The following is a 57,024-nucleotide window of genomic DNA, read 5'->3' as shown; positions in this document are numbered from 1 at the left end:
CGTTTGTCGATCGTGCGCATGAAAGTCTCAAAATAGGAAGTAGCGCTGCGCCATCGGCAAAACGGTTGCCGGCTCGCAGGTGAGCAACTGGCCGTCGGCTACCACCTGGTACGTTTCCGGATCGACGGTGATCGACGGCCTGTACGCATTGTGAATCATGTCGGCCTTCGAGATGTTCCGGCAGTTCTTCACCGCGACCACTTGCTTACGCAAACCATACCGTTCGCCGACACCGTCATCCATCGCCATCTGCGAAACAAACGTCAGGGAAGTCTTGCCCAGCGCACCGCCGCGCGTCGCAAACATCTCGCGATAATGCACCGGTTGCGGCGTCGGAATCGATGCGTTCGGGTCGCCCATCTGCGCCACCGCGATCATGCCGCCTTTCAGGATCATTGCAGGCTTCACGCCAAAGAACGCCGGTTCCCAGAACACGAGATCGGCCCACTTGCCCGGCTCGATGGACCCCACTTCATGCGCGATGCCATGCGTAATGGCCGGGTTGATCGTGTACTTGGCGATGTAGCGTTTCGCGCGGAAGTTGTCGTTACGCGATGAGTCTTCCGGCAGCGCGCCGCGTTGCGTTTTCATCTTGTGCGCGGTTTGCCAGGTGCGCATGACGACCTCGCCGACGCGGCCCATCGCCTGCGAATCCGAGGACAGCATGGACAACGCGCCGAGGTCATGAAGAATGTCTTCGGCCGCAATCGTCTCGCGACGAATCCGCGATTCAGCGAACGCGATATCTTCCGCAATCGATGGATCGAGATGATGGCAGACCATCAGCATGTCGAGGTGTTCGTCGAGCGTGTTGATGGTGTACGGACGCGTCGGATTCGTCGATGAAGGCAGCACGTTCGACTCGCCGCAGACCTTGATGATGTCCGGCGCATGGCCGCCGCCCGCGCCTTCGGTGTGGTAGGTGTGGATCGTGCGGCCTTTGAACGCGGCCACCGTCGTTTCGACAAAACCCGCTTCGTTGAGCGTGTCCGTGTGGATGGCGACTTGGGTGTCGGTATCGTCGGCAACGGACAGGCAGTTATCGATAGCCGCCGGCGTCGTGCCCCAGTCTTCATGGAGCTTGAGCCCGATCGCACCGGCCTTGATCTGCTCGATCGCCGGCGCCGGCAAACTCACATTGCCCTTGCCGAGAAAGCCAAGGTTCACCGGCCAGCCATCGGCGGCTTGCAGCATGCGCTCGAGATGCCACGGTCCCGGCGTGCAGGTCGTGGCGTTCGTGCCGGTCGCGGGACCGGTGCCGCCGCCGAGCATCGTCGTGATGCCGGAGGCGAGCGCCTCATCAATTTGCTGCGGGCTGATGAAGTGAATATGCGAGTCGATACCGCCCGCCGTCACGATCATGCCTTCACCGGCAATCACTTCAGTCGCTGCGCCGATGGCAATCGTCACGCCCGGCTGAATATCCGGATTGCCCGCCTTGCCGATAGCAAACACCCGCCCGTTCTTGATGCCGATATCCGCCTTCACGATGCCCCAGTGATCGAGGATCAGCGCGTTCGTCACGACTGTATCCACCACGTCGGCGTGCACGCGCTGCGACTGGCCCATGCCGTCGCGAATCACCTTGCCGCCGCCGAATTTCACTTCTTCGCCGTAGGTCGTGAAGTCGCGTTCGACTTCGATCAGCAGGTCGGTATCGGCGAGACGCACGCGGTCGCCGGTGGTCGGGCCGAACATCTCCGCGTAGGCGCGGCGTCCGATGCGTAGCGTCATTTCGATGTTCCTGAAGAGAAGTTCAAAGCGGGCCCATCACGAGGCCATTGAAGCCGTACACCGTGCGGTCACCTGCGAGCGCAACGAGTTCGACTGTGCGTTCCTGACCGGGCTCGAAGCGCACGGCCGTACCCGACGCAATGTTCAGCCGAAAGCCTCTTGCCTTGTCGCGTTCGAAGGTAAGCGCCGTGTTGACTTCGTAGAAATGAAAATGCGAGCCGACCTGCACAGGCCGGTCGCCTGTATTCGATACCGTCACGGACACCGTCTCGCGGCCCGCGTTGAGTTCGTGCTCACCATCGTCGATGAGATATTCGCCGGGAATCATGCGCGGCTCCTTTTAGCGTGCTGCATGTTCAGGGAATCGGATGATGGACGGTCACGAGCTTGGTGCCGTCGGGGAAGGTGGCTTCTATCTGGATGTCAGGGATCATTTCCGGCACGCCGTCCATCACGTCGTCGCGCGTGAGGAGCGTGGTGCCGTAGTGCATCACGTCGGCAACGGTGCGGCCGTCGCGCGCCGCTTCCATCAGCGCCGCCGAGATGAACGCGATGGCTTCCGGATAATTCAGCTTCAGCCCGCGAGCGCGACGCCGTTCGGCGAGCAGCGCGGCGGTGAAGATCAGCAGCTTGTCTTTTTCGCGGTGGGTGAGCTTCATGGGTTCGGGGCGTGTGAGCGTGTCTTAGGTAAGCGTCAACTTAGGTAGGCGTCAATTTTGAAAGAATCCTGGCATTGCAACCCTGCGATTTCATTGGATGAACTTCTGCAACTCGACGGTCGTCGGCCGCTCGAAAATCTCTTCCGGCGTGCCGCTTTCCCACACGCGTCCCTGATGCATGAACACGACCTTGTTCGACACACGCCGCGCGAAGCGCATCTCGTGCGTGACCATGATGAGCGTCATGCCATCGGCGGCGAGGCTTTCCACTACGGCCAGCACTTCACCGACGAGCTCAGGATCGAGCGCGGAGGTGATTTCGTCGCAAAGCAGGACCGTGGGCTTCATTGCAAGCGCACGCGCGATGGCTACGCGCTGTTGCTGTCCGCCCGAGAGTTGCTCGGGATAGGCGTTGAATTTATCGGCGAGGCCGACGCGTTCCAGCACTTGTTCGGCCGTGGCGCGCGCCTTCGCCTTGTGGACTTTCTTGACCACCGTCTGCGCGAGCATGACGTTCTGTCCCGCGGTGAGATGCGGAAACAGGTTGTACTGCTGGAACACCATGCCAACTTTCAGGCGCAACGCGCGCAGATCGGCATGACGCGCATCCATGTGTTCGCCATCGATTTCAATGGACCCTTCATCGATACTTTCCAGTCCGTTCAACGTCCGCAGCAAGGTACTTTTACCCGAGCCGCTGCGTCCGATGATTGCCACTACCTGTCCCGATTCCACCGAAAAATCGATGCCCTTCAGGACCTGGTTCGCGCCGAACTGCTTCTTGAGGTTTTGCGTTTCAACGAGCGGCATTCCATTTCCTTTCGAGCGTGCGCGCGTAGCGGGTAAGCGGATAACAAATCACGAAGTAGATCACGGCGACCAAGCCATAGACCACGAACGGCCTGAAGGTCGCGTTCGAAATCATCGTGCCGGCTTTAGTAAGTTCGGTGAAGCCGATGATCGAGACCAGCGCCGTGTCCTTCACGGCTTGCACACCGAAACCGACCGTCGGCCCGATGGCGATGCGGGTGGCTTGCGGAAGAATCACGTGGCGCAATTGTTCGAAGTAATTCATCGCGAGACTCGACGATGCTTCCCATTGCCCCTTGGGAATCGCTTCCACGCAGCCGCGCCAGATTTCGGCGAGATACGCGCTGGTGAACAGCGTGAGGCCGACGGTTGCTGCTATCCATGGCTGGACTTCCACGCCAAGCAGCGGCAAACCGAAGAATACGAGGAACAGTTGCATCAAAAGCGGCGTGCCCTGGAAGATCTCGATGTAGAGCTTCACGAGCGTTCGCAGCACCCGCGAACTCGACACGCGCATGACAAGCAGCACGAAGCCCACGATCCCGCCCGCCACGAACGAAACGATCGACAGCACGATCGTCCAGCGCGCCGCAAGCAGCAGGTTGGTGAGGATCTGCTCGAAGGTGAATTCGATCATCGGGCACCTCGCAGATTGCGTGCGAACAGGCGTTTGCCCACTTCGTTGAGCAGGAAGCGCAGGACGATCGCCATCACGAGATACGCCGCGGTGATCAGGAAATACGTTTCGAACGCACGGAAGTTACGCGATTGAATGTAGCTTGCGGCGTAGGTCAGGTCGGCGACGGATATCTGCGATACCACCGCCGAGCCGAGCATCGTGATCACGATCTGGCTGGCGAGAGCAGGAAATACTTTTGCGATGGCTTGCGGCAAGACCACGTGCCGGAACGTCTCGCCACGTGTCATGGCAAGCGACGCCGCCGCTTCAAGATGTCCCTTCGGCACCGCCGCGATACCCGAGCGGATGATCTCCACCGAATACGCGCCGAGATTGAGCGTCATCGCGAGCACGGCGGCGACGTATTCATCGATACGAATACCGAGCGCCGGCAGCCCGAAGAACACGAAGAACAGTTGCACGATGAACGGCGTATTGCGGATCGCTTCCACATAGCCGCCGACGAACGAACGCACCGCCGCAAACTTGCTGCCTTTGCCCGCCGCGCCGAGGATGCCGACCGCGAGGCCGAGCACGGTTGAGACGGCGGTCAGCCCGAGCGTGATCGCCGCGCCGCTCGCGAACATGCCGGCGTACTGCCCGAGATCGCCGAACTGGAGTTGATAAGCCATTAAAGCGGCGCCTTGTTATTTAAGCTTGACGGTGTTGATTCACGAGTCGATTTGTCGATTTACAAACCAGCCGGCAGCGGCGCCTTGAACCATTTTTCCGACATGGCTTCGAGCGAGCCGTCCTTCTTTGCCTGAGCGATGGTGGCATCGACTTTGGCCAGCAAGCGCGGTTCGTTCTTGTTCATGCCGACGAAACACGGCGAGTTCTTGATCACGAATTTCGGCTCAGGACGGCGCGGCGGATTCTTCGCGAGGATCGCTGCTGCGACGATATTGCCGGCCGCGATCAGTTGCACCTGACCGGAGAGAAACGCCTGGATGGTCGCGTTGTTGTCTTCGAAACGCTTGATGGTCGCGTCCGGCGCCATTTGCGTGAGCGCGATTTCTTCGAGTGCGCCGCGCGTCGCGCCGACCGTCTTGCCGGCGAGATCGGCGGGACCGGCGACCTTGACATCGGCGGGACCGAACACACCCTGGAAGTACGGCGCGTAGGGCGCTGAAAAGTCCATGACCTTCTCGCGATCCGGCGTCTTGCCCAGCGATGAAATCACCAGATCCACTTTGTTCGTCGTCAGATACGGCACGCGATTCGCGCTGTTCACCGGCACGAGTTCGAGCTTTACGCCCAGCGACTTGGCGAGCAGCGCGGCCATGTCGATGTCATAACCCTGCGGCTTCATATCGCCGCCGACCGCGCCGAACGGCGGGTAATCCTCGGGCACGGCGACTTTCAAAACGCCGGCTTTGGTGACGTTATCGAGCGCGTCGGCGTGGGCGGTGAGCGGAGTTAAAGCGAGAGCCGGAATGGCGAGGAGGGCGGCAACGAGGGTACGAACAGCAGTGCGGCGAAGCGTGTTGGTCATTTGATTCTCTTTCCTTAAGTCGCGATGTGGCGCGGTGCGTGTCATGGTTGACGCACTCGTCGGAAAGGTGATTAAGCGAGAGTCGTGCCATTGCCTCTGTGCCTTGCTGGGCGGGCTCAAACGAGAGGCATGCAGCAGCTATGCACAAATAATGGGCTTAATTGTGCGCTTTTGTGGTGCGATTTTTAAGAGGAATTACCCGCTTAGGTGGTCCAAAGCCTCAGCGGTCGGGCATCGACGCCATGAATCAACGGGCGCAGCGTGGTCCAGCATTCGATCATCGCGCGTTGGAGTGGCTCCATCGAATGGCTTGCGGCGCGCACGATCAACACGCCCGGTGCGACGCATGAGGCGGCGGCGCGCAGCGTGGAATCGAAGGGGAGGCGGGTTGTCAGAGACTCCGCCAATGCGTCGTCGCAGGCCGCACCGATTGCCCACAACGTGCCGTAGGCCGTGAACCCGCCAAGACCTTGCGGCGCCACGCGCAATGGGTCGTCGGCGCTCAGCCGCGTACGTTCGAACCAGCGCAAACGACCCTTGCTGTCCGTGATCCGTGCCGTGGAAACCAGCCGTCCGTCCGACCATCGTTCGCCCGCTGCCTGACGGCCCAACTGCATCGCGTCCCAGCCGATAGCCGTCGCCGTTTCATCCATCGTCAGCGTGAAATCCAGCGCCACGTTCGACGATTCGAACACAATGTTGTTCTGCGGCAGCCAGTCGAGTTTTGCATGTGCGCCGACGCGGATATCGATGCGTTGCGTCGCGAGCTTGCCGTTCGCCTTGTACCACTTGGTTGCGCCGGGCGTCGTGATGACCGCATGCGTTTCGGGAGCCAGATCGATATCGATTGCAAGCCGATCACCGCCCGCCACACCGCCCGGCGGATGCACGATCACCGCGTGGCAGATGCTTTCGCCTTCGGGGTACAAAGGCCGTTGCATGCGCAAGGGTCCAACGTGCTTGCGATGCGTGAGCGCCGTGCGCCCCGGAAGCTGATGTGTGAAGCCGAGTTCGAGCTTGCCGTGCCACTCGCTGGAGTCCGAGTCGGTTAATGGCAAGAGTGTGGCTATAGGTTCGTGATGCATGAGGTGTTAACGATCGGAACGAGCCGCCATGGTACGGCGAGCATCAGACGGCGATCAACTCCCGCACGCCCTGCGCTTCCATATCCGCGCCCGCACCACCCGCCACGATTTCACCGCGGCTCATGACCCAATACCGGTCTGCCAACTCGCGTGCGAAGTCGTAATACTGTTCGACGAGCAAGACCGTCATGCCCATTTCATCGACGAGTTGGCGCAGCGTCCGCCCGATATCCTGGATGATGGACGGCTGAATGCCCTCGGTGGGTTCATCGAGAATGAGCAGTTGCGGTTCGCTCATCAACGCCCGGCCGATCGCAAGCTGCTGTTGCTGACCGCCCGACAGATCGCCGCCGCGCCGGCCTTTCATCTCCTTGAGCACGGGAAAAAGTTCGTAGATCCGGTCCGGTACTTTCGATGGCGCTTTACGGCTCGCTGCGCCCACCAGCAAGTTTTCTTCGACGGTGAGGCGGCCGAAGATATCGCGGCCTTGCGGTACATAAGCAAGACCGCTCGATACGCGTTTGTAGGTTGGCATCGATGAAATCTTCGCGCCGCGCCATGAGATCGTGCCGCTTTTAGTGGGCACGACGCCCATTAAACAGCGCAGCAGCGTAGTCTTGCCGACGCCGTTACGGCCGAGCAGGACCGTCAGCTTTCCATCGGGCACGGTCATTTTGACATCGCGCAGGATGTGGCTGCCGCCGTAGAACTGGTTAAGCGAATCGACTTCGAGCATTTCTGGAATTCCTTTATCGGCCAAGGTACGACTCGATCACCTTCTCGTTGCGCTTCACTTCGTCGAGCGTGCCGTGCGCGAGCACGCTGCCTTCGGCCATTACCGTTACGCGTCCGGTGTCGCCCGAAAGCGCCGCGACGAATTCCATGTCGTGTTCGACGACCATCATCGAACACGTGCCGCGCAGCTTGTTCAGCAACTCCGCCAACTGCATGGTTTCGTGGTCCGTCATGCCAGCGGCGGGTTCATCGAGTAAAAGGAGCGCCGGCTGCTGCATCAGCAACATGCCGATCTCCAGCCGCTGCTTCTGACCGTGCGACAACTCGCCGGCGAAACGCGTGGCATCGGCTTCGAGATGGATCAGCTCGAGCGTCTCTTCGATGCGCGCCTGCGCCTCGCGATCCAGCTTCGATCTGAGCGAGGCGAGCCAGCCCTTGTTCGTTTTCATCGCGAGTTCGAGGTTTTCCCACACCGGATGATTCTCGAACACGGTCGGCTTCTGGAACTTGCGCCCAATGCCCGTGCGCGCGATTACCGGCTCCGACATACGTGTGAGATCAAAGGTCTGGCCGAGAAAAACCTTGCCCGAATCCGGACGCGTCTTGCCGGTGATGACGTCCATCATCGTGGTCTTGCCCGCGCCGTTCGGACCGATCACGCAGCGCAGTTCGCCGACATCGATAGACAGCGTCAGCTTGTTCAGCGCGCGGAAACCATCGAAGCTCACGGTCACGTCTTCGAGATACAGGATCGTGCCGTGGGAGACATCGATAGCGCCGGGGTCCAGCACGTGGCCGAGGCCCGTGATGCCGTTTTGATTGCGCTCGTTGAGTTCCGGCAGCGGCGGCAGGTCTACGATCAATGCGTTGTATGCGTTAGCTAATGGGATCGATAAAGTGGTCAATGTGAATGTCCTCCCGCTTTCTTCTTGCGCAGCGCGATATCGATGAGACCCATGATTCCGCTCGGCAGCAACAAGGGCACGAGCGTGAAGATCAGGCCCAGAAAGAACAGCCAGTATTCAGGGAAGTTCGCCGTGAAGAAGCTCTTCGCGCCGTTCACCGCGAACGCGCCGATAATCGGCCCGATAAGCGTCCCTCGACCACCGACGGCGACCCAGATCGCCATTTCGATCGAGTTGCCCGGCGACATTTCATTCGGGTTGATGATGCCGACCTGCGGCACGTATAACGCGCCGGCGATGCCGCACAACACGGCAGAAACAGTCCAGATGAACAGCTTGTATGAGAGAGGGCTATAGCCCAGGAACATCAGCCGCGCTTCACCGTCTCGCACACCGGTCACGACTCGCCCGAGCTTCGACGTGACAATCGCCCGTGCCGCGATAAACGCAAGGATCAGCACGCCGAGGGTCATGAGGAACAACACGGTGCGCGTACTCGCCGACGTGATCGGGAAGCCCGCGATGCGCTTGAAGTCTGTAAAGCCGTTGTTCCCGCCGAAGCCCGTTTCGTTGCGATAGAACAGCAGCATCGCGGCGAAGGTCATGGCTTGCGTGATGATCGACAGATACACGCCTTTCACACGCGAGCGGAAGGTGAAGAAGCCGAAGACCCAGGCCAGAATTCCCGGCACCAGGATCACCAGCAGCAGCGCGTACCAGAGATGTTCAGTGCCTTGCCAATACCACGGCAGCTTGTGCCAGTCGAGGAAGACCATGAAGTCGGGGAGGTCGCTTTGATAGTTGCCTTCACGACCGATGGAGCGCATCAGGTACATGCCCATCGCATATCCGCCGAGGGCAAAAAACAGCGCGTGGCCGAGACTCAAAATACCGCAATAGCCCCAGACGAGATCGAGCGCCAACGCGCCGATGGCATAGCACATCAGCTTGCCGACGAGCGTCATCGAATAGGCGGAGAGGTGGAACGTGCTCGACTCCGGCAGCACGAGCGCGGCGATCGGCACACAGATGCCCATCGCGATGATGAACGCGATCAGCGCAATCCAGCCGCTGCGGGGAAGCAGCGCCGCGCGCGGCGGCAGGCCCAACGCAAAACCTTCGCGCTTGGCTTGCTCGTCGGGCTGTGGCGAGACGTCGAGATTCGCGGAGACGTTGGGTGTATTCATCTCAAACCTCCGCGCTGCGGCCCTTCAGGGCGAACATGCCCTGAGGACGTTTCTGGATGAACAACACGATCAGCACGAGCACTGCGATCTTCGCGAGCACCGCGCCCCAGAAGGGCTCGATCGTCTTGCTCACCAACCCCAATCCGAAGCCGCCGATAACCGTCCCCGCCAGTTGCCCGACGCCGCCGAGCACGACCGTCATGAATGAATCGATGATGTAGCTCTGCCCCAGATCCGGCCCGATATTGCCGATCTGCGACAGCGCGCAGCCGCCGAGTCCGGCGATACCCGCGCCGAACGCAAACGCATACGAATCCACACGTGCGGTCTTCACACCGACGCACGCCGCCATGCGGCGGTTCTGGGTCACGGCGCGCACGAACAGGCCGAGGCGTGTCTTGGTCAACACGACCCACGCAAGCAACACGACGACCAGCGAGAAGCCAAGAATGGTCAGCCGGTTGTACGGCAGGATCAGGTTTTGCATGACGGACACGCCGCCGCTCATCCACGATGGATTCGTCACCTGCACGTTCTGCGCGCCGAAGATGGTTCGCGTCGCTTGAATCAGGATCAGGCTGATGCCGAATGTGGTCAGCAACGTTTCAAGCGGGCGGCCGTAGAGATGTTTCAACACCAGCCGTTCCAGCACGATGCCCACCACAGCCGCCGCCGCGAACGACACCGGCACGGCGAACAGCGGATACCAGTTGAACGCGCCGGGCGCGTAGTGCTGGACGAGGTTCTGCACTACATACGTGGCGTACGCGCCGATCATCAGGAATTCGCCATGCGCCATGTTGATCACGCCGATCAAACCGTACGTGATCGCAAGACCGAGCGCCGCGAGCAACAGCACGCTGCCAAGCGACAAGCCCGCGAAGATCGTGCCGACGATTTGCCCGCGTCGCTGAATGGAATCCAGCTCTTCAATACCTGCTTGTGCTGCCGCACGAACACGCGCATCGGGTTCGGCGAAGGTGCCGTCGGCGTTTTTCACGACGATCGGCCGCAAGAGTTCGTTCATATCCAGGTCGTGACGCGCGGCGACCAGTTGCACGGCTTCAAGGCGCTTGTTGGCATCGGTATCGTGCAGGGCGGTTGTCGCCCAGAGCGTATCGAGGCGCTTCTTGAGCGTCGGGTCGGTCTCCTTCGCGCGGGCTTTATCGACCAGAGGTTTGATCGACGGGTCGGCGTTCTTCAGCAATTCATCGATGGCCGCGCGGCGCTTTTCAATATCCGGCGACGCCAGTTGCAACCCCGACACCGCGCCCGATACCTTCGAGCGCAGCAGATTGTTTAATGTGACCGGCTGCGCATCGGGCGCCTCCACGGTCTTGTTGGTCAGCGGGTCCTTGTTGCCATCGTCGGTCTGGATCAGGACCTTGCCGGCATCGGTCGCGACGAGCGAACCGTCGGCGAGCGCGTTCAGCACGGCGATCGAGGGCGCATCGGCGTTGGCGATCAGCTTGTCGATGGCAGCGGATTTGGTGTCGAAGTCGTCGGCGGCGAGGGGGGCGAGATCGTCGGCCGAAAGGGCGGCGAGCGCGGCGAGCGGCATGCAGGCAATCAGGATTGCGCAGAGGCCACGGCGAGCGAAGCGAAGAATCGAATCAGTCATGAATGGCCTGTCAGGTAGAGCGGAGTACGGCGCGGCGCGGTGTGTTGCATGTTGCGTGCCGCCCGGACTCGTACGGACCGCCGCTCTTGTTTTTGTGCTTCGAGCGCGGCGGTCCGATGTTTCAACGTTCGTACTTGTTGAGGCTTAATACCGAGACTTAAGCAACGCGACGGCGGCGCAGGAAATCCGGAATCGAACTGACCACGTCCGGCTTGCCCTCGTTTCCCGGAATGTACGGGCTCCACGGTTGCGCGCGGATGGCGGTCTTGGTGCGCCACACGACGTTGAACTGGCCGTCCGCACGCACTTCACCGATCATCACCGGCTTGTGCAGATGGTGATTGCCGTCCATCTCAAGCGTGAAGCCCGAGGGTGCCGCGAACTTCTGGCCGATCATTGCCACGCGCACTTTATCGACATCGATGCTTTTCGCTTTTTCAGCCGCCTGCTTCCACATATGGATGCCGACGAAAGTCGCTTCCATCGGATCGTTCGTCACGCGCTTGTCGCCGCCGGGCAGGTTGTTCTTCTTCACCCAGTCGGCGAACATCGCCTTGAACTTCGTGTTCTCCGGGTTCTTGAGCGACTCGAAGTAGTTCCACGCGGCCAGATTGCCGACCAGCGGCTTTGTATCGATACCGCGCAGTTCCTCTTCGCCCACCGAGAACGCGACGACCGGCACATCGGTGGCCTTCAGGCCTTGATTGCCGAGTTCTTTATAGAACGGCACGTTCGAGTCGCCGTTCACCGTCGAGATCACGCAGGTCTTGCCGCCTTGCGAGAACGTCTTGATGTTCGCCACGATCGTCTGATAGTCCGCGTGGCCGAACGGCGTGTAGACCTCTTGAATGTCGTCGTCCTTCACGCCCTTGGAATGCAGGAACGACCGCAGAATCTTGTTCGTCGTGCGCGGATAAACGTAGTCCGTGCCGAGCAGGAAGTAGCGCTTCGCGCCGCCGCCTTCCTTGCTCATCAGGTATTCGGTGGCCGGAATGGCTTGCTGGTTCGGCGCTGCGCCCGTGTAGAACACGTTCTTCGACATCTCCTCGCCTTCGTACTGCACCGGGTAGAAGAGCAGGCCGTTGAGTTCCTCGAACACCGGCAGCACCGATTTACGCGAAACCGAGGTCCAGCAGCCGAACGTCACCGCCACTTTGTCTTGCGAGATCAGTTGACGGGCTTTTTCGGCGAACAGCGGCCAGTTCGATGCGGGGTCGACGACCACCGGTTCGAGCTTGCGGCCGAGCACACCGCCGCTCGCATTGATCTGGGCGATGGTCATCAGCGCAGTGTCTTTCAGCGATGTTTCCGAAATCGCCATCGTGCCGGAGAGCGAATGGAGAATGCCGACCTTGATCGGCCCGGTATCGGCGGCTTGTGCCTTCGATAGGGGCAATTGGCCCGCAATCGCGAGCGCGCCCGACATGGAGCCGAACTTCAGGAGACTGCGTCGTTTCATTGTGTTTCCCCTTGCCGATTGTTTGTTTTAAAGCGGTGTCTGGTGGATTTTTATCGAGCTGACGGAGAGGTCAGCCAGAAACACACTGCAAGGGGTATGCCAATGAGTTGATTGTGCTGACGGTTAGCGGGTTTGACGCAGGGAAAAGGCGACAGGCGGAATGTAGGGGCTAGCGGCGATGCACTTACTTGGTGCGAAGACGCGTGGAGCGCCTTTTGGCGGTGCGTCAGGCGTGGGGGTGGAGCGTGGGTAGTGGTTGCGACCGTACTGTGTGTCGCTTCTAGCGAATTTCGCCGTTAAATCCGGATTAACGGTATCTGCGCGAGTGCCTTGATTCGTTAATGCGTTTACTTGGAGATTTAAAGCCCGGCATAAACGCTGTCGACCAGATAACAGCCAGGCGTTGAGTAATTAGTAATTAATTGTTCGGTGGCGTGGGGCGCACCGAACGTGAGTGCGTTCGGTGTTCAACCATCTGCAAGCGTGCTTAGCTATTGACCATCCGCTTCGGCACGCTCAACGCCAGCAACCCGCCCAGCACCATGAACGCGGCGAGCATATACATGCCGCTCGCATTCGATGCCGTCACTTGCTTGAGCCATCCGACCAGATACGGACTCAAAAACCCCGCCAGATTTCCCAGCGAGTTGATCATCGCGATCCCAGCAGCGGCGCCTGTTCCGGCGAGAAACGCCGTCGGCAAACTCCAGAATAGCGGTAGCGTCGTGAGGATGCCCATCGTCGCCAAGGTGAGCCCGAGCATCGCCAAAGGCGTATTCGTCGACCACACCACCGACAACACGAGCCCCAACGCTCCCACCGCCGCCGGCACAGCGATATGCCACCGCCGTTCGCCTCTTTTATCGGCACTGCGCGCAACCAGCAACATGCCAATCACCGCTGCTCCAAACGGAATCGCGGACAGCAAACCGATGTTCAGCGCGTCCGTTACCCCTGTCGCCTTGATGATCGTCGGCAGCCAGAAGCTCACACCATAAAGTCCCATCACGAAGGAGAAATACGTCAGGCTCATCAACCAGACCCGGCCGTTCTTCAGTACCTGAAGCACCGGCATATCCACCTTTTCGACATTGTCCTTCGCGATATTGCGCTCCAGCAGCTCCCGCTCTTCGGCCGTGAGCCACTTCGCTTTCGCAATGCGATCGTCCATCACCAGGAACACGACAATCCCTACGACTATCGATGGAATGCCCTCAAGCAAGAACAGCCATTGCCACGAGTGCCAGCCGTTCACGCCATCGAAGTTCTTCATGATCCAGCCCGATACCGGTCCGCCGATCAACCCAGACAAAGCAATCGCGGTCATGAACAACGTCGTCATGCGGCCGCGCCGTTCCGCCGGAAACCAATACGTGAGATACAAAATGATGCCGGGGAAAAATCCCGCTTCCGCCACCCCGAGCATGAAGCGCATCACATAGAACATCGTCGGCGTGGTGATGAACATCGTGAGCGCCGAGATGATGCCCCACGTGATCATGATCCGCGCGATCCACACGCGCGCGCCCACCTTATGCAAGATGACGTTGCTGGGAATCTCGAAGATGAAATAGCCGAAGAAAAAAATACCCGCGCCGAAGCCGTAGACCGCATCACTCAAGCCCAGATCGGCCGACATCTGCAGCTTCGCGAAGCCCACGTTCACGCGATCCAGATACGCCACCACATAGCAGATCAGAAGCAACGGCGAGAGCCGCCATGCGACCTTCTTATACGTCGCCGTTTCGAACTCCGAGGGCGGTGCGCCCGCGCCCGGTCGATGCAGTTCACCCGTAGTACTGGCCATTGTTGTCTCCTGAATTTTTTTAATCGATGGAAAAACGTGCTGTCGATTTTAGTCGCTGACCATGAGGCTCAAGCGTCTGTTTCCCATGGGGAAAACACCGATGATTGGCATCCCGTGGCAAGCATCGGATGCTTTCCCACACCCTTGAAAACGCGAGCTTCCAAGGGCCGGTCAGCGCGATACGAAAGCCATCAAACGCAGCGTCCGCCATCCACTTCCAACGCTACGCCTGTGATGAACTCGGCTTCATCGGAGGCGAGATAGAGCGCTGCGTTCGCGATGTCCTGCGGCGTCGAAAGCCGTCCAAGCGGAATGGTCGCCAGGAATTTCTGCCGGTTCGCGGGCGTGTCTTCCATGCCCATGAACTCGGACAGCAAACCCGTTTCACCCATCACCGGATTGATGCAATTGACGCGAATCCGGTCCGGCCCAAGCTCGACGGCCAGCGCCTTGCTCGCGATAATCACCGCCGCCTTGCTGCCGTTGTACCAGATCAAACCAGGCCGCGGCCGCACCCCTGCCGTCGATGCAATATTGATGAATGAACCCCCGCCGACCTTGCGAAAGTAGGGGACGAATTGCGACACGCTGAAATAGAGGCTCTTCACATTGACCGCATAAACGCGATCGAATTCCGCTTCGCTAACTTCCATCACCGGCTTGTTCCGATGCGTCGTGCCCGCGTTATTCACCACGACCTGCACACTGCCGAAGTCTTCGATGGTGGCATCGAAAAGCGTTTGCCAGTCGGCTTGCTTCGTCACATCGCCGGGTACCGCGATCGCCTTGCCGCCGTTCACGGCAATCTCGCTTGCCACGCGCTCGGCCGCCGCGCCATTGAGATCGTTCACCACGACGTTCGCGCCTTCGCGCGCAAATGTCTTCGCGATTCCTTCGCCGAATCCCGATCCGCCGCCGGTCACAATCGCGGTCTTGCCTTGCAGTCTCATGTCGTCTCCCTGTTTAGCCATGCTTGATGGCGATGGTCTTGAGCACCGTGAACCCGTACAGCGCTTCGAAGCCTTTTTCGCGGCCGTGGCCCGAGTGTTTGACGCCGCCGAACGGCAGTTCGACGCCGCCGCCCGCGCCATAGTTGTTGATGAACACCTGACCCGAGCGCACCTTGCGGGCAACGCGCATCATGCGGCTGCCGTCGCGTGTCCAGATGCCGGCGACAAGACCAAAGTCCGTACCGTTGGCGAGCTTGAGCGCTTCGGCTTCGTCATCGAAGGGCATGGCGGCAAGGACCGGACCGAACACCTCTTCTTGCGCCAGACGGTGTGACGGTGGCACATCGCGCAAGAGCGTCGGCGCCTGATAGAAGCCCGCTTCCGGCGCTTCCGCAACGACTTCGCCGTGTGCCGCCATCGCGATGCCGTCGTGTTGGGCATCGGAGAGAAAATCCCATACGCGTTGCTGCTGCTTCGCGCTGATGAGCGGGCCGCAGTCCAGATCGAGCTTGCTCGGGCCGACCTTCAACGCGCTGAACGCCTGCGATAACCGCTCGAGCAAGGGCTCATAAGCCGGTCGCTCGATCAGCACGCGGCTGCCCGCCGAGCACGTTTGCCCGGCGTTCTGCACGATCGCCGAGACGAGCACGGGCAGGGCGGCATCGAAGTCGGCATCGGCGAAAACGATCTGCGGCGATTTGCCGCCGAGCTCCAGCGTGACGGGGACGTGGTTATCGGCGGCCATCTTGACCACCGCTGAACCCGTTGCCGGCGATCCGGTGAACGAGATGTGATCGATGCCCGGATGCCGCGCGAGCGCAGCGCCTGCTTCGTAGCCATAGCCTGTGACGATATTGAGCGCACCTTCGGGTAAGCCCGCTTCGGCGGCGAGTTCGGCAACGCGCAATATCGATAAACACGCGTCCTCCGCCGGCTTGACCACGCACGCGTTGCCGGCCGCGAGCGCCGCGCCGACGCTGCGGCCGAAGATTTGCAGCGGGTAGTTCCACGGCACGATATGCCCGGTCACGCCGTGCGGTTCGCGGATGGTCAGCACGGTGTAGCCGGTTTGATAAGGCAGCGTCTCGCCGTGGAGTTTGTCGGCCGCGCCCGCGTAGAACTCGAAATAGCGGGCAATGCCGGCTGCATCGGTGTGGGCTTGCTTGAGGGGTTTGCCGGTATCGCGTGCTTCGAGGTGCGCTAGCTCGTCCTGATGGGCAGCGATGATCATCGATAACCTGAACAGCACGCGTCCGCGGTCCGCCGCGCTTGCGTGGCCCCACGGGCCCTCGTACGCGTGCCGCGCTGCCTGGACGGCGCGATCGATATCGGCTGCGTTGCCACGTGCGAGTTGCGCGAACACCTGGCCGTCGGAGGGATCAAGAACGGGAATTGTCTCGTGGCTTGCTGCGGCCACCCATTGGTTGCCGATGAAATGCTTTGCCTCTTCCATGCCTGACTCCTGTCTGCGTGGCTGTTTTTGGGGTGCCGCACACCGGTGAAATCTAACCAGCGGTGCTCCGTCTGCTTCCTCAGGCGCGACGCTTCGAGCTTATTTTGCGCTGTTTTCCTGTGCATCCGCTGACGCCGGAGCGTACCCTGCGATTGGCTATAATGACGTAAATACGCTGTCACATGGGCGCATGCGCCGCCACGAAGCAGCGTTGCACCCAGAACATTCACGCTTGACGTGTATTGTCGCGATGCAGCAAAACGCGACATCAGCGCGTACCGAATTCGTTTATCTCCGACACCGAATTTCCACTTCGAAGAGAGTGCATATGAGCTTTAACAACGTACCCGCAGGCAAGGATCTTCCGCAGGATTTCAACGTGATCATCGAGATCCCGGCGCAAAGTGATCCGGTGAAATACGAAGCGGACAAGGACATGGGCTTGCTCGTGGTCGACCGTTTTATCGGCACCGGCATGCGTTACCCGGCGAACTACGGTTTCATTCCGCAGACGCTTTCCGGCGATGGCGACCCGGTCGACGTGCTGGTGATCACGCCGTTCCCGCTGCTGGCCGGCTCGGTGGTTCGGGCACGCGCATTGGGCATGTTGCAGATGACGGATGAATCGGGTGTCGACGCAAAGCTGGTGGCGGTCGCTCACGACAAGATCTGCCCGATGACGGCGCACATGAAGACCGTGGACGACGTGCCGGAATACCTGAAGGACCAGATCAAGCATTTCTTCGAGCACTACAAGGCGCTCGAGAAAGGCAAATGGGTGAAGGTCGAAGGCTGGCAGGGCGTGGAAGCCGCCCACAAGGAAATCACGGAAGGCGTGGCTAACTTCAAGAAGTAAGCTTGTTCAAGAAGTAAGCTTGGCGCAGACCGTAAAAAAGAAAGCCGCCGGGTCTTGTCTTAAGGCAAGACCCGGGCGGCTTTTTTTTATAGCTGCGCCTATGTCTCGGTTTCAGGAGTGTCTTCGACTTCAACTTCGGCCGGCATCACGGCATCCAGCGTCAATTCCCCCGCAACCAGTGCCCATTTGCGCGCCGCTGAAAGTCGCTTGACCCAATACTCGGCCCGGGAAGCTTCAGCGCGTCCATCCAATAAAAACGAAGCCCGCACGCAAACCGGCTTATGCGACCGCGTATACCGCGCGCCCGTGCCGCTGACGTGCTTGGCGAACCGAGCATCGACATCGGTGGCAATCCCGGTATAGAGACTGCCGTCGGCGCATTCGATGAGGTACAGGAACCAGGGCATGGAAGAAGCCAAAAAATAACGAAAGCCGCAATGCCGCGCATTATCCCTCAAGCCTTGGCAACGAACCCCGCTCCGACAAAAACCCGCGACTTCGGCGAGAATAACTGTTCCGCGCTGCACCAAGCGTCCTGTACAAAGCCCGAACGAGGTAAGCCTGTTGAACCGCAAGGTCGAAATACATGTGGTCGATTCGCTCGACAACGTGACCCCGGACGAATGGAACCGTCTCGCCGGCGATAACCCCTTCGTGCGGCACGCATTCCTGTCGGCGTTGCAGGACACGGGCTGCGCGGTGGCGCGAACCGGCTGGCGTGCGCACTTTCTCCTGCTCAAACGCGACGGCGAACTCACCGGCGCCATGCCGCTCTACCTCAAGAAACACTCCCGCGGCGAGTACGTCTTCGACCACGCCTGGGCCGACGCTTTCGAGCGAAACGGGCTTCGGTACTATCCGAAGGGACTATCGGCAGTACCGTTTTCGCCCGTGACCGGCCCGCGCCTGATCGCCGCCACGCATAAAGAGCGCGTGATGCTCGCCCGCGGGGCGATCGAATTGACCAAGCAGTTGGAGCTGTCGTCGCTGCATGTGCTGTTTCCTCAGGAACAGGATCTCGAGGCGCTAACCGAAGCCGGCTACATGCTGCGCGAAGGCGTTCAGTTTCACTGGGAAAACGCGCCGGGCGGCTACGAAAACTTCGACGCGTTCCTCGCCACCATGAGCCACGACAAGCGCAAGAAGGTGAAGCAGGATCGTCGACGCGTGGCCGATGCCGGCGTCACCTATACGTGGTTGCGCGGCGCGGAAATAGATGAGGAAGCGCTCGATTTCTTCTACGCGTGTTACGAGAACACCTATCGCGAGCACTGGAATCCACCGTATCTGTCGCGCGAATTCTTCGGCCAAATTCACGCGGCCGCGCCCGACAGCATCTTGCTCGTGATCGCCGAAGCGGATGGCCAGCGGCTCGCGTGCGCGCTGAACATGATCGGCGGCGACGTCATGTTCGGGCGCTACTGGGGCACGAAAGAATTCATCTCGGGTCTGCACTTTGAAACCTGCTATATGCAAGGAATCCAATATTGCATCGAGAACGGGCTTGCCCGGTTCGAGGGCGGTGCGCAAGGCGTGCACAAGATGTCGCGCGGCATGCTGCCCACGCCCACGTGGTCCGCGCACTGGGTCGCGGACCCACGGTTTGCGCACGCGATCAGTGAATTCCTCGATGAGGAAACGGCGGCGATGGACCAGCATATCCACGAGCTGGAAGCGCATACGCCCTTCCGTAAGAAGACGTAGTTCGATTGGAGGTTTCGGGCTGCTGACTCGCTCGAAACCTGACCGGATGGCTAACGCTTGATCCAATAGACGCCCGGAAACTGCAACTCGACTTATCATCATGTCGAAATGCTTTCGCTTTCACAGCAATAACCCTTAACCCGTTATGCGCCGGAACAGGATCCCCGAATGCGGGGCATCGTATGGATAAGCTCAAGATGAAAAACCGATTCTTCAATCTCTACAGCCACGATTTCGCACGCGTGGCGGTAGGCGTGCCCCGTTGCCGCGTTGCCGATCCGGCGTTCAACGCGGGCGAAACCATCGACCTCGCGAAGCAGGCGGCGGCGAACGGCGCAGTGCTGGTAGCGTTCCCGGAACTCGGCCTGCCTGCCTATACCTGCGACGACCTGTTCCACCAGCGGGCCTTGCTCGACGCCTGCGAAGAGGCGCTGGCGTCGGTCGTGGCGGCATCGAAGAACCTTTCCATCGCGATGATCGTGGGCATGCCGCTGCGTGTCGACCACACGCTCTTCAACTGTGCGGTGGTGGTCGCGGGCGGGCGGATCCAGGGCGTCGTGCCGAAGAGCTATCTGCCGAACTATGGCGAGTTCTACGAAGCGCGCCAGTTCAGCGCGGCCGAGAACGCATCCACGGATCGCGTCAATCTGCTGGGTACCGAAGTGCCGTTCGGGTCGTCGCTGCTGTTCGAAATCGCCGACATGCCGCTGTTTCGCTTTCACGTGGAAATCTGCGAGGACGTCTGGGTGCCGGTGCCGCCGTCGTCATTCGCCGCGCTGGCGGGCGCAACGGTGCTGGTCAATCTGTCCGCATCGAATGTGGTGGTCGGCAAGTCGAGTTATCGGCATCAACTGGTTGGGCAGCAGTCCGCCCGTTGCCTCTCCGCGTACCTGTACACCTCGGCGGGAAGGGGAGAGTCGACCACTGATCTGGCCTGGGACGGACAAGCGGTGATCTACGAAAACGGCGAGCTGCTCGCCGAATCCGAACGTTTCCTGGACACCTCGCACCTCGTTTTCGCCGATGTCGATCTCGAACGGCTCTCGCGCGAGCGCATGCACCAGACCACGTTCGCCCAGTCGGTGCGCAGACATGCCGACGAAGTATCGAAGTTCGAAACGGTCTGCTTCAACCTCGATCTGCCGATCAACCGCGCCTTGCCGCTTGACCGCGTTGTGGAGCGATTCCCCTACGTTCCGTCCGATCCGAAGCGCCGCGACGAACGCTGCAACGAGGTCTACAACATCCAGGTACAGGCGCTGGTGCAACGGCTCTCGGCGAGCGGCATATCCAAGGTCGTGATCGGCATTTCGGGCGGGCTCGATTCCACGCATGCGCTGCTTGTCTGCGCCAAGGCCATGGACCGGCTGAAGCTGCCACGTACGAATATTCTCGGCGTGACCATGCCCGGTTTCGCCACCAGCGACCGGACGCTCTTGCAGGCGCGTCAACTGATGGAGATTGTCGGTTGTTCGGCGAGCGAGATCGACATCCGGCCGAGTTGCGAGCAGATGCTGAAAGATCTCGGCCACCCGTACGCATCGGGTAAAGAGGACTACGACATCACGTTCGAGAACGTGCAGGCCGGCGAGCGCACGAATCATCTGTTCCGGCTGGCGAACTTCAAGGGCGGCATCGTGGTCGGCACGGGCGACCTGAGCGAGCTCGCGCTCGGCTGGTGCACCTACGGCGTGGGCGATCACATGTCGCACTACAACGTCAACGCCAGCGTCCCGAAAACGCTGATCACGCACCTGGTCCGGTGGGTCGCGGAAACCGGGCAAATCGGCAACTCGGGTTCCGATGTGCTGGTGAACATCCTGAATACCGATATCAGCCCGGAACTCGTTCCCGGTAAATCAAACGGCGGTCCGGAGCAAAAAACGGAAAGCGTTATCGGACCGTACGAGCTGCAGGATTTCAACCTCTACTACACGTTGCGCTTCGGTTTTGCGCCATCGAAGGTCGCGTTCCTGGCCTACACCGCGTGGAAGGACCGCGACGCGGGCGCGTGGCCGGAAGGCGCGCATGTTGCGCGAAACGAGTACGCGTTGCTGGCTATCAAGCACAACCTGGGTATTTTCCTCGACCGCTTTTTCCGTACCAGCCAGTTCAAACGGTCCTGCGTGCCGAATGCGCCGAAAGTCGGGTCCGGCGGTTCGTTGTCGCCTCGCGGCGACTGGCGCGCGCCGAGCGATTCGGAATCGGTCGTCTGGATGAACGATTTGAAGAATATTCCGGTGGAATGAGGTGTTTGCACCAGATTTGCGCGTAAATGCGCGGATATCTGCATGATCGCTAGGCTATGGCGCGAGATCACTGCGGTTAACCGTGAAAACGCAGCTAGAATCAAACCATCGATTCCAAAATCCGTTTTCTCGCTTATCCGCATAATTTTCGAAGAGGCGCGCCATGAAACGCATCACCGCAGTCATCAAACCGTTCAAGCTCGACGAAGTCCGCGAAGCGCTCGCCGGCGCCGGTCTCACCGGCCTGACAGTCACCGAGGTCAAAGGCTTCGGGCGCCAGAAGGGTCATACCGAACTGTATCGCGGGGCGGAATACGTGGTCGACTTCCTGCCGAAGGTGAAGATCGAAGTGGTGGTGGCGGACGCCCAGACGGATCAGGTCATCGACGCAATCATCGGCGCTGCCCGCACCGGCAAGATCGGCGACGGCAAGATCTTCGTGACCGACGTCGAACGCGTCATCCGCATTCGCACGGGCGAAGAAGACGAAGCGGCTGTCTGAGCGCGCTTCGTCCAATGTTCTGCCTCCAGCCTGATCCCGTTCAGGCTGGCTTGCGCATCGTGTCGCGGACGCCTCACGACCGCGTGTAACACCGTCATCGGCTTCTGCCCGGTGGCGTCTCTCGCCTTGTCCCCTCGTTCTGAGCGTTTTCGTCACCAATGTAAAAAACCGTTGCGGTACTATCAGCATCCTTGTGTGCTTTTTGTAAGGATTGTGGATGCATCACGCGATTGGCTTCATTCAGGATCTAGCGGTAATCATGGCGATTGCGGGTGTCGTCACGGTGTTGTTTCACCGTTTGAAGCAGCCGGTCGTGTTGGGGTACATCGTGGCGGGCGTGATTATCGGGCCGTATACGCCGCCTTTCCAGCTTATCCACGACGAAGCCACGATCCAGACGCTAGGCGAGCTCGGCGTGGTGTTTCTGATGTTTTCTCTCGGGCTCGAGTTCAGCCTGAAGAAGCTATTCAAGGTGGGCGCGACCGCGTTCGTGGCTGCGGCGTCCGAGATCGTGCTGATGATCTGGATTGGCTATGAAATCGGGCAGTGGTTCGGCTGGAACGCGATGGATTCGCTGTTTCTCGGCGCCATGCTCGCCATTTCGTCGACAACGATCATCGTCAAGGCGCTTTCCGAACTCGGCATGAAGGGCGAGCCATTCGCTCAACTGATCTTCGGCATTCTGATCGTCGAAGACATTCTGGCTATCGCAATGCTGGTGCTGCTGTCGGGCATCGCACAGACGGGCTCTGTGTCGGCGGGCGTGGCGTTTGTCACGCTGGGCAAGTTGCTGCTGTTCATGACTGTGTCGATGGTGGTCGGCATCCTGATCGTGCCGCGCGCGCTCGACTATGTCGCGAAGGCCAAAAGCGACGAAATGCTGCTGGTCACCGTGCTTGGATTCTGTTTCGGCTTCTGCCTGCTGGTCGTGAAGCTCGATTACAGCATCGCGCTCGGCGCTTTCCTGATCGGCGCGATCATGGCCGAATCGAGGAATCTGCAGCGCATCGAACACCTGATCGCGCCGGTTCGGGACATGTTCTCCGCCATCTTTTTCGTGACCATCGGCCTGATGCTGAACCCGGCCGTGCTAGTGGATTACTGGTGGCCGATCGCCGTCATCACGGTCGCGGTCGTGGTCGGCAAGATCGTGTCGTGCGGGCTCGGCACCTTCCTCGCCGGCCGCGACGGGCGCACGTCGATGCGCGTGGGCATGAGCGTCGCGCAGATCGGCGAGTTCTCGTTCATCATCGCGTCGCTGGGCTTGTCGCTGAAAGTGACCAGCAGTTTCCTGTACCCGATCGCTGTCGCGGTTTCGGCGTTGACCACGTTGTTCACGCCGTATCTGATCAAGGCCGCAGACCCGATCACGCGCCGCATCGCCCGCTCAATGCCCGTTCCCGTCGCGAACACGTTCGGCCTGTATTCGCAATGGCTCGCAAGCCTTTCGCCCGATACCGGCGCCCCGACGCTGTTCACCATGACGCGGCGGATCGTGCTGCAGATCGCGGTTAATCTCGCGCTGGTGGCCGCGATTTTCCTCACCGCGTCCTACGCGGGGCCGTTCGCCACCGAATATCTGTCGCGCTGGTTGCCCACCAACGACGCCCAGCGCGTGGCCTTGTGGAGCGCGGCGTTGCTGATATCGATGCCGTTTCTGGTCGCGGTCTATCGCAAGCTGGGGTCGCTCGCATTGATGCTCGCCGAAGTCAGCGTGCAGCCCGCGAAGGCGGGACGCTTCACGCGCGCGTTACGCTCCGCCATCTCCGGCCTGATCCCGATTCTCGCGATGTTCGGCGTTTTCTTGCTGGTGACCGTGCTCTCGGGCGGCATCCTGCCGCGATTCGGCTTGATGATCGCGGTACTCGTCTGCGCCGCGTTGCTGCTCACGGTATTGTGGCGCTGGTGCGTCAAAATCCACGCAACGATGCAGATCGCGTTGCGCGAAACATTCGAGGAGCCGAGAGATCATCCTTGAGCATGAAAGCTTTGTTTTCCCCGATAATGTGAGCAATTGTTTGATGGTTTGCCGCCCCCGGACCAGAGGCGGATAATTAAACTCTGACCATTCTCACAGCGCCTTGCGCCTAAAACGGAATGAGCGAAAACAAGTCGTCAAACCCGGGCACGCCCGGCACGGGTGCTCCCGCCGCCGATTCTTCGGGTTCACTTCCGGGCAGTCACAGTCCGGCTGTCCCGCCCGCGTCATCTCAAAAAATTTCTGATATTCCCGCCGCTGCACAGTCTGGCCCACAATCCAGCGCGGTCGAGCGGGTGTCGACGGACGCGCCTGAGAGCGCATCGACCGTAGAACCCGTCGATACCGCCAAAGCCCAACGCGACGATGCAGCCGAAGCCCGCGCGTTAGCGGCAAGAGCGACGTCGGCGCAGGAAACGGCAGCGCGTGAAACCACGTCCGCGTCTGGGTCCGCCGCGAACACAACACTCGATCCAAAGGCGAGCCTTGCCGCGAAGGTCGAGACTGCTACGGCGGCAGAAGCGAGTCTCGCGGTGGAGGTTGAAAACGCTACCGAGGCGCAAGCGGCTGAGACAGCGGAAACCAAAACCGCTGCCGCCACAGAAAGTGTTACACCGCCGCCGGCTTCCAGCTTGCCGCCGGAGTTCACGACCGCACCCGATTTCGGCACTTTCCGTCCGCCGCCTTCGCCCGACGCAGCGGAAGCGAAAGCACCGCCTGCCTATCTGCGTCAAAGCGATTCGGCGTGGTCAGTGTTCGGCCGGGTGATGAAGGCGCGCGCGCGTCAGATCTTCGACCGCGCGGGCCAGCGCATCACGCAGCGGACATTGAGGATCGGAGTATCGGCGCGGATTTTTCACCCTGAACCGGGTGCGAAGGGTCTGCGCGGCAAGACGCTGCAGTATCTGGAGGAATCGATTGCGCACTGGGTGATGTCGCGCGACGTGCTCGTGTTCATGATTCCCACGGTCGGCCATCAGGGCATGCTGCATCCGAGCAACATCCGGCTGCGCGACTACGCGAAACATCTCGATGGCTTGCTGCTGCAAGGTGGCGCCGACGTGTCGCCCCAATCCTATACGGAAGCGGCCACGCGCCACGAATGGCCCGGTGACCGCGTGCGCGACATGTACGAACTGGAGTTGCTGCATGAATTCATCGAGTCGGGTAAGCCCGTGCTCGGCGTGTGCCGCGGTTGCCAGCTGATCAACGTTGCGTTCGGCGGGACGCTTTATCAGGACATTGCAACCGATGTCCCTACAGCCGGCGTGCATGTGAACGAGCAATACGACCAGCATCGTCACCCGATCCGTTTCCCCGACGGCTCCACGCTCGTCAACATGTTTCCGGGCCATCGCGAAGCGCTCGTCAACTCCATCCATCATCAGGCGGTCAAGACAATCGGCCGCGATCTGAACATCGAGGCAGTGTCGGCGCATGACGGGATTATCGAAGCGGTGCGTTATCGGCGTGCGCCGTTTGTGATGGGCGTGCAATGGCATCCGGAGTTCCATCGCGCGGGCGGCGACGAGTTGCTCGATTGCACGCCTTTGCTCGATACCTTCCTGCGGGTGGCGCGCGAAACGCGTTTCTAGCATTGCGGCTACGCTACGCCGTTTGAACACTGCGTCGCGAGCTTCGGTTCAGCGACAACAAAAAGGCTGTTTCCAACGTAAGTTGGAAACAGCCTTTTTGCTACGTGGTTGCTCCGGATCAAACGTCGGATCGAGCGCCAAGCGTTACTGCACGAGTCCCGCTACGCTTTGATCCTGAAGTTGCTGAACCTGCCGCTGCAGCATGAGCAACTTGCGCTTGGCGATCGATTTGTCGTTCTGCAACGCCGCCGATTCCAGCTGCATCTGCTGCTGACGTTGCGACACTTCACTTTCCCGTGCACGGGCGATCGAAAGGTCGGCGGTTAGCCGCTGAGCACGATCGTTGGATACCACAATGACGCGTTCGAGCAAGGCCTTTTGTGCCTGCAATTGTGCATGGCGGATCTCATCCTCGGCGAGCGCGTAGCTCTTCCGGGCGAACTGCGCGCACACCGCTTCGGCGCGTGCGTTGTCCCGCGATTTCACCACGCGCCAGAAATTCTTATCCTGGAACAGCGCAACGTAATACACCATGTCTTGCGGATAGAAAAACAGCGCCGCGCCATAGTTGCCGTTGTACGTGACGCGCAGTTCGGTCAGCTTGCGGGCCTGGACCATTTGCTTTAGCTCCGACACATTGCCCGGCGTTTGAGCATTCGAAGCGGTGTCGGAGGCGTTCTGAAAATCATCCATGGCGCCGTTAGTGGACGGTTGCCGGATGGGATCGGCGAGACCGGTTGCCGAAAGCAATGTGCCGACTGACCGATAAGCCATCGCGACGGATGAGCCAAGCGTGATCACAAAAACGAACAGCGCGTTCAGAAGGGTGGAGGTGGAGACGGACTTCATAGGGCGAGGCTTCAAAATCGTGTCGGGAAACGGAATTCATTGGACTAGCGCGCAGTTAGCTAGACTCGAAAGCACGGAATTGACTGGACTGCCGGGAAAGCGCGGAAATCGAAGGACTGCCGCGCGGCGCAGTTGGCTCCCGGCAACGTGCCGATGAGGCTTTGTTGAGAGAGGGTGAGAGGCGCTTGACGACCCCGAGCGGCCGATGGCGTCTCAAAGTCCAATGTCTGCTGATACCCGCAGACCGGACGTCGCCCAGGTCACGCGCGTTGACGAGCGCCGCTCGGCCACTTGCCTGCGCCGCTCTGTTCTCTTTGTCATCCCCCATGCCCAGCAGGAATGACAGTTATGCATTCATGCTGTCTTCTCCGCCGGTTTGCATTGGCTGACTATTCCTACCACGCAATGTGCGTTAAACCTCATCAGGAAAGGGATAGTCATGTCACTTCAAGCCAAGCTCGACGCATTCAAGACCGATTTCAAAAGCGGCAAAGCCCCATTCTTTGCACCGCCGGAAATCCATCCGATCATGGAACGCGCGACGGCCGAACTCGTGGCGTCCGGCCAGGCCGCACGCGCTCTCAAGGCAGGCGACGTAGCACCGGAATTCACCCTCAATGATCCGGATGGCAAACCGGTGTCGTCTGTCGACCTGCTGAAGCAGGGGCCGCTCGTGATCAGCTTCTACCGTGGCGCATGGTGCCCGTATTGCAATCTTGAACTGACGGCCCTTGAAGAGGCGCTGCCGTCGTTCAAGGCCGAAGGTGCGAGTCTGATCGCGATCTCGCCGCAGAATGCCGTGAACAGCCGCAAATCGATCCGTACCAACAAGCTGAGCTTTCCGATCCTAAGCGACACGCACAACGATGTGGCGGCCGCATTCGGCATCCGCTTTGCATTGCCCGACTATCTGGTGGATCTGTACAAGAATCTCAAGAACGATCTGCCGGCATTCAACGGAGACGACAGTTGGACGTTGCCGATGCCGGCGCGCTACGTGGTCGGGCAAGACGGAACGATCCTGTACTCGGAAGTCAACCCGGACTATACGCACCGTCCTGAGCCGCAGGACATGTTGCCGGTTCTCCGCAAGAAGGTCGCTTCGGCGTCTTGATCCGGTCCTGCTTCGTTCCCGGCCATGAACCGTCGGGAACGATTGGACGGGCAAGCTGATACATAAACATCGAGGCAATATGAAATCACGTACTTTTCTCGTAACGGGTGCCAGCAAAGGCATCGGCAGGGCTGTCGCACAGCGGCTGAACGCAGACGGGCACCGCGTAGTGGGGCTGGCACGTCACGGGGACGACCCTGGATTTCCAGGAACGCTCGTTTCTGTCGACCTGTCCGACCGCGTGAAAACGCAGGCCACGCTCGACAAGCTTGTGGCGGACTACAAGTTCGACGGCCTGGTCAATAACGTTGGGCTGGTCAAACCGCAGAGGCTGGGCGCCGTCGATCTGGACGCGCTTGACTCTGTCATGTCGCTCAATCTGCATCCGGCTATCCAGGCAGCGCAAGCACTCCTGCCCAATATGAGCGCGCAAGGCTGGGGGCGAATCGTCAACATATCGAGCCTCACTATCCTTGGCATTGTGGAACGTACGGCTTATGCCGCCGCCAAGTCCGCCCTGGTGAGTTTTTCACGCTCCTGGGCGCTTGAGTTGGCGACCACCGGCATCACGGTCAATTCCGTGGCTCCCGGCCCCACGGAAACCGAACTGTTTCGAGCCAATAACGCTCCAGGGAGCGAAGGGGAGCAGCGCTATCTCGCCTCCGTTCCAATGAAACGCTTCGGCAAGCCAGACGAGATTGCTGCAGCCATCGCTTTCCTGCTGTCCGACGATGCTGCTTTCATCACGGGTCAAACGTTGTTTGTCGATGGCGGCGCCTCGATCGGCAAGGCTTCAATCTAAGGGCCGAACATCTCCTCGATCCAGGCGACGAAAGCGCGTGCTTTTGCACTGACCATGCGCCCACTGGGAAAAACGGCCCACAGGTCGATACCGGGCAATTCCCAGTCGGTCAGCACGCGTTTTACTGCACCGCTCGCGAGTTCCGACGTGAACATCCATTCCGAAGCGATCGCGACGCCCATGTCGGCGAGCACGGCCGCGCGTACGCCTTCCGCCGCGTTCACGCGGACGCGCCCGGCGACGACAATCGCCGTTTCCGAATTGCCTTGCCTGAACGACCACACGCTTCCGCCGCCGCCCTGCTCATACACGATCGCCTGATGCGATAGCAGATCCGCAGGTACCCGAGGTTCGCCGGCCTTTGCGAACCAGGCTGGCGTGCCGACGACGCAGCGCCGACCGTGAGTGATCTTGCGTGCAGTCATGTTCGAGTCGCCAAGCACCCCCAACCTGAGTGCTACGTCGATACCGCGTTCCAGCAGATCAATGTTTTCATCGTCGAGCACAATGTCGATGTTGAGTTCAGGGTGCTGATCAAGAAATGTCTGGAGCCGCGGAAGGATGTGAATCCGCGCAAAGGTCACCGCTGCTGAAATCCTGAGACGACCCGAGAGGGCGCCAGCCGATCCTCTTGCCGCAACCTCCGCCTCGTCCGCCTCTTCAATCGCCCGCTTTGCGCGCTCGTAAAATGCGTGGCCGGCCTCAGTCGGCGTCAGCCCGCGCGTCGAGCGCAGCAGCAGTCGAACCGCGAGCCGCTCTTCGAGTTGCGCGATGGACTTGGAAACGGCGGGCTGCCCAACGTTCAGCAGCCGCGCTGCCGCCGAAAAAGAACCGGACTCCACCACACACACAAACGTTTCCATCGCTGTCAGTCGGTCCACGGTCGTCCCTCCTGGAACGGATGTCTGGGGTTCGAGCGTCGCCCCGTCAAACACGCCCGGCAAAACCTGCTTGCCGGAAGATACACCACCTCGCCGCGCTGTTTTACGTAGCGCTGGCATAACACTTGGTCCGCACAGGCATACGGTAACGCGTTCTTGTCCTCAGCGTCTTCCGTTGCGCCGTAAGCGGTTCACCGACCGGGATGAGGTCCGCCCGATATGCCCCAAGGGAATGACTGTTATGCCGTCACGCTGTCTACCCTGGCCAGTTCAATTCAACGACGATGTCTCTGTGTTTGGCGAGCCGCTACCAGGCGCTCGTCTGACAGCAAGTCGCCGTTGTGGCTCTCCCCGCAGTTATAAGAGCCATCGAACGTGTTACCGCGCTCGTACTGCTATGCAGTACTAACTGATCTGCAAGGAGTAACTCCATGAGCAAGCTGTTTTCAGCCGTCAAAGTCGGCCCCTACACCCTGTCCCATCGCGTCGCGATGGCGCCATTGACACGCATGCGTTCGGAGCCCGGTGACTTGCCGGGTGATCTGATGGTTGAGTACTACACGCAGCGCGCAACCGAAGGTGGCCTTATCGTCACGGAGGCAACCCCCGTTTCCGTACAGGGCTACGGTTATGCAATGGCCCCGGGAATCTACTCCGACGATCAGATTGCAGGATGGCGCCGGATCACGGATGCCGTGCACGCCAAAGGCGCTCGCATCTTCCTCCAGTTGTGGCATGTCGGCCGTCAGTCTCACCCCGATCTTCAGCCAGGCGGCGCGGCGCCCGTCGCTCCGTCTGCGCTGAAAGCCGAAGGCTATGCGTATTCAGTGAACGGCGAAGTCGAATTCACGATGCCCCGCGCGCTTGAATTGCACGAAATCCCCGCCATTGTCGAGGACTTCCGCAAGGGTGCCGAGCGGGCACTGCGCGCGGGCTTCGACGGTGTGGAACTGCACGGCGCAAACGGCTACCTGCCGGACCAGTTTCTCCAGGACGGTTCGAATGCTCGCACCGACGAGTACGGTGGACCGATCGAAAATCGCGCCCGTTTCTTCCTCGAAGTAACGGACGCACTGATTTCCGTGTGGGGAGCGGATCGGGTTGGCGTGCGCATTGCACCGAGCGGCACTTATGGCTCGATGCACGACAGCGATCCGGAAACCACCTTTGGTTACGTGACGGAGCAGTTGGACACGCGTGGCATCGGCTATCTCCACGTGGTCGAGCCGCGCATCAAGGGCACGGAAACGATCGGCGAAGTTCACGATCCGGTCGCGTCGCGCCATCTGCGCCCGAAGTTCACCGGCACGCTAATCGCTGCAGGCGGCTTCACGAAAGAGACTGCGGACGCGATCATCGAAGCGGGTCACGCGGACATTGTCGCGTTTGGCCGCCACTTCATCGCCAACCCCGATCTGCCCGAGCGCCTGCGGTTGAATCTGCCGCTCAACCGGTACGACCGTAGTACTTTTTATGGCGGCGACGCAAGCGGTTACACCGACTACCCGTTCCATGCTGAAACGCAAGCGGCGTAATTTTGCACCCCACCATCCGGACCCGGAAGAGCGGATTCCGGTACTTGACTCCCTTCACACCAGCACGCCCTGAACGACGCAACGACCCGCGCTAACGTAGCGCCGGTCGTTGCGTTGGCCACTACGGGACGGCAGGGTGAGAGGGTCTAATCTATCTCTTAGGACTCGATATGAGCATTCTGGTTACCAGCGCTTCTGGTTCGAACGGAGATGGATACGGGGCGCTCCTGTCATTCCGCCTCGACGGTACTTTCATTGGTTCGTTCAGCGACGACCCTCGCATCGTCGATCCTCGCGGTATGAGCGTCAGTCCGGATCGGCAGCATCTTTATGTCAATAGCGGAAACGACCGCATCCTTGCGCTCGACACCAAAGGGAGGGTGGTACGTGACACGGGTTCCGTTCCGGGTCTGAATGCCGGAGGCGGCAACCTTGGGCCCGATGGGCGCTATTACGTTGGATTGCGTAGCGCGCGGACGATTGCTGCGTTTCCCCCCTATCTCGAGGGTGCCGCGCAATCCGTACTGCCCGCCAGTGCGATTCCGTATCCTCGCGGATTCGCCTTCGGGACGGATGGCAAGCTTTTCCTCGCTTCCGGCATCGGTCCAGACGGTGAGGGTGAGAACAACATCGTCGTGTTTGACCCGGACGGCGGACTGCATGCTTCCCGATTCATTACGGACGACGCGGTGAGTCCACTGGATCTCACGATTGGGCCGAACGGAAATGTGCTTGTGTCCAGCGAGTTCCCCTTCGGAAAGCCGGACGCGGTATGCACCGTACGCGAATACGACAGTTCAACCGGTAGCCTTGTCCGCGTGTTCCGGGTGGATCGGAATATGAGCTTTCATCGTCCTCGGGGTCTGCGCTTCAGCCCTGAGGGATATTTGTTTTGCGTCGCTCGGGATGCCGTCATTGCGTTCGATTTCGTCGACGGACGTTGCCTGGGCCCCGTTATCGATATGCCAAGGTTAAACGGCCAGGCGATCGCTTTCTTCGCTTGACGCATCGATTCGACACGGACGCTATTCATATTCACCGATGTGGCTTTTTCGATCACGAACCGAGGAGTGGCGAGGTTCAGCGACTCCTGCCTTACTGGACGCCGCCCGCCATCCCCATCCATGTTGTTAGCCCCCGTGAGCGTAGGCGTTCGGACGAGGTCAAAGTCTTCGTCGAGTAACGTCGACCAGGAGATGGCCCGCGGATAACTGCGCTGAACGTCTGCAGTGCGTCAGATGAACGGTCATTCGGCGGTGCCTCGCCATTGTCCCATTCTGGCCGAACTCGGGCCGATGCCAAACGTCCCTGGTCGACCGTAGGCGACGATCTCTGACGGTATGAAACGCAAACACAATTGGTCACATCATGGCAGCTTCTTTTCAAACCAGCGGTGGGCGTATGGCTCAGCGTTGAACGCATCGACTTCAACGCATCCGGATCGCCGGTAGTTCGCGATCGCTTCGATCAGAGGATCGCCGCTGAGCCCTGGCGGGGCGCGCAACGTCGTAATTCTGCACCGCTACCGGCTGAGAACAGGACCAGTTGAACAAAACTGTTCACATTGGCGTAAGGCTCGAACAGCCGGTCCATTACGCCAGCAAAGAGCGCCGTGCTGCTTCCCGCGAACGCCGACTCGTCGACGGTGAGGCGAACCTCGATGCCGCGCACGAACGTCGGAAATGGCTTGATCGGCAGCCACCTCGTCACGACCTGATGATCGAGTCCCACGATACCGTCAATATGCCGTGTCGCCGTCGCGAACCCCGCGCCAGCGTGCTGACGCAGCGTTTGTTTCAACCCAGCAAGGCCCGACGGGGCGAGGGCAAATGGATGCGGCGTCATTCGCGAAATCAACCGCCACAGAGAACCACGTTCACGAGGCAGGCGCATCTGTCTCGTTGGACGCGTCAGCATTGTGATCGGACAGGACAGCGCCGCACTCTCGTTCAACAGATCTCCGTCGTTCGAACCAAAAGGCAGCGTGGCAGGGATATCGCGGTTTGTGCAGGTCAGGTCGATGCCGATCTTCCGGCTGCCCGGTAATGTTGGCCTGCCGTCGATGCCGACCAGCGACAGCAGGGTTTCACTCGCTGACCGGTCCGTCGTGAACGGACCACTCCTACTTGCCAGCCAGTACGGGTCGGAATTCCGATGCGATGTACCGTGGCGCAGCGCGTGGTAGGGCGGCATGTCGGTCTCTGTCGTGCCCGAAGCACCCTGCTCCGTTACGTACACGCGATCGATCGAATAGACTTCTGCGGTCGATGCTTGCAACGATTGCGGTATCACCGGATATGCTGCCGTGGCGTCGCTCAACTCGATCGGCACTGCTTCGCGTTCAAAGAGATTGATGACCGGTGTGCAGAATAGTTTCAAGGTCGATGTCGTCAGCTTTTCCAGCGCGCGTGCGGCCTCCGAGTCCGCCGGGATATTACGAACGACCAGATGAAGTGTAAGTTCCCGGGAAAGGCCGGCTGCTCGCGCGAGCGCGGCAAGGTCGACGTCCACGAAATTGAATTTGTTCGGAAAAGCGAAATAGTCGAGCAGCAACCGAAATCCGGGAGGCGATCCGTCAGCATCGCCAATAAGTGCCTCGCGATCTGCAAAGCCTGCCTCATGTACCGGAATGCCAGACAGCGCTTTCCAGGTGCCTCGACTATCGGCTTCAACAAAGGCCGCGGCCGCGTGCATCAGCAAAGCGTCAGTCAGCGTTCCAACCAACGGGAACTGCCCATGGAGGTGGAGTCGCGTCGTACCGGCTGTTTGTGCTTCAAGCGTGCCGGATTCCGCCGCCGACCCGAACGTGATCGATATCAGCCCCGTCGCATCGGAGGGCAGTCGCGCCATGGAGGGCGCAGAGATGGTTGACGAATACTTCGCCGAGCGGATCTTCAACGGCGCCAGTTTGACGTCGAAGACCGTGCGAAAGCGGCACTTGCCTGTTCGCGTCTCCAGTTCCGTGCCGCGACTCACGATGACCGGTTCGGTCAGTTGCGCAAACAGATTGCTCGCGTCGAACTGGGCAATCGAGCAAGACGGAAGTGCTCGGAGATAGCGCGGGTACAGAATCTCAAGCAGCGCCTCGCTGAACTCCGGGTGGTCATCATCGAGCCGGGTATCGATGCGCGCTCCCAACAGGGCGAATGATTGCAGCATCCGCTCGATGTGCGGGTCCTCCGAGTGCTCGCCAGATAGAGCAAGACGAGCGGCAATCTTAGGGTTGCGAGCGGCGAATTCGCGCGCCGAGCGGCGCAACCGCATGAGTTCGTGTTCGTAATGCGGAAGCAGGTTTTCCATCGATCGGTCACTTGCGCGTATGAGAAGCGGCGCGCGTTGCCGCTGTTGTGCGGTTCTGGGTAGCGGTCCTGTAGATTGCGCGCAGTTCGGGATTGATCAGCCGCCCAATCCAGTTTCCAGCGCGGGCCTGTTGCACTTCTTCCAGGTCATGCAATGGAAACTGCGTACCAGTAGCCTTCTCCAGCTTACGAAGCTCGGTCAGCCCGATGATGACGCGCATGCCATAGCTGAGCGTCAGAATTGGCAGTCCTACCACGGCGAGCGCTACCAGAGCTCCTTGCGCATGCTCTTTGCCAAAAAATGCACCGGCGATCGTCACCAGCGCTATCGCCCCGCCAATGGCTAGCGCAAGCAGAACTGGCGTGGTACTTCGGCCCTTGTCGAGCCAGACAACCTTGCCACCGGCGACGCTCAGATACCGGTTTGCGCGCGTTACCTGGAAATCCTGCCACGTTGTGCGACGCTCGCGAAAGTAAAAGATGCTGTAACACGCGGCGAGATAGAGCAGTCCGGCGGGCGCGGCAAGGTAACTGCTTGTCTTGGGGACATGAAAGAAGACCTCGGACAGCATGATGCCGCCAATGAGCAAAAAGACAATGCCAGCGCCAACGCCGAAAAGCAGCAAGCCGCCAAGATGATACGTATATCGCTTGTTAAAAAATGCGGCCCTGATAGCCCAATACAGGCATGCGACACACATCCCGAGCGAGGGCACGCCCAGGATTGGGTACATAAACGTCACCATAGCGGCGGTGATCGCCCAGAGAACGGGTACGGCGAAGATTTGCTTCAAGTCGAGGCTTACCGATCTGGTGGAAATCATGGCCGGTACCCACGCCAGGCGTCGACGTGATCGCCGATCCAGTTGCCCACGCCCTCGTGGTTCACAAACAGCGCCACGACGACTCCCGCGCCTAGAGCTAACGGTACGACCACGACGGCGGATGCACTTCCCAGAACGGCGGCCACGACGAAGCTAACACCCCAGGCGGCCAGGTTGGCCGGTTGATTGTGAGCCTCAAGGCTTAGCCATTGACCGAAACTGTGGGAGTCAATTGCATCCAGAACCATCTGCGGCCCGAAAGACAGCGCAGCGGTTCCTTTTGCCCCGGTGAGTATGCCGCCGAGTCTGGTTGACCCATAACCCTCCATGTTCATCCACGTTTTCGACTCGAGCGCGTCCTGCGCCAGTTGCCGGTAAGCCGGAATGCGGATGACGCGCTCCGCGGCCTGTCCTCGAATGACGAACGACTTCGCGGTTTCGCTTGCCGGGATCTCGAAGACGAACTTGCCGTCGACTTTGGTGATCTTGAGAACGTCACCGAAATTCTTGCGAGCAGACTTGATGCCCTGGTTGCCGCCCTTGTTCGCCCATTGCAGCAGCCGCTTTTGCAAATCAGGAGGCAGATCCAGCATGCCGGATACGGGTGCTCGGGACGCGACCGCATGGAGCGTCGCCGAGCCCGCTGCCAGCGTAGCTGGCAAACTACCCGGCGCTACGCTGACATCGATCACTTCGCCGACGCCCGGGATGCTTCTCGCCTGCTGATAGACTTTCCCGACTTCTGACTGACTGGCCCGGCTTGACGCCGAGCGCATTGCATTCAGTGCCTCGCGCAGCCACAGCACCAGTTGGATACGTTCGCTGGCCGACAGGTCCGGGTTCGACTTCAGGCGCTGCACAATGTACTGCGCAGCGGTCAGGTTGTCGGTCGCATAGCTCCCGCCTAGAGGCACCCGGATGACCCCGATATCACGGCGAAAAAGCGAAAGACTGGGGTCGGGCGATTGACCCGGCCCAAGCAGTCCCGGCGAAGGGCCGTACCCGTACGGGTCTTCCGCTGTGCATGCGTAAAACGGTGAATTGTTCATGTGTTGCCGCTCTTCGTTTCTGATGCCCGCGCCAATATAATCCGTCGCCGGTATTAACGTCCGTGTGCCCTCCGAGGGCTGGATTCATTCGCATAAACCGAAGCGTCATATTTCTGAAAACGTGGAAATTACCAACCCATTGCGCTCAATGCGCTTCGGCATTCTTGCTTCCGAAACGGGACGCTCATTAGCAACAGTTAATCCATGCAACGAGCAACAGTTAATCCATGCAACGGCAATCCATATTTTCGTGGGGCAGCCCGAGACTGCGCACCGGTGCATTTTTCAGACAAATCGCGCTATTATCCGCATTGTATCGCCGACTTCGGGGAAAGGCATGCAACTCTCGGATATCGCGGGCGTTTTGAGCCTGCAGAACAGCCGTCTGTTTAGTATCACCACACCATTGTCCGGTCAATCACAACTGCTGGTTGGCGATTTCCATTGCTCAGAAGGGTTGTCACAACTCTTCCGGGTCACAGTGGGGCTTGTTTCGCAGAATGCGACGATCGAGCTAAAACAGATGATCGGGCAATCGGTGACGGTTGAACTAGAACTCACGACTGGCACTACGCGCTATTTTAATGGCTATGTCACGCAGTTTTCACATATCGGCACTGACGGCGGCCTGGCGATTTACCGAGCGACAGTACAGCCCTGGATCTGGATGCTTTCTCGCCGGATCGATTCGCGGATTTTTCAGGATATGACAGCGGAAGATATTGTCTCCAAGGTCTTCTCCCAATATTCGAAGCTGGCGTCGTACGAGTTTCGCCTCCAGAAGAATCTGAAACCCTACAGCTATTGCACGCAGTATCGGGAAAGCGACCTGAACTTCGTTTTGCGAATACTCGAGCAGGAAGGCCTGTTCTTCTACTTCGAGCACACGAAGGACGGACACAAGTTAATCGTTACAGATGGTTCGCAAAATGCGAAAGCCATCGATGGCCAGAGTTCGCTACCGTACGCGACCACCGAAACGCTTGATGATGAAGCGGTCGTCACTTCGTGGAGCGCGCAACGGCAGCTCGAGTCGGGCAGCATCAGCATGAAGACCTTCGATTACAAAGCACCTGGCGCGCGTCGCCTGGTGTCGGGCGACACGAAGACCGACCAGGGTAACGTCGACCGATACGAAGTCTACGACTATGTCGGGCTGCACGGATTCGATTCGACTGATCGAGGAGAGGAGCTGGCGCGCTTTCGCCTCGAGGCTCTGGAGGCGAACGGCAAGCTGTTCAGTGGCGCAAGCAACTGCCGCACACTGAGTGCCGGCCGGTATTTCGAGTTAACAGATCATTACGATCATGGCAGCGGCAGTGAGCAGGATCGGCAGTTCCTGCTACTGTCCGTCGATCATCACGGCGCGAACAATTACCAGTCGCACGATCAGGCCGCGACCTATTCAAACAGTTTCACGTGTATCCGCAAGAAAATTCCGTTCAGGCCCGCATTGTCGGTCGTCAGACCCAGCATTCCCGGGCCACAGACTGCCATCGTGGTTGGCCCCAAAGGTGAAGAGATCTACACGGACAACCTGGGTCGCGTGAAGGTGCAGTTTCACTGGGATCGGCTCGGCCAGAGGGATCATCGCAGTTCGTGCTGGGTGCGTGTGGGTCAGCCTTGGGCGGGTGGAGGATTCGGTGCAGTCCAGATTCCGCGCATCGGAGACGAGGTGGTTGTTTCATTCCTCGATGGAAATCCGGACAGGCCGCTCATCACCTCGCGCGTGTACAACGCGCAGAACATGCCGCCGTGGGCGCTACCCGCTAATGCGACCCAAAGCGGCTTTCTGACCCGTTCGAGTAAGGGAGCAACGGCGGCCAATGCCAATGCGATTCGCTTTGAGGACAAGCGCGGACAGGAAGAGGTCTGGATTCATGCGGAGAAGGATCAGCGCATTGAGGTGGAGAACAACGAGTCTCACACCGTCGGCAATGACCGCGTCAAAACCATCGATCATGACGAGACCGTTCAGGTGAATCACGACCGTACGGAAGCGGTCGGCAACAACGAGACGATCACGGTCGGCGTGAACCGCACCGAGCAGGTTGGTAGCAATGAGACGCTTTCGGTCGGCGGCAATCGCAATGAGACCATCAGCGGGATGGAAAACCTCGTGGTCGCGCTGACGTCGACCGAGACTGTGGGGCTCGCAAAGGCGCTCACGGTAGGCGGAGCCTACACGGTGACGGTTGCAGGTGCGATGAATTCTGCAGTCGGTCTGGCCAGCGCCGAGGAGGTCGGCTTGTCGAAAAATACCCTTGTTGGGAAGACGTGGACGATCAAGGCAGGGGATCGCCTGGAGATCACGGTTGGCAAATCGCGGATCGTTATGGAGAGCAATGGCAACATTTCCATTCTCGGGGCGAACATCAATATTGCCGGATCAGAGTCAGTGCAGATCGACGGTCAGTCCGTTGACGTCAACTAAGCGACATCTCGATGGAATTCCGCAATCTGACACCGTTGTACGCCATGGCGTTCAGTGCAGTCGACGTTGGGGGCAATGAGTTTCACGTCGCTGTGATGCGCGTGGGTTATCGCCTCGTCAGGCGATCCGCATTCGATAGTAACAACGGACTGACCCACGATTGTGTCCTGCTCGAGGGTGATGCGGCGTTGCCGATCGCAATGAGCGACGAATACGAAGACGAAGAAGGCCGAAGTAGCGTCAAGGTTGAGAGCGACCTTGCTCCGTTCAAACCCAAATGCGACGTGCTGGTCCGCGCGACGTCTTACGCGCCAGCGGCTCAAGCAGCAACGTCGTGGGCAGCACGGTTGCGTGTATTGGATGGAGAGACGGTCGTGGTGGACAAGGCGCTGCGGGTGTGTGGCCCGCGCAGCTTTCGCAAGGGATGGCGCGGGTGGCGATTAGGTGAGCCAGAGCCGGCGACATGTGTGCCGGTACGTTGGGAGTACGCGTTCGGCGGCTCGAGTCTCGTTGCGGCATCAACGCGATCGGAGCCATCCGATGTGGATGCCTCACCGTTGCTCAACGAAGTATGTTTTGCCAATCCACTCGGTGCGGGTTGGCTGGAGAAACGGTATCTGTCGCTGAGTTCCCGGCCCGATGTCGAACACACAAGCGACGTGCTGAAACCGCCGTCAACTGAACGCCGCGTTCGGGAGATCCGGGCATGCCAGATCGAAGCGTGGAGTGCTCCCGTTACAACGCTTGACATCGCAGACCACAAAGCTACGAACCTTGACGCGACACAAATGACTGAAGTCGCGACGCGCTATGGCGCGATCCCTGTCGGGCTCGGTCCCGTGGGCCGGGCCTGGAGTCCGAGGCTGGCGCGTGCCGGCACGTACGATGCATCGTGGCTGGAACACGGCTGGCCCTATCTGCCCAAAAACTTCGACTTCCGATACTGGAATGCGGCTCCCGATGATCAGCAGATCGCATGGCCGAGTTCGGGGTTCAGTTTCGAGTTGGCCAACCTCGCGCGTCCGGAGGATAGCGCCTCGGGTTTTCTGCGTGCGTGTATGCCAGGGCATCGTGCGATCACGGCACTCAGGTTCGAAACCGGCGCGGTCGCTCCGATCACGACCCGGCTTGACACCGTGCTGATCGACACCGAAGAGATGACGGTGTCGCTGACGTGGCGGGCGGTATTTCCTGCGAACCCCGCAGTCAGGGTGTGCGAAGCGCGCTTTGAAACAGACCCGACGGCACCCGCACTGCGGTTTGACGTGTCGCGGTCAGCTGACCAGAAGGAGGAGTCGTGGCCAGTAATGTGATTGCGCGACAGGACGGCAATTGGAAGATCGTCTCGATGATGCCAGACGTCTGCAAGACTCCGATCGGCAGCAGCACCCCGCCCGTCCCATACCCGGTGACCTCTGACCTTGGCGCGAGCGCCCAAACCTCGACCAACGTGCGCGTCAACGGAAAACCGGTTGTCGTGTTCGATGCGAGTTATGCGCCGGCGACCCAGGGTGATGCCGCCGGCAAGGCCAATGGAGTGAAAAGCAATACAGTCGGTGCGAAGTGCTGGCCCCAAGAGAAAAGCAGCACCGTTCGCGTGCAGGGCAAATATGTCGTGAGGCACGGCGACATGTTCTGGATGAACGGGGAGTAAATGGAACAGATTAGTGAGGTCGCCGTCGTCGCTTATCGACAGGCTCTGCCGGACGGCTCGGGCGCGGCTGTTCAGTTTGGAACGGGAAATGGCGCTTCGCTGACGACGTGGCCGAGTGCAGGCTCGGAGGATCTCGTCAGCCAGGACCTGACACCTCAAGAATATGACGCGTGGCTCACTGGGCATCCAGAGTTCAACCGGTTGCCTCCCTATCCGCTTGTCGCGTCAGCACCCAAGAATGGCAACACGCTGGGCCGCCTCCAGGGCGAGGTTGCGATGTCGAAGGTGTCTGCCGCGGCGGCCAATCCACCGGTCGTGGCCGAGACCGCAAAAGAAGCCGGCTGGTGGGCCTCAGCCGGTGCCTGGGTACATGGGGGACTGGATGTACTTGGCGCGATTCCTGAGGTCGGCGCGGTCTTCGATGGGGCGAATGCGCTTGTGTATTCAGCCGAAGGCGATTTCGCGCAGGCGGCGATATCCGGAGGCGCAGCAGCGCTCGATCTGGTGCCAATAGCCGGTACAGCCGGCAAGGTTGCTGAGTTTGGCGTCAAGGGCGCGGTCAAACTTGCGGCCAAGGATGCTGCCGAACAGGCCGCCAAGGCGGAGGCCAAACAGCTTGCCGAGCAGGAAGCGAAGCACCTAGCAGAACAAGAAGCGAAGCAGATCGCGGAGCAGGAAGCGAAGCAGGCGGAACACGCTGCGGAGAAAGATGCCGGCGAGGCTGCGAAGCCGCCAAAAGGCAAGGATGGCGGCAAGGTAAAAGGCGGCCCGTGCGATCATTTGAAGCAAGGATCTGGCAAGGGGCCATACCGAGGGGGCGCGCACAGCAAGACGAGTAAGCCGGTAAATGATGGGAACGACTCGCACCATATACCGGCGGACGATGTGAGCCCACTTGCACGAAATGACGGACCTGCCATACAGATGGACCCGAAGGACCATGGGAAAACGTCCAGCAATGGTCAGCAAGGCGCGTCAAGCTATGTATACCGCGATATGATTGAGACCCTACTTCAAGATGGGAAGTGGCGGACCGCAATGACCAAAGAGATATTGGATGTTCGTCGCGTGGCGCGGCTCATACAGGATCCGCGAAAATACAATGAAGCGATGCTCGAAATGATGGAATATTTTAAGTGCCTTGAAAAGAACGGACTTTTACCAATTGGATAAGCAATGGATCTGAAACGACCATACCAAATATTTCCGCTTCAGGGTTTGGACGCCGTTAAGTTCGGGATGTCTGCTGCGGAGGTTGCTGCACAGTTCGGCAGTCCGGCCCATACTTTGAAGAATTTCACGGGTGAGACCATTGATTCTTGGGGCGCGGCCACTGTCAGCTATTCGAGTGACAACCAGACAGTGGTTGAAATTGGCTTCTCGAGGCAATTAAGTGGCGTGTTTTTGAACAGTATCCATCTATTTTCGCAAGATAGCCGACAGGTGATTGATGCCCTCTTGGTGCTCGCAGGCGAGGCCTATGAAGGCAAGGGCTTTTTTGTTTTCCCTACACTTGGCATAAGTCTCTCCGGGTTCCTTCATGCTGACGAGTCCGATAAAACGGCCACCGTCTTTCAGCAGGGGCGATGGGATTCGTTAATAAAAAAAATGAATAGGATTACGAAGCTGGCCTGATTTCCATTGTGTATGCGCTTGATTGGCCTCAAGTGTAAAGGGAAAGGCATGATGGTATATCCATGTGCCGCGCGAGAGTGAGCACGACAAATTTCGATGCCTTGAGCGCAGCGGCTCGATACCACTCGGATAATCAATGTTCTCACCATTCATCATTATCCCAGATGTCAGTGCAGGTCCGGTCGCGCTGGGTATGACTCGCACGCAACTGCATGTGCTGTTCGGACCTCCAGACAGTTCGAGAAAAAGTCGATTCGGTCCAAAGGTAACTGATCGCTGGCTCGCGGAAGACCTCACTATCACGCTGTCGCACGATGCTGGATTGGTGGTAGAGATCGGGTTTGGCAGTGAGCAAAGCGAGGCAGAGGTCGCTGGTGTTCGACTGTTTGATCGGGCCGGGCCGGATGTTTATCGCGATCTATGCCGGGCTGACGGGGCACCACGTGAGGACGTAGGATTTACGGTGCTTTTCAAATTTGGAATAGCATTGGACGGTTTCCTGGTAGCGGAGCAGGACGATCGGGCTGTCACGGTATTTGCGAAGGGAATCTGGGACGAAAATGATGCTCGTCTGAAGCCGGCAAAGCTGTAGGCCGTTCTAGCGGGATGCGCATTAGAACGGTGGCCCGACAGCGTGGGTACGAATCGTGGATCGCAAGAAGATGTACGAGATATTTCCACAAGTCGGAGTGGACTCCGTCAAGTTCGGCATGTCCGCCGACGATGTGGAGTCTCTTTGGGGAGCGCCAGCGCGCAAGTCAAAGAATTTTCTTGGCAATAAAACCGAAGTTCGTGATGCCAGCCTGGTCACTTATGATCGAGCGGATGATGGTGTTGCCGAGGTCGGATTCCCGTCTTCGTACGCACAATTGACTCTCAAGGGCGTTCAAGTTTTCCAGCAACCGCATGCGAAAACCATCGGGCAGTTGAGACAGTTAGACTCGGACGCATTTGAAGGTGATGGATTCATCGTGTTCAAAAACCTCGGCGTGAGCCTGTCGGGATTCAGGAGCGACGATTTTGACGCACTGACAGCTACCGCCTTTAAGCTCGGGTGGTGGGACGATGAACTTGCCGACATGACGAAACTTGTTTTGTGAGGCGGATGACGGTAAGGATCCACACCACATGCCGGTAGACAGCACTAGCGATCTACCTCTCAAAGATGGACCGGCTTTCAGATGGACGAACGGGCCGCACTTCAACAACCAGTTGGAGCAGAAGTTCTGACGCAGTAGAGTATCAGGAGACGCTTGAAGAGCTTTTGCCCAACGGAGAGTGGTGCAAGGCCCACGCGGTCGGGTCAGGTTGGTTGCACCGGTCAGCTTTGGCAGTCAGAGCCTTGTGCCCGTGCTGACCGACTATCTAGATGAACGGGAATTGTCAAAAAATTAGATGCCTCCGTCCACTGACCGCTTCTGGCCGACGCTTGCCGGTCCGACGTTGAACTGGCGGAGTGTGCCGCCATTGACCGGTCAGCGTCCGGCAGAAGCCGACCCATTACGGACCGTCACGCCTTCCGCAAGCGGTCACTCACGAGTGCATTTCGACGATGAACATCCGCGCTTGCTGGGCTTCCCGACGTTCGGCCTTGATCGGTGCATACCTCTCGGAATTGTAGAAGGCTAGCGCTTGGGCGAGAGTCGGAAACTCAAACACGCCGGCCATCGGCAGCGGCACCTCATCCCCCTCTAGAATCTGCGCAACAGGACCGAAATGTAGAATCTTCCCGCCCGCCTCTTTTAGCGCCGCCTGAAAGCGTGGAGCGAGCGCGGCCTGCTTGGCGGAGTCGATGACGCGTAGATTGACGTGTACGTATGCTGGCACTGTGTCCCCTCAATAATGCATATACATTATTATGCGAGGATGGGGTTGTCAACGAGGTAGACGTGAACGGTTTTGATCCGGAGTCTTTGAAGGGCGTCGCAGCGGAGTGTCCGGGCTTCCAGGCCCGTGCAACGGCGCGTGCACTGACGCGATATTACAATGCCTGCTTCAAGCCCCTCGGGCTGACGGCCGAGCAATTCAGCCTCTTGGTTGGGATCGGTGCGGCCGAAGGGGCGACGCTCGTCGATCTTGCGGATAGGGCCGGTGTCGATCCGACTACCCTCAGCCGAAATGTTCAGAATCTGGAGAGCCGGGATTTAATCCGCGCTGAAGGCGGACGTGGGCGCGCTGGAAAGCGGCTAGCTCTGACGACATCTGGACGTCGACTCGTGGTCGATGCGTTCCCGGTGTGGAATTCGGCCAAGGCGGAACTCGCCCGTCGCATGGGTGATGAAAAACTTCGTTCGGCAAGGCAGGCAATGGCGAAGCTGGCCAAGGCCGCAGAATCCTCGTGAACATATTATGAGCTTTGTGGGACAAAGCTCGAAATCACATCAGAAACCTGTTGCGACCATCCAGCCGTAAGTCCTATTCAGGCTTCAGTCTTGAGAACCGAAAATTGCAATGGCTCGCACCACCTGCCAATGTTTGCGTCCTTTCTAGGTGGATGCCCCGCGTCGCATAGTCGTCGAAATCGAGCCCACAGATGCTGGGCAGGATTTCCTTGTCGCCATGGCGAGCGGCGAACTTGCAGAAACCGCAAGCCGTGTAGTTGATACCGAATTCGAAATTGTCACCTGGGCTCGACTCAACAAACTCGTATGCAAAATCGTCCGGGAACGCTTTCCGGTGGCCTTCTGTCATGCTCATGACGGCCTGCTTGCTCAGCAGGGCTCGGTTCTCTGGCGACAAAAATTGGAGACCTGCAGCGAGGCGCTCTGCTTCGGGCACAGCGAGCCCTTGCGACTTCAAGGTTTCTCGCGTGATGTCGTTAATCATCGCCAGCGGCACCCCATGCCGTTGGAGCACCCGGCTGATGGCCAGGAAGCCAATGAGGCGCATGAAGAAGTTGCTCATGCGATTTTCCGAGCCGCCGACATAGGGCAACTGGGTGAGCACCAAATCGAATTCAGCCATCACCTCATGCTTGATGCCTTCGATGTCGGAAAGGTGCGCGCACTCGCGCAAGATCGTCTCGGCCAAATCGAGGCGATGGCGCATGCTGGCCTCCATGGCGCTGCGATTTGACTCGTAAAAGGGATGGACACTTTCAGTCATGGGGCACATCTCCAAAAGCCCTGCCTGAAAAACTAGCAGGATAGGTTGATTACCCAGCTCAATTTTCAGTCGGCGTAAACAGCTCGCGGAAATCATAATGAGGCAGAAAATCGTCGATCAGAGGCATTTATATTTTCCCACACGTTAAGGTCTGCAATTCAATCCACGAAGAAAATTGTTTGCCATTCACACGTCGATTGCCAACGATCCAGGCGTCCGTGTCGACCGACCGTTCATGGCCGAGCCCGGGCCGACGGCGACCGGCCCTGGTTGACCCACATGAGACAGTCGTGATGATCGATATCGGACATTCAAAAGGTTTTCCGGCAATGATGCGCGGCCAAACCGGAGAGCCTCTTTCGGCTTGACGAGGGGCGCAAAGGGTCAACGGATAAGTTATCCGAAAACCCGAACCCATGCTGTCCGAAGGCGTCGCGCGTGGTCTTCGAAGAGATATGAGGCAGCCAGCGCCAAGAGACCTGCAATAGCACCCGTTACGATGTGCTCGACGTAGGGGATGCGATAGTGACTCGCATGAGAATAGGCGTCGCCTACCGTTGTCAAGATGCCGACGACCAGCGAATTGCCGTATCGATTCGCGTAGAGCTTCGCCGCAGGCGTGAAAGTCAAAAGTACAGCCAGGAGCCCGGTGAGCAGACCTGTATGGAATGCAATCGTCCAGTGGCCAAGGCTCATAATATTGCCCCAACTCCCCGGCATGCAGGTCATGCACGCACTGGTCGGCTGCCAGAAACGCTGGATAAACAGCAGGAAGCGGCGCTTCCACTCAGCTGACATGACGTATCCGATCAATGCCGTTTTAACGGCCGGCGCACCATAGGTATCGCCGGAGCAGCTTCCAGCCATTTAACCAGTTTGTTGTCCTTGTCGTGGATGCGTTAAATCTGCACACCGTCGACGCCGGATAATAACGTGGTCATGGTGAAATACTACACCGCGATTGGACGGTCGCCGTTTCAACCGTGACCAAAATCCGCCCCCCGCGTTTATCGGTGCGGCGCCACCGATGACGGCTTCGAACGAACGCTCCACACGAACTCAGGTTCCGGACTCGACCCATTACCGCCTGTCGTAAGAGCGTTCGCTCGATGACCGGTAATTGATCGGACCCGCCACCCAATGTCGGATCGTCCATACGATACGGTGGTTGCGTGACTAAGGCTTGCATTCGCGACTGGCCTGCGTCACAGATCGACTGACTCCGATCGAAATTCTGCAATCACTGCGGCCAGCATCCTAATCCCTTTCTGAATCTCGTCGACCGTCAGACTGGCATAACCCAGGATTAACCCCGCGGCTCGAGTCTGAGCAGACGGCCGCGGCTGGGCAAACAGCGGCGACACTGGGTAGATTCCCACGCCACTGTCGTTGGCGGCCACCACCAGGGCGGGCTCGTCCTCCCAACGCAGGAACGGCAACCACAACAACACATGCAGCCCGGCCGCTGTGCCGGTGACCTGGGTGCTGGCAGGCAAGTGCTGTGCGATAGCATCGAGCAGCGCCGCACGACGGCGCTCGTACTCGCGCCGTACTCGTCGCACATGGCGCTCATAAGCGCCGCTCTCGATCAGGGAGGCCAGGACGCGCTGTTCGAGTATCGGCGCGTGACGATCACTTAGTCGCTTGGCCTGTCGGAAGACCGGCACCAGTTCGACGGGCAAGATTAGGTAGCCAAGTCGAAGGTGCGGCGACAGCGCTTTGGAGAACGTACCGACGTAAATCACGCGGCCATTGGAGTCGATCGACTGCAGTGCGTCGATCGGGCGCTGGCCGTAGCGAAACTCTCCGTCGTAGTCGTCTTCGACTACCCAGGCGCCATGCTGTTGCGCCCACTGGAGCAGTTCAAGGCGTCGCCCGATGGGTAGCACGCCGCCCATAGGAAACTGGTGCGAAGGCGTCACGTACACCAGACGAGCGCGACAATTCCGTGGCATGCGCCGAGTGTCCAGACCGTGCTCATCCACTACGGCGGGCAAGAGCCGGCCTCCCGCAGCCTCGAAGCAGTGGCGCGCGATCAGATACCCAGGATCCTCGAACAGGAAGGCATCGCCGGGATCGAGCAGCAGGCGCGCGCACAGGTCTATGGCCTGCTGTGTGCCGTTCACCACGAGAATCTGTTCTGCGTCGCAGACAAGCCCGCGGGCTCGTCGCACATAGGTTTGGAGTGCGCGCCGCAACGACGGGTCGCCTTCGGGCGCGACGTAGTAGAGCCTATCCTGTTGGCGCAGCAGTTCGGCCTGGTACGCACGCCGCCATAGCAACACAGGAAAGTCGCGAGCGGCCAGTGCTCCATACAGGAAGTCGATGCGCCCCGTTCCGGCCCGAGGCAGTGAAGGCGGCGCAATTTCCGCCACGCGGCGACCGTATGTGGAGAGAAAGGGCACCGGCCCGGCGGACCGAGGCGGACTCGATGCCGCAAGCGCAACCGGCGGATTGGCGACCCGCGGCACTCGCCCCGCAGCAGTGACGATAAAACCTTCGGCCGCGAGCTGTTCATAAGCCGATGTGACGGTGGTACGCGATACACCCAGATCGGCCGCAAGAGCACGCGTGGATGGTGCTCGCGCGCCTGCAGGAAGCGTTCCGTCGGCCATCTGTGCGCGCAATAGCTCGTAAATGCGGCGCCCCGTCCCAGAGGCATCCCGGTCTGATGACATGGGAACTGGTCCACGTAAAATGACGAAAACTGGATCTTCTCATTGTGCCTGTTTCGCGCGAAAGTGGGGACCTTTACTCAACTTCGCTTCAGGGAAGGACGATGTATATTCCACCGCACTTTGCCGAAACCCGCGCCGAGGAAATGCAGCGCATCATCCAGGCGCACCCGCTCGGCACGCTCGTCACGCATACGCGCTCGGGGCTGGACGCTAATCACATTCCGTTCGAATTCGATCCGGCCCACGGAGAGCACGGTCTGCTGACGGCCCATGTCGCCCGTGCAAACGACGTATGGCAGCGGTGTCCGACGGGTACGCCAGTCATGGTGATCTTTCGTGGGGCGGACGCCTATATCTCGCCCAACTGGTATCCGAGCAAACATGGGATGCACCGACAGGTACCGACGTGGAACTATGAGGTGGTTCACGCCTACGGCAATCTCACCGTGCGCGACGATGAAAGTTTCGTACGCGGCATGGTCGCGCGCCTAACCCGGCGGCACGAGGCGAATGAACCCAAGCCATGGAAGATAGGAGATTCTGCACCCGAATTCATCGACCGCTTGCTGCGCAATATCGTGGGGATCGAGATCGCCGTTACGTCGATGATGGGCAAGTCGAAGCTCAGCCAGAATAAGGACGCGAGCGATCGTCACACTGCCGCCGACACGCTGGGCGCGCGCGGGCAGAACGAAATGGCGCGTTCAATGTACAACGCAGGGTAAGCCACGAGCGAGCATGTCAACTCCCCACGACATCATCTACACAGCCACCTTCACTTTCGTAGCAGGCGCGCTCGACGAAACGTTTCATGAGCTGGACAACGAGATCGCGGTGATCGTCAAATCGATTCCCGGATACCTCGGCGAAGAAACCTGGAAAAACGCGTCGACCGGACTCATCTCGACCGTGTACTACTGGGAAACATTCGATGCGCTCAAGACCCTGATGAGTCACCCGAAACACCTCGCAGCAAAGGAACAGCAAGCGCGCTGGCTCAAGGGCTATCAGGTCGTCATTGCGCAAGTGATCGGCTGCTATGGCGACGGCGGCATCCCGCATCCGCTCGTGCCTTGGCACTCATCCGCATGCGGCGGAATTGAATAGGGATAGTTGCGCGCTGACGTCGGCCAGTCGGCCCTGCTTTCGCAGTTCGCGAATCGAGCACCCAACTTCACAATCTCGCCAACGCTTCTACTCATCATTGATCTTCACAATCTGCACATCATGTCACTCATTCCATTCCTGATCGCTGCCATCGTTCTTGCCATCACTCCTGGTCCAGGGATTGCCTATGTCGTCGCCCGCACGGTCGCCGGCGGCCGCACGGAAGGCCTGGCCTCGTGCTTCGGCACGGGGATGGGCGGTTTGCTTCATGTACTTGCGGCAGCGCTCGGACTGTCTTTGCTGATTGCCCGGTCTGCAATGCTCTTCAGTCTGGTGAAGTACATCGGTGCGGCTTACCTGGTTTATCTGGGTGTCAGCATGCTGCTGCACAAGGACCAGCCGCTCACGGTGGAACCCGTTGCGTCACAAGGTGCGCGCCGTGCGCTCTGCGAGGGAATCGTCGTCGAAGCACTGAATGTGAAGACAGCACTCTTCTTCCTGGCTTTCCTGCCGCAGTTCGCCTCACCAACTGAGCCACTGGTTGCGCAACTGGCGCTGCTTGGCAGCATCTGTGTCGTGTTGAATACGCTCGTCGACGTCATTGCCGTGTTCGCCGCTGCCCGGTTGCTTAAATCCAGCACCGCGCGTGCTGCTCGCGCGCGCTTGCTCACCCGCACGTCCGGCATTGTCATGGTGAGTTTAGGCGCCTATCTTGCGCTGGCGCGCCGAGCACCCTCCGTCTGAGACGAATGGAGGAGTCAGATCAAAGAGTCATTTGAACAGCCATCCAAATGAGCTTGAACGGGATTTGGTCAAGTCGGGTGCGTCGGCTCTCTGGCTGCTACCAAATCGAAGCCGCCGTTCGAGCGGCGCATTCGCCGGTCCTTGAAGCGGCCGCGCCTGGCCGCCCCCTGCCTGTCCGTGATCGGCGGCACGCGACCCACAAGCGTCATTCGCGTGAACACTTTGAACGGCCGCATGTTGGTTCGTTGCAGACGATCACACAATGAGCGACCAGTATCGGGGCATCACGTGTCGCCGGTGGGAATGATCCCCGCGGCCTCTACCATCAGGATCACCGTTTTCTCCGGCGCTCGAGGGCGATGTAGAAGCCCTTTATGCACGACAAACGCCTGTCCCGGCCTCAAATCCACGACCCGGTGTTCAAGCTCAATCAGGAAGTGCCCACTAACGACGTAAAAGAATTCGTCCTCTGCTTCGTGCTTGTGCCAATGATATTCGCCCTGCACGACACCCAGCCGGACTACCGACTGGTTCACCTGGCATAGCGTCTGGTTATACCAGGGATGGCTGTTTGCCGCCACGAGGGCAGGAACGTCGATGATTTCGCCGAAGGCGTGGAGGACGTCAAGGCGGGTCAGATACGGAAAGGCTTCGGTGCTCACATCGATCTCCGCGAAAGTTAGTTCGGGTCGAACGTGCGAGCAACTCTAAGCCGTAACAGCTCCGTTGGTCTTGTACCGGACCGTCAATCTTTGGTACAGGAGCGATCTTCAAGCAACTGCGCGCGGTATGCGCCTGGCGTCACCCCCATCCTGCGTCGAAAGACTCGCGTGAAGTGGCTTTGGTCGGCGAAACCGGCGGTCTCCGCGATGGCTGCGAGCGAATGGCGTCTACTGGTCAATTGTGCGCATGCGAAATCGAGCCGAAGCTGGCGCACGTACTCTCCGACAGTAAGGCCAAAGTGCTTACGGAATTCACGCGCGAGGTGGTCTGCGGAAACATGGCTATCTGAAGCGATTTCATCCAACGTCAGCGCCTCACGAAAGCGATCGTGCAGTAACGCTTCCACGCGATCGAGCCATCGATGTGAACCGCCTACCGTTGCAGCGCGCCAGACGGATCGCTCGCAGGCTGCAAGAAGTTCCAGTACCAGCCCCTCAATCGCCAGTGGGGTAGCCGAATCCTGTTCACGGCACTCGCGGACGAGGCGCCGCATGAACGATACCGGAGCCCCGTCGACAAAGTCATCTGGACGATCGAGAACCCGGGTCCGGCCACCAAGCCGTTGTAGCCACAAAGACGAAAACTCAACATGGAGTGCTTTGCCGCCGGCCCCGTACCAGCAATTTGCATGCGGCACGCCTGCGGGGAAAAGGGTCAGTGACATCGGTCCGTCTTTGCCACGGCGTGCCGGCCAGGACCGTGTGCCGCGACCGTCCAGTACGAAACAGAAAAACGGATTGACATGTTCGTGCTGAGGGATGACCAGATCAGTTGCGAAACTGGTCTCCACGACCGAGATGCCGTCATCCCCATATTGCAGGCTGGTTGTGCCGAAGTAGTCACCCGGTTCAAGTACCCTTAGCATGGGACTGCTCCAAAGAGACATTGCAGTCGATTTTACACACGTCTATGGAACCGTTTGAAGGGCGGTAATGGGCTGAACTTCAGCTGTTCGGAACAACATCGCGGTCGTCCCTTCATGGCCGCCTGCTTCATCACGTCTACGCGAGGATTTGAACCGTGCCCGATTCTATGCCATGCTGCTCTCGCCCAACATCGTGAGAAAAATGAGGGCGTGCGCCGGAGACCAATCCTGTTGTCCATTCCTTCGGAGGAGACATGATTGTGACGTCGAAAGTTCGCTGCAGCATTGCCATCGCCGTGACTTCATCACGCCCTGCAGCCGGCACGTTTCGGCAACGAAGCGCGAAGCAGGCGGCGGCCGTTTCGGGATTCGTTGTCCTCACCTGTCTTTCTAACGTCTGCCTCGCAGACACCCAGGTCGGTGGCACGCTTCCACCGCCTCCGGACAAGCTGTACGGCGATCTGTTCGTAGCGGTCCAGACCGCACAGATCTATCCGGATCAGAAAACATTCGTCGATGCGACGCCGAACGCGGATCCCACCGCGATCGTCCAGCTGTATGAACAGCAAAAGAACAATCCGGGCTTTTCGCTGGCAAGCTTTGTCAACCAGTACTTTACACCGCCAAGCGAGCCGGTTATCACACCGCCCCCGAATCAGACGCTGCGCGAGCATATCAACTGGCTGTGGCCCGCGCTCACCCGGACCACGGCGAGCGCGCCGGCGAACAGCTCTCTGATTCCATTGCCGAAGCCCTATGTCGTGCCAGGCGGGCGCTTCCGCGAGGGCTACTATTGGGACACCTATTTCACGATGCTGGGGCTCCAGGAATCCGGCCGAGAGGATCTCGTCGACGACATGCTCGACAACTTTGCGTACGAGATCGATACATTTGGCCACATTCCGAACGGCAATCGCACGTATTACCTGGACCGTTCGCAGCCGCCGTTTTTCTCGTACATGGTGACGCTCGCGGCGAAGGTCGAAGGTGGCAAGGTGTATCAGAAATATCTGCCGGCCCTGCGCAAGGAGTACGCCTACTGGATGCAGGGAGAGGGCTCGACCCGCCCGGGCGACGCGACTCGCAACGTCGTGGTTATGCCGGACCATACGGTGCTCAACCGCTATTGGGATGAGCTCGATACGCCGCGTGACGAGTCGTACCTGGAGGACGTGCAGACCGCGCAGCAGGCCACAGGCCGAACTCCAAGCGAGGTTTATCGTGAGCTGCGCGCGACCGCCGAAAGCGGTTGGGATTTCAGCTCACGCTGGTTCGGCGACAACATGACGCTCGCGACGGTGCGCACCACGTCGATTATTCCCGTCGATCTGAACAGCCTCCTCTTTCACCTGGAAACGACCATTGCGCAAGGCTGTGGCGAGAGCCACGATTATCGCTGTGTGGGCGAGTTCGCCGAGCGCGCGGTGAAACGTGCGGTGGGCATCAACCGGTACCTGTGGAATGCCAACGGCTATTACGGGGACTACGACTGGAAGCTCGGGAAGCCGCGGGACAACAAGACGGCGGCGATGCTGTATCCGCTATTCGTAGGTGCAGCATGGCCGGAACGAGCACAGAAGACGGCTCACCAGGTGCAGTCGACGTTGCTGCAGCCGGGAGGGCTCGTGACGACCACGTACAACACGACACAGCAATGGGACGCGCCGAATGGCTGGGCGCCGCTGCACTGGATCGCGATCGAAGGTCTGACGCGTTACGGACAGGATGCGCTCGCGCAGCAGGTCGGCACGCGGTTTCTGACGGACGTAAAGGGCGTCTACGCGTCCGATAAAAAGCTGGTCGAGAAGTACGTGGTAGAAGGCGCGGGAACCGGCGGCGGAGGTGGAGGCGAATATCCGTTGCAGGACGGCTTCGGGTGGACCAACGGCGTGACGCTCAAGCTGCTCGATCTGTACAGCCCGGGCGAGTAGTGTCTGATACGGCAAGGGGCGCACACAGTTAGCAACTGATGTGTGCGCCGCCGTTCCTGAAGCAGAAGGGTGCGGTTTGCACAACGTGGGGCAAAGGCTTGCTGAAAGGCGTACTCGACGTTTGATTGCCTGATCCGGCGCAGGCAACGTCGCATCGCATGCGACCCTTGACTGTCGTTCGCCACCGGCCGCTTCGGCGAAGGCTAGATCGCAAAGTACCAAGGCGGAGCTGGAACAGACCAACAGTTTCCCAAATTGCCCTTTGCCATGGCTACTCCTTTCCAGAGTGGGCGATCTCAACGGGGTAGGGGTCCTGCAGCGCGATGGAGCCGCTCTCCAGCAGGGACTTGAGGTTGGAAATGACTTTCGGCCAGCCGCCTGACACAGCCTCGATGAATTTCGAGGGCTCGCGCTCGATGGTGTGGGTGATGGAGAGCTTGACCGCCGTTCCACTAGGTTCCAGTTCCATCGTGCAGAGCGACTCGCCTTCGGCCTTGAGCTCGGGCTTGTCCTGATGCTGCCAGCGGATCACTAACCGCCGTGGCGGCTCGGCCTCGACGATCTCACCGACGTCGGTGATGCGGCCATCGGGGTACACATTCTTCCAGGAGGATCCCGCCGTCCACTGGCTTTCGCAGTAGTTGCCGAACCAGTATTGCTTCATGAACTCCGCGTCGGTCAGTGCTGACCACAGCTTCTCCGGCGTGGTGCGGATGTAGGTCACGTAGACAAAAGTCGATCTAGTCATCGGTTTTCTCCAAGCGTTGTTTCAGATCTGAGAGCGCCTTGAGGCGCGGCTTCTCGAACTTGGCAATCCAGCGCTCGTAGACCTCCTGTAGCGGTACTGGATTGAGGAAGTGCAGTTTTTCGCGGCCGCGCCGCACAGTGGCGACCAGGTTCGCCGCCTCCAGCAGGTCCAGGTGCTGCGTCACGCCCTGCCGCGTCATGTCCAGGTGTTCGCACAGCTCGTTGAGTGTGCGGCCGTCGTGCGCATGTAGCAGGTCCAGCAGCCTGCGCCTGCTGGGATCGGCCAGTGCCTTGAACAGCACGTCGGTGTCGAGGCGCTCTGCCATGTGGTACACGCAAGAAATTACTTGCCTAAAGAATAGGCAAGTAATCCATTGCATGTCAAGTACTGCCCGACGATCGCCAAGGCGCGCACTAATCGAGGCCACTCTGTTTGCTCGCCGCCTTGAATGGCGGCTTTGTTGCGTCGAATTTCGATGCTGCTAGTTCCGTTCATGAAGAACAACGGTCAGTTGCCAACGGGTATAGCGTTCCGGTCATCGGCCGACACGCAGGCGCGCCTCATCGCGTCACATTGACCACCCCGACAAGTGTTTCTCGCTCAGAAATGCCGAGGGTCGGTGGCCCCGACTTAGCGCGCGATCAATTTGCGACTTCACCACGCGTCGTGCGAAGTTTTCTCCGATAATGACGCCCAGTCAGGGACGAGCGTCGATGCGCCTAGGTTCCACCGCTACGGGAGGTCACTATGCGTCTCGCCGGCACCATACTTCCGATCTTTGCCATCATCCTAACGGGATGGCTTGCTGGCGCCTCCGGCTACCTGCCGCGCGCGCTGGCCGCCGCTGATGCGCTTTGCCTACTACGTGGCGATGCGCTCCCTTAGCAAGTCCTTGATTTCTCAATGTGCCGGAGTCTGGAGATTTCTGTGTTCCTTCAATTGAGTGGGTGTCAAAGGCTGGTTATCGTCTATCGGCGCATCGGTCACTTGGAAAATTGCGAGGGCGTGTCGGTGACGCGGCGTTGGCTCAGGTCTGAATTCCAGCTGGGTGTGTCACTCGCGCTGGAGCGCGGTGACGGGATCGATGCCGGTTCTCTGGGTGCCGCGCGGACCGGCTGGTGCGAGGCGCCGCTGTTGTCATCGAGCACGGCGGAGTGCGCAAGCATGCTATGCGTATCGGTGACGCTAAGCGATGAATCCCCCGCGTTTGCGCGTGTGTGCTCGCGTGTGAGCGTGCGGCGGCCAGGCAATGCGAGCCGCGTTTCATGCCCGGCGCTGCGATAAACCGGTGCGCCCTGATACTCATGGCCATGCTGCCGATGAACCACCTCGTTCCGATGTGCATCGCGCTTGCTTTTTGCTTTGGCTTTCGAGCCATTGCGTTCCACCGTTTGTGCAATTGTCGGTGGTTTGGTTGCGCGGTCTGACGCAGTATTGAGCGTAGCGGACTGGTCATGGCTGGCGATTGTGCTCGCCAGCGGCTTGCTGCTTCCACTGGCTTGACTGACAACGACGGGCTTTTGCGCCGCAGGCAAAGCAGCAATCGTAGTCGCCGCCAAGGGAGCAGAAGCAGAGGAAGCCGAAGCAACCGCCACCGTTGCGTTCGACGCGCCCGACGCATGAGCCGTTTCAGAATTCGGCATTGGTTTGACCACCGGTGTAGCACTGAGCACAAGCTTGGTTTTTTGCGTTTCCGCATCCTGATGGCCGATTTTCGTACCGAACAACGCCCACGCGATAAGCGCAGCGCACGCGAGCGCAATCGCACCGCCGGCAAGCTGCTTGCGATGATCGTGATTAGCCGCCGGCGCTTTCACGTGATGGTCGTCGGACGCGGTGAACGGCTCGAATGCGAAGGGCGCCGGCTCGGCGGCTTGCGGTGTTGCATTGGCGGGAATCGGGGGAACGCCTTGCGAGGCGTGAACGATTTCGTCGTTGCGTTTGAACTTGCCCCAGAGACTCGCCGGTGTATACGGGAAACGATCGTTGCGAAGAGACAGCGGGCCGACATAGGCAGTGAGGAAACGAGCCGCGTAAAACGGTATTTCGTATTCCGTCAAAGCGGGACGCATGCCGCTCAGGGTCCACTCTTCACCATAAATGGCGTTGGGCATACCGGCCAGCGGGAACAGCGTCGGCAGAAGCAGATCGCCTTGTACAACGACCAGAGGAGCATTCATCTTTTCTCATTTCCGAAAGCGGGCATCAGGACTGCTCAACGAACGAACAAGCGGGGCAGCCGTGTGGACGTCGCCCGGTTGTTGCCGCACAGGTGTTGAATAATTCACCTTGCCCGGACCCGCCACAGAACAGCCCACGATAATACCCAGCGTCAGCTTGGAGGTCGCTCAGAGCCTTCTTAGTTCCGCGATAAACGGGCGTTCGGATAGAAAAAAATTCGCCGATTTGGCATGGACACAATGGACGTTTCAGCGGACGACGCCCGACTGTCCCGATGCGCGCTTTTTGCAGCCGGCATACAGGCGTTGAGCGAGATTACTCCGGCGAATCCCCGAGCGCAAAACAAACGCCTGGGCATCAGCCGATCGGCAGGACATAACGGAGCGCGATGATATCGATGCCGCCCATCGTGTCGTTTTCGCGACCGGCCAATCGCCATCCGCGAGACTCATAGAAGCCGATGGCCGCAACGTTCGGCTCGAGTACAAACAAATGCATGTTGGTCGCGCCGCGATCACGCGCCCATTGCGCGGCGACGGTGAGCATGGCGGTGCCCAGGCCGGTGCCTTTGGCGCCGGGGAGGGCGTGCAGATTGTCCACGAGCACGCTGCCGTTTTCGTCGGGTGCGATCAGACAAACGAAACCGATCGGCCGATCGTCTTGTATAGCGATCAATACCTCGCCTGAGCCCGCCGCCAGTTCCTCAAATCGCTTACGCCAGTGCGCTTCACGTTCGGCCGACATCTCGCGATCGAGAAAATCGTCCGGCAAGATTCCGCGATACGCAGACGCCCAGCTTTGCGCATGCATTCCGGCGATGAGCGGCGCGTCGGCGGAAGTCGCCTGCCGCAGCGTGAAGGGCCACGACGCGTCAGAAACTGTAGGCTTGAAGATGGGCATATGTAATGCAAAATTAAGATGATTTTAGACAGATATACGCGACGTTCCGAATAGGCGAATTTCACTTTTCCGCTGTAACATTGCCGTCGTGCATGGTTCCGGTGTTCTTAAGGCTAACCCTGATTTTCGGTTTTCCAGCGCGCTTCCGCATCGTTTTGAGCAGTTTTCGCCGGTTAAAGCACCGCGAAGCTTACACAGGCATCCGGGGTAGTGCTACCAGGTCGTCGTCAACATCCGGGTCGAGTCACGGCGCATCAGCAGTGGAATGCGGCCACCGTTTTTAGAGATAGCCATGTCCACCCCGTCACATGCAACGCCCGCGAACGAGTCGAAGGCGAAGTCGGTGTTTCGCGTCGTCAGCGGTAACTTCCTCGAAATGTACGACTTCATGGTCTATGGCTATTACGCCTCGGCCATCGCCAAGACGTATTTCCCGAGCGGTAACGAGTTCGCCTCGCTGATGCTCGCGCTGTCGGTGTTCGGCGCCGGCTTCCTGATGCGGC

General features: G+C 59.5%; 55 protein-coding genes and 1 pseudogene (1 of these 56 only partly in view). 23 read left to right on the top strand and 33 right to left on the bottom strand.

Features of this window, described 5'->3' with window-relative positions; translation table 11 throughout:
- The 17 genes from ureE to M0D69_RS28775 all read right to left on the bottom strand — a co-directional run.
- Positions 1-20, bottom strand: the start of a protein-coding gene (gene ureE / locus M0D69_RS28855; RefSeq protein WP_301785267.1) for an urease accessory protein UreE. The gene continues 577 nt to the left of window position 1, outside the view; the window shows 20 of its 597 coding nt (coding positions 1-20); it begins with the start codon at positions 18-20; its stop codon lies off the left edge, out of view.
- Positions 21-27: 7 nt separating this feature from the next.
- The gene (ureC, locus tag M0D69_RS28850; RefSeq protein WP_301785266.1) at positions 28-1,734 is read right to left on the bottom strand and encodes an urease subunit alpha; all 1,707 of its coding nucleotides are present in this window, start codon (positions 1,732-1,734) and stop codon (positions 28-30) included.
- Positions 1,735-1,756: 22 nt separating this feature from the next.
- Positions 1,757-2,062: an urease subunit beta gene (locus tag M0D69_RS28845; RefSeq protein ID WP_047844902.1), complete on the bottom strand. Its 306-nt coding sequence runs from the start codon at positions 2,060-2,062 to the stop codon at positions 1,757-1,759.
- A gap of 28 nt (positions 2,063-2,090) precedes the next feature.
- Positions 2,091-2,393 (bottom strand): urease subunit gamma, encoded by a 303-nt coding sequence (locus M0D69_RS28840; protein ID WP_031362362.1) that lies wholly within the window; start codon positions 2,391-2,393, stop codon positions 2,091-2,093.
- Positions 2,394-2,483: 90 nt separating this feature from the next.
- A complete protein-coding gene (locus M0D69_RS28835; protein WP_301785265.1) occupies positions 2,484-3,203 on the bottom strand; it encodes an amino acid ABC transporter ATP-binding protein in 720 nt (239 codons plus the stop codon).
- A complete protein-coding gene (locus tag M0D69_RS28830; RefSeq protein WP_301785264.1) occupies positions 3,190-3,840 on the bottom strand; it encodes an amino acid ABC transporter permease in 651 nt (216 codons plus the stop codon). The genes M0D69_RS28835 and M0D69_RS28830 overlap by 14 nt, the downstream gene beginning before the upstream one ends.
- Positions 3,837-4,514: an amino acid ABC transporter permease gene (locus M0D69_RS28825; protein ID WP_301785263.1), complete on the bottom strand. Its 678-nt coding sequence runs from the start codon at positions 4,512-4,514 to the stop codon at positions 3,837-3,839. Before M0D69_RS28825 ends, M0D69_RS28830 begins: the two co-directional genes overlap by 4 nt.
- A 59-nt stretch (positions 4,515-4,573) precedes the next feature.
- On the bottom strand, positions 4,574-5,377 hold the full coding sequence (locus M0D69_RS28820; protein ID WP_301785262.1) for a transporter substrate-binding domain-containing protein: 804 nt from the start codon (positions 5,375-5,377) through the stop codon (positions 4,574-4,576).
- A 203-nt stretch (positions 5,378-5,580) separates the two neighbouring features.
- Positions 5,581-6,462: an urease accessory protein UreD gene (locus M0D69_RS28815; protein ID WP_301785261.1), complete on the bottom strand. Its 882-nt coding sequence runs from the start codon at positions 6,460-6,462 to the stop codon at positions 5,581-5,583.
- Positions 6,463-6,505: 43 nt separating this feature from the next.
- On the bottom strand, positions 6,506-7,198 hold the full coding sequence (gene urtE / locus M0D69_RS28810) for an urea ABC transporter ATP-binding subunit UrtE (RefSeq protein ID WP_301785260.1): 693 nt from the start codon (positions 7,196-7,198) through the stop codon (positions 6,506-6,508).
- A 13-nt stretch (positions 7,199-7,211) separates the two neighbouring features.
- Positions 7,212-8,039: an urea ABC transporter ATP-binding protein UrtD gene (urtD, locus tag M0D69_RS28805; RefSeq protein ID WP_301785275.1), complete on the bottom strand. Its 828-nt coding sequence runs from the start codon at positions 8,037-8,039 to the stop codon at positions 7,212-7,214.
- 59 nt (positions 8,040-8,098) lie between these two features.
- Positions 8,099-9,289 carry an urea ABC transporter permease subunit UrtC gene (urtC, locus tag M0D69_RS28800; RefSeq protein ID WP_301785259.1) on the bottom strand — a complete coding sequence of 397 codons (1,191 nt, stop codon included), beginning with the start codon at positions 9,287-9,289 and terminating at the stop codon, positions 8,099-8,101.
- Between the two features lies 1 nt (position 9,290).
- Positions 9,291-10,910, bottom strand: a complete 1,620-nt coding sequence (gene urtB / locus M0D69_RS28795) for an urea ABC transporter permease subunit UrtB (protein WP_301785258.1) — start codon at positions 10,908-10,910, stop codon at positions 9,291-9,293.
- Positions 10,911-11,067: 157 nt separating this feature from the next.
- On the bottom strand, positions 11,068-12,369 hold the full coding sequence (gene urtA / locus M0D69_RS28790) for an urea ABC transporter substrate-binding protein (protein WP_301785257.1): 1,302 nt from the start codon (positions 12,367-12,369) through the stop codon (positions 11,068-11,070).
- Between the two features lie 487 nt (positions 12,370-12,856).
- Positions 12,857-14,176, bottom strand: coding sequence for an MFS transporter (locus M0D69_RS28785; protein ID WP_301785256.1), 1,320 nt, complete (start codon positions 14,174-14,176; stop codon positions 12,857-12,859).
- Positions 14,177-14,367: 191 nt separating this feature from the next.
- Positions 14,368-15,126, bottom strand: coding sequence for an SDR family oxidoreductase (locus tag M0D69_RS28780; RefSeq protein WP_301785255.1), 759 nt, complete (start codon positions 15,124-15,126; stop codon positions 14,368-14,370).
- Positions 15,127-15,139: 13 nt separating this feature from the next.
- Positions 15,140-16,579: an aldehyde dehydrogenase family protein gene (locus M0D69_RS28775; RefSeq protein WP_301785254.1), complete on the bottom strand. Its 1,440-nt coding sequence runs from the start codon at positions 16,577-16,579 to the stop codon at positions 15,140-15,142.
- A gap of 328 nt (positions 16,580-16,907) precedes the next feature.
- Between M0D69_RS28775 and ppa the strand changes: the two genes are divergently transcribed.
- Positions 16,908-17,435 carry an inorganic diphosphatase gene (ppa, locus tag M0D69_RS28770; protein ID WP_047844889.1) on the top strand — a complete coding sequence of 176 codons (528 nt, stop codon included), beginning with the start codon at positions 16,908-16,910 and terminating at the stop codon, positions 17,433-17,435.
- 98 nt (positions 17,436-17,533) lie between these two features.
- On the opposite strand, the gene M0D69_RS28765 is transcribed toward ppa, so the two are convergent.
- On the bottom strand, positions 17,534-17,842 hold the full coding sequence (locus M0D69_RS28765; RefSeq protein ID WP_301785253.1) for a GIY-YIG nuclease family protein: 309 nt from the start codon (positions 17,840-17,842) through the stop codon (positions 17,534-17,536).
- A gap of 157 nt (positions 17,843-17,999) precedes the next feature.
- On the opposite strand from M0D69_RS28765, the gene M0D69_RS28760 reads away from it, so the two are divergent.
- The 5 genes from M0D69_RS28760 (at position 18,000) to M0D69_RS28740 (ending at position 25,463) form a co-directional block, all read left to right on the top strand.
- Positions 18,000-19,139, top strand: coding sequence for a GNAT family N-acetyltransferase (locus M0D69_RS28760; protein WP_301785252.1), 1,140 nt, complete (start codon positions 18,000-18,002; stop codon positions 19,137-19,139).
- A gap of 197 nt (positions 19,140-19,336) precedes the next feature.
- Positions 19,337-21,388: an NAD(+) synthase gene (locus M0D69_RS28755; protein WP_301785251.1), complete on the top strand. Its 2,052-nt coding sequence runs from the start codon at positions 19,337-19,339 to the stop codon at positions 21,386-21,388.
- Positions 21,389-21,551: 163 nt separating this feature from the next.
- Positions 21,552-21,890 carry a P-II family nitrogen regulator gene (locus M0D69_RS28750; RefSeq protein WP_047844887.1) on the top strand — a complete coding sequence of 113 codons (339 nt, stop codon included), beginning with the start codon at positions 21,552-21,554 and terminating at the stop codon, positions 21,888-21,890.
- A 217-nt stretch (positions 21,891-22,107) separates the two neighbouring features.
- Positions 22,108-23,868, top strand: coding sequence for a cation:proton antiporter (locus M0D69_RS28745; protein ID WP_301785250.1), 1,761 nt, complete (start codon positions 22,108-22,110; stop codon positions 23,866-23,868).
- Between the two features lie 119 nt (positions 23,869-23,987).
- Positions 23,988-25,463: a gamma-glutamyl-gamma-aminobutyrate hydrolase family protein gene (locus M0D69_RS28740; RefSeq protein ID WP_301785249.1), complete on the top strand. Its 1,476-nt coding sequence runs from the start codon at positions 23,988-23,990 to the stop codon at positions 25,461-25,463.
- Positions 25,464-25,607: 144 nt separating this feature from the next.
- On the opposite strand, the gene M0D69_RS28735 is transcribed toward M0D69_RS28740, so the two are convergent.
- The gene (locus M0D69_RS28735; RefSeq protein WP_301785248.1) at positions 25,608-26,312 is read right to left on the bottom strand and encodes a DUF2968 domain-containing protein; all 705 of its coding nucleotides are present in this window, start codon (positions 26,310-26,312) and stop codon (positions 25,608-25,610) included.
- A 439-nt stretch (positions 26,313-26,751) separates the two neighbouring features.
- Between M0D69_RS28735 and M0D69_RS28730 the strand changes: the two genes are divergently transcribed.
- Both M0D69_RS28730 and M0D69_RS28725 read left to right on the top strand, forming a co-directional pair.
- Positions 26,752-27,426: a peroxiredoxin-like family protein gene (locus M0D69_RS28730; protein ID WP_301785247.1), complete on the top strand. Its 675-nt coding sequence runs from the start codon at positions 26,752-26,754 to the stop codon at positions 27,424-27,426.
- A 79-nt stretch (positions 27,427-27,505) separates the two neighbouring features.
- The gene (locus tag M0D69_RS28725) at positions 27,506-28,228 is read left to right on the top strand and encodes an SDR family oxidoreductase (RefSeq protein ID WP_301785246.1); all 723 of its coding nucleotides are present in this window, start codon (positions 27,506-27,508) and stop codon (positions 28,226-28,228) included.
- On the opposite strand, the gene M0D69_RS28720 is transcribed toward M0D69_RS28725, so the two are convergent.
- The gene (locus tag M0D69_RS28720) at positions 28,225-29,109 is read right to left on the bottom strand and encodes a LysR family transcriptional regulator (RefSeq protein ID WP_301785245.1); all 885 of its coding nucleotides are present in this window, start codon (positions 29,107-29,109) and stop codon (positions 28,225-28,227) included. The two genes, M0D69_RS28725 and M0D69_RS28720, sit on opposite strands and share 4 nt — an antisense overlap.
- Before the next feature lie 431 nt (positions 29,110-29,540).
- Between M0D69_RS28720 and M0D69_RS28715 the strand changes: the two genes are divergently transcribed.
- Both M0D69_RS28715 and M0D69_RS28710 read left to right on the top strand, forming a co-directional pair.
- A complete protein-coding gene (locus M0D69_RS28715; RefSeq protein ID WP_301785244.1) occupies positions 29,541-30,644 on the top strand; it encodes an alkene reductase in 1,104 nt (367 codons plus the stop codon).
- Positions 30,645-30,814: 170 nt separating this feature from the next.
- Positions 30,815-31,648 (top strand): hypothetical protein, encoded by an 834-nt coding sequence (locus M0D69_RS28710; protein WP_301785243.1) that lies wholly within the window; start codon positions 30,815-30,817, stop codon positions 31,646-31,648.
- A 463-nt stretch (positions 31,649-32,111) separates the two neighbouring features.
- Here the strand turns inward: M0D69_RS28710 and tssF are convergent, their stop codons facing one another.
- The 3 genes from tssF to M0D69_RS28695 are packed head-to-tail and all read right to left on the bottom strand — an operon-like array spanning position 32,112 to position 35,816.
- Positions 32,112-33,944 (bottom strand): type VI secretion system baseplate subunit TssF, encoded by a 1,833-nt coding sequence (tssF, locus tag M0D69_RS28705; RefSeq protein WP_301785242.1) that lies wholly within the window; start codon positions 33,942-33,944, stop codon positions 32,112-32,114.
- Positions 33,945-33,951: 7 nt separating this feature from the next.
- Positions 33,952-34,767, bottom strand: a complete 816-nt coding sequence (locus tag M0D69_RS28700) for a hypothetical protein (RefSeq protein ID WP_301785241.1) — start codon at positions 34,765-34,767, stop codon at positions 33,952-33,954.
- Positions 34,764-35,816 carry a hypothetical protein gene (locus tag M0D69_RS28695; RefSeq protein WP_301785240.1) on the bottom strand — a complete coding sequence of 351 codons (1,053 nt, stop codon included), beginning with the start codon at positions 35,814-35,816 and terminating at the stop codon, positions 34,764-34,766. The genes M0D69_RS28700 and M0D69_RS28695 overlap by 4 nt, the downstream gene beginning before the upstream one ends.
- Positions 35,817-36,153: 337 nt before the next feature.
- Between M0D69_RS28695 and M0D69_RS28690 the strand changes: the two genes are divergently transcribed.
- From M0D69_RS28690 to M0D69_RS28660, 7 genes are all read left to right on the top strand, one after another.
- Entirely contained in the window at positions 36,154-38,250 is a 2,097-nt protein-coding gene (locus M0D69_RS28690; protein WP_301785274.1) for a type VI secretion system Vgr family protein, read from the top strand.
- Between the two features lie 11 nt (positions 38,251-38,261).
- Entirely contained in the window at positions 38,262-39,563 is a 1,302-nt protein-coding gene (locus tag M0D69_RS28685) for a DUF2169 domain-containing protein (RefSeq protein ID WP_301785239.1), read from the top strand.
- Complete coding sequence (locus M0D69_RS28680) at positions 39,548-39,904, top strand: DUF4150 domain-containing protein (protein WP_301785238.1); 357 nt, start codon at positions 39,548-39,550, stop codon at positions 39,902-39,904. The genes M0D69_RS28685 and M0D69_RS28680 overlap by 16 nt, the downstream gene beginning before the upstream one ends.
- Complete coding sequence (locus M0D69_RS28675) at positions 39,905-41,077, top strand: hypothetical protein (protein WP_301785237.1); 1,173 nt, start codon at positions 39,905-39,907, stop codon at positions 41,075-41,077.
- Positions 41,078-41,080: 3 nt separating this feature from the next.
- Entirely contained in the window at positions 41,081-41,539 is a 459-nt protein-coding gene (locus M0D69_RS28670; RefSeq protein WP_301785236.1) for a hypothetical protein, read from the top strand.
- Positions 41,540-41,675: 136 nt separating this feature from the next.
- Positions 41,676-42,131: a hypothetical protein gene (locus M0D69_RS28665; protein ID WP_301785235.1), complete on the top strand. Its 456-nt coding sequence runs from the start codon at positions 41,676-41,678 to the stop codon at positions 42,129-42,131.
- A gap of 55 nt (positions 42,132-42,186) precedes the next feature.
- Positions 42,187-42,639 (top strand): hypothetical protein, encoded by a 453-nt coding sequence (locus M0D69_RS28660; protein ID WP_047898223.1) that lies wholly within the window; start codon positions 42,187-42,189, stop codon positions 42,637-42,639.
- Between the two features lie 433 nt (positions 42,640-43,072).
- Here M0D69_RS28660 and M0D69_RS28655 read toward each other — a convergent pair whose 3' ends face one another.
- Positions 43,073-43,366, bottom strand: a complete 294-nt coding sequence (locus M0D69_RS28655; protein ID WP_301785234.1) for a DUF1330 domain-containing protein — start codon at positions 43,364-43,366, stop codon at positions 43,073-43,075.
- A gap of 62 nt (positions 43,367-43,428) precedes the next feature.
- Here M0D69_RS28655 and M0D69_RS28650 point away from each other — a divergent pair, with 62 nt between their 5' ends.
- Positions 43,429-43,881: a MarR family winged helix-turn-helix transcriptional regulator gene (locus tag M0D69_RS28650; RefSeq protein WP_301785233.1), complete on the top strand. Its 453-nt coding sequence runs from the start codon at positions 43,429-43,431 to the stop codon at positions 43,879-43,881.
- A 73-nt stretch (positions 43,882-43,954) separates the two neighbouring features.
- Here the strand turns inward: M0D69_RS28650 and M0D69_RS28645 are convergent, their stop codons facing one another.
- The 3 genes from M0D69_RS28645 to M0D69_RS28635 all read right to left on the bottom strand — a co-directional run bounded on the left by M0D69_RS28645 (position 43,955) and on the right by M0D69_RS28635 (position 47,322).
- The gene (locus M0D69_RS28645) at positions 43,955-44,644 is read right to left on the bottom strand and encodes an L-2-amino-thiazoline-4-carboxylic acid hydrolase (RefSeq protein ID WP_301785232.1); all 690 of its coding nucleotides are present in this window, start codon (positions 44,642-44,644) and stop codon (positions 43,955-43,957) included.
- A gap of 396 nt (positions 44,645-45,040) precedes the next feature.
- Positions 45,041-45,442: a hypothetical protein gene (locus M0D69_RS28640; RefSeq protein WP_301785273.1), complete on the bottom strand. Its 402-nt coding sequence runs from the start codon at positions 45,440-45,442 to the stop codon at positions 45,041-45,043.
- A 407-nt stretch (positions 45,443-45,849) separates the two neighbouring features.
- A complete protein-coding gene (locus tag M0D69_RS28635) occupies positions 45,850-47,322 on the bottom strand; it encodes a PLP-dependent aminotransferase family protein (protein WP_301785231.1) in 1,473 nt (490 codons plus the stop codon).
- 101 nt (positions 47,323-47,423) lie between these two features.
- Here M0D69_RS28635 and M0D69_RS28630 point away from each other — a divergent pair, with 101 nt between their 5' ends.
- The 3 genes from M0D69_RS28630 (at position 47,424) to M0D69_RS28620 (ending at position 49,173) form a co-directional block, all read left to right on the top strand.
- Positions 47,424-48,047 carry an FMN-binding negative transcriptional regulator gene (locus tag M0D69_RS28630; protein WP_301785230.1) on the top strand — a complete coding sequence of 208 codons (624 nt, stop codon included), beginning with the start codon at positions 47,424-47,426 and terminating at the stop codon, positions 48,045-48,047.
- 34 nt (positions 48,048-48,081) lie between these two features.
- The gene (locus M0D69_RS28625) at positions 48,082-48,429 is read left to right on the top strand and encodes an antibiotic biosynthesis monooxygenase (RefSeq protein WP_301785272.1); all 348 of its coding nucleotides are present in this window, start codon (positions 48,082-48,084) and stop codon (positions 48,427-48,429) included.
- Positions 48,430-48,549: 120 nt separating this feature from the next.
- A complete protein-coding gene (locus tag M0D69_RS28620) occupies positions 48,550-49,173 on the top strand; it encodes a LysE family translocator (RefSeq protein WP_301785229.1) in 624 nt (207 codons plus the stop codon).
- 284 nt (positions 49,174-49,457) lie between these two features.
- Here M0D69_RS28620 and M0D69_RS28615 read toward each other — a convergent pair whose 3' ends face one another.
- Both M0D69_RS28615 and M0D69_RS28610 read right to left on the bottom strand, forming a co-directional pair.
- Positions 49,458-49,835 (bottom strand): cupin domain-containing protein, encoded by a 378-nt coding sequence (locus M0D69_RS28615; RefSeq protein ID WP_301785228.1) that lies wholly within the window; start codon positions 49,833-49,835, stop codon positions 49,458-49,460.
- Between the two features lie 83 nt (positions 49,836-49,918).
- Positions 49,919-50,782 (bottom strand): AraC family transcriptional regulator, encoded by an 864-nt coding sequence (locus M0D69_RS28610; protein ID WP_301785227.1) that lies wholly within the window; start codon positions 50,780-50,782, stop codon positions 49,919-49,921.
- 233 nt (positions 50,783-51,015) lie between these two features.
- On the opposite strand from M0D69_RS28610, the gene treA reads away from it, so the two are divergent.
- On the top strand, positions 51,016-52,692 hold the full coding sequence (gene treA / locus M0D69_RS28605) for an alpha,alpha-trehalase TreA (protein ID WP_301785226.1): 1,677 nt from the start codon (positions 51,016-51,018) through the stop codon (positions 52,690-52,692).
- Positions 52,693-52,963: 271 nt separating this feature from the next.
- Here the strand turns inward: treA and M0D69_RS28600 are convergent, their stop codons facing one another.
- The 4 genes from M0D69_RS28600 to M0D69_RS28585 all read right to left on the bottom strand — a co-directional run bounded on the left by M0D69_RS28600 (position 52,964) and on the right by M0D69_RS28585 (position 56,521).
- Entirely contained in the window at positions 52,964-53,440 is a 477-nt protein-coding gene (locus M0D69_RS28600; RefSeq protein ID WP_301785225.1) for an SRPBCC family protein, read from the bottom strand.
- Complete coding sequence (locus tag M0D69_RS28595; RefSeq protein WP_301785224.1) at positions 53,433-53,765, bottom strand: helix-turn-helix transcriptional regulator; 333 nt, start codon at positions 53,763-53,765, stop codon at positions 53,433-53,435. Before M0D69_RS28595 ends, M0D69_RS28600 begins: the two co-directional genes overlap by 8 nt.
- 658 nt (positions 53,766-54,423) lie before the next feature.
- Positions 54,424-55,620: a hypothetical protein gene (locus M0D69_RS28590; RefSeq protein WP_301785223.1), complete on the bottom strand. Its 1,197-nt coding sequence runs from the start codon at positions 55,618-55,620 to the stop codon at positions 54,424-54,426.
- 358 nt (positions 55,621-55,978) lie between these two features.
- Entirely contained in the window at positions 55,979-56,521 is a 543-nt protein-coding gene (locus M0D69_RS28585; RefSeq protein WP_301785222.1) for a GNAT family N-acetyltransferase, read from the bottom strand.
- 292 nt (positions 56,522-56,813) lie between these two features.
- Between M0D69_RS28585 and M0D69_RS28580 the strand changes: the two are divergent.
- A pseudogene (locus M0D69_RS28580) lies at positions 56,814-57,024 on the top strand (MFS transporter); the annotation flags it as partial.

This window comes from Caballeronia sp. SEWSISQ10-4 2, assembly GCF_030464885.1.
In the GTDB taxonomy this organism is placed as follows: Bacteria; Pseudomonadota; Gammaproteobacteria; order Burkholderiales; family Burkholderiaceae; genus Caballeronia.
This window is presented reverse-complemented; position numbering and strand designations above follow the sequence as displayed.

Coding starts and splice junctions, on each gene's coding strand:
- ureC (WP_301785266.1), bottom strand. CDS start 1,734: ATGACGCTACGCATCGGACGCCGCGCCTACGCGGAGATGTTCGGCCCG.
- M0D69_RS28845 (WP_047844902.1), bottom strand. CDS start 2,062: ATGATTCCCGGCGAATATCTCATCGACGATGGTGAGCACGAACTCAAC.
- M0D69_RS28840 (WP_031362362.1), bottom strand. CDS start 2,393: ATGAAGCTCACCCACCGCGAAAAAGACAAGCTGCTGATCTTCACCGCC.
- M0D69_RS28835 (WP_301785265.1), bottom strand. CDS start 3,203: ATGCCGCTCGTTGAAACGCAAAACCTCAAGAAGCAGTTCGGCGCGAAC.
- M0D69_RS28830 (WP_301785264.1), bottom strand. CDS start 3,840: ATGATCGAATTCACCTTCGAGCAGATCCTCACCAACCTGCTGCTTGCG.
- M0D69_RS28825 (WP_301785263.1), bottom strand. CDS start 4,514: ATGGCTTATCAACTCCAGTTCGGCGATCTCGGGCAGTACGCCGGCATG.
- M0D69_RS28820 (WP_301785262.1), bottom strand. CDS start 5,377: ATGACCAACACGCTTCGCCGCACTGCTGTTCGTACCCTCGTTGCCGCC.
- M0D69_RS28815 (WP_301785261.1), bottom strand. CDS start 6,462: ATGCATCACGAACCTATAGCCACACTCTTGCCATTAACCGACTCGGAC.
- urtE (WP_301785260.1), bottom strand. CDS start 7,198: ATGCTCGAAGTCGATTCGCTTAACCAGTTCTACGGCGGCAGCCACATC.
- urtC (WP_301785259.1), bottom strand. CDS start 9,289: ATGAATACACCCAACGTCTCCGCGAATCTCGACGTCTCGCCACAGCCC.
- urtB (WP_301785258.1), bottom strand. CDS start 10,910: ATGACTGATTCGATTCTTCGCTTCGCTCGCCGTGGCCTCTGCGCAATC.
- urtA (WP_301785257.1), bottom strand. CDS start 12,369: ATGAAACGACGCAGTCTCCTGAAGTTCGGCTCCATGTCGGGCGCGCTC.
- M0D69_RS28785 (WP_301785256.1), bottom strand. CDS start 14,176: ATGGCCAGTACTACGGGTGAACTGCATCGACCGGGCGCGGGCGCACCG.
- M0D69_RS28780 (WP_301785255.1), bottom strand. CDS start 15,126: ATGAGACTGCAAGGCAAGACCGCGATTGTGACCGGCGGCGGATCGGGA.
- M0D69_RS28775 (WP_301785254.1), bottom strand. CDS start 16,579: ATGGAAGAGGCAAAGCATTTCATCGGCAACCAATGGGTGGCCGCAGCA.
- ppa (WP_047844889.1), top strand. CDS start 16,908: ATGAGCTTTAACAACGTACCCGCAGGCAAGGATCTTCCGCAGGATTTC.
- M0D69_RS28765 (WP_301785253.1), bottom strand. CDS start 17,842: ATGCCCTGGTTCCTGTACCTCATCGAATGCGCCGACGGCAGTCTCTAT.
- M0D69_RS28755 (WP_301785251.1), top strand. CDS start 19,337: ATGAAAAACCGATTCTTCAATCTCTACAGCCACGATTTCGCACGCGTG.
- M0D69_RS28750 (WP_047844887.1), top strand. CDS start 21,552: ATGAAACGCATCACCGCAGTCATCAAACCGTTCAAGCTCGACGAAGTC.
- M0D69_RS28745 (WP_301785250.1), top strand. CDS start 22,108: ATGCATCACGCGATTGGCTTCATTCAGGATCTAGCGGTAATCATGGCG.
- M0D69_RS28740 (WP_301785249.1), top strand. CDS start 23,988: ATGAGCGAAAACAAGTCGTCAAACCCGGGCACGCCCGGCACGGGTGCT.
- M0D69_RS28735 (WP_301785248.1), bottom strand. CDS start 26,312: ATGAAGTCCGTCTCCACCTCCACCCTTCTGAACGCGCTGTTCGTTTTT.
- M0D69_RS28730 (WP_301785247.1), top strand. CDS start 26,752: ATGTCACTTCAAGCCAAGCTCGACGCATTCAAGACCGATTTCAAAAGC.
- M0D69_RS28725 (WP_301785246.1), top strand. CDS start 27,506: ATGAAATCACGTACTTTTCTCGTAACGGGTGCCAGCAAAGGCATCGGC.
- M0D69_RS28715 (WP_301785244.1), top strand. CDS start 29,541: ATGAGCAAGCTGTTTTCAGCCGTCAAAGTCGGCCCCTACACCCTGTCC.
- M0D69_RS28710 (WP_301785243.1), top strand. CDS start 30,815: ATGAGCATTCTGGTTACCAGCGCTTCTGGTTCGAACGGAGATGGATAC.
- tssF (WP_301785242.1), bottom strand. CDS start 33,944: ATGGAAAACCTGCTTCCGCATTACGAACACGAACTCATGCGGTTGCGC.
- M0D69_RS28700 (WP_301785241.1), bottom strand. CDS start 34,767: ATGATTTCCACCAGATCGGTAAGCCTCGACTTGAAGCAAATCTTCGCC.
- M0D69_RS28695 (WP_301785240.1), bottom strand. CDS start 35,816: ATGAACAATTCACCGTTTTACGCATGCACAGCGGAAGACCCGTACGGG.
- M0D69_RS28690 (WP_301785274.1), top strand. CDS start 36,154: ATGCAACTCTCGGATATCGCGGGCGTTTTGAGCCTGCAGAACAGCCGT.
- M0D69_RS28685 (WP_301785239.1), top strand. CDS start 38,262: ATGGAATTCCGCAATCTGACACCGTTGTACGCCATGGCGTTCAGTGCA.
- M0D69_RS28675 (WP_301785237.1), top strand. CDS start 39,905: ATGGAACAGATTAGTGAGGTCGCCGTCGTCGCTTATCGACAGGCTCTG.
- M0D69_RS28670 (WP_301785236.1), top strand. CDS start 41,081: ATGGATCTGAAACGACCATACCAAATATTTCCGCTTCAGGGTTTGGAC.
- M0D69_RS28665 (WP_301785235.1), top strand. CDS start 41,676: ATGTTCTCACCATTCATCATTATCCCAGATGTCAGTGCAGGTCCGGTC.
- M0D69_RS28645 (WP_301785232.1), bottom strand. CDS start 44,644: ATGACTGAAAGTGTCCATCCCTTTTACGAGTCAAATCGCAGCGCCATG.
- M0D69_RS28640 (WP_301785273.1), bottom strand. CDS start 45,442: ATGTCAGCTGAGTGGAAGCGCCGCTTCCTGCTGTTTATCCAGCGTTTC.
- M0D69_RS28635 (WP_301785231.1), bottom strand. CDS start 47,322: ATGTCATCAGACCGGGATGCCTCTGGGACGGGGCGCCGCATTTACGAG.
- M0D69_RS28630 (WP_301785230.1), top strand. CDS start 47,424: ATGTATATTCCACCGCACTTTGCCGAAACCCGCGCCGAGGAAATGCAG.
- M0D69_RS28620 (WP_301785229.1), top strand. CDS start 48,550: ATGTCACTCATTCCATTCCTGATCGCTGCCATCGTTCTTGCCATCACT.
- M0D69_RS28610 (WP_301785227.1), bottom strand. CDS start 50,782: ATGTCTCTTTGGAGCAGTCCCATGCTAAGGGTACTTGAACCGGGTGAC.
- treA (WP_301785226.1), top strand. CDS start 51,016: ATGATTGTGACGTCGAAAGTTCGCTGCAGCATTGCCATCGCCGTGACT.
- M0D69_RS28600 (WP_301785225.1), bottom strand. CDS start 53,440: ATGACTAGATCGACTTTTGTCTACGTGACCTACATCCGCACCACGCCG.
- M0D69_RS28595 (WP_301785224.1), bottom strand. CDS start 53,765: ATGGCAGAGCGCCTCGACACCGACGTGCTGTTCAAGGCACTGGCCGAT.
- M0D69_RS28590 (WP_301785223.1), bottom strand. CDS start 55,620: ATGAATGCTCCTCTGGTCGTTGTACAAGGCGATCTGCTTCTGCCGACG.
- M0D69_RS28585 (WP_301785222.1), bottom strand. CDS start 56,521: ATGCCCATCTTCAAGCCTACAGTTTCTGACGCGTCGTGGCCCTTCACG.